The organism is Nocardia sp. 852002-20019_SCH5090214 (genome assembly GCF_001665865.1).
Classification (GTDB): Bacteria; Actinomycetota; Actinomycetes; order Mycobacteriales; family Mycobacteriaceae; genus Nocardia; species Nocardia nova.
The window spans coordinates 1-56,557 of record NZ_LZMK01000321.1; the positions used below are offsets into that span (position 1 = coordinate 1).

Sequence of the window (56,557 nt, forward strand, 5' to 3'; positions counted from 1 at the left end):
TGCGAGCACAAATGTGGGCGAACTCGACGTATCGCGCCGCAGGTCGCTCACCGGCGTTGGACGCGCTCCTCGGGCGGGGGTGGGGCGCGGAAACGGCACGGTCGGCATTACACGCCGCCGCGGTTGGCGGAGTTTCTCGCGGAGCGGATGCTCGCGCATGTGCGACCGGAACGCGAGTTGTCGGTGCTGGACCCCGCCTGCGGCGACGGTGAGTTGCTGTCGGCGGTGGCATATGTTGCGGCACAACGCTTTCCGGATACCTCCTTGCATCTGGTGGGGTACGACCTGAATGCCGCGGCGGTCCGGGAAGCTCAGACTAGGGGGACGTCGTGGAACAGCCGATTCGGGGGCAGGTCCCAGGTCTGGCCGGAGGAGGGCACCGCCGAGTCGTGGGCGGGATCGCGGGTGGCGGACGCGGTCGGCGCATACCTCGGCGCGGCGCCTGGGGTGGATACCGCGCCACCGTCGAATCGGGTCGTCATCGATTGGCGGGTGGGGGATTTCCTCTGCGCGGCAACCGAATTGACCGACTCGCACTTCGACGCCGTGATCACGAACCCGCCGTATGTGCGGACTCAGCAGCTGGGTGGCGCGACCGCGCAGATGCTGAGCAAGCAGTTCGGGCTGTCGGGACGTATCGATTTGACCCATCCGTTCGTCGCGACGATTCCGCGGTTGTTACGACCCGGTGGAGTGCTGGGTCTGCTGTGCGCCAACCGATTCCTCAGCACCAAGGCGGGGGCGAATCTGCGGGCGCTGCTGTATGCGGAACTGACGCCGGTGGAGCTCTACGACCTTGGGGACACTCGGCTGTTCGAGGCGGCGGTCCTGCCCGCGGTGACAATCGCCGTGCGCGGGCACGAGCAGCGGACCTGCAGGTTCGTCACGGCCTACGAGTCCGAGCGGGAGCCGACGGCCGCTGCCGACCTGTTCGACGCTGTGGTCGCTCCGGCCGACTCCGTCGTCGACCACGGCGGTCGCCGCATCGCGGTGGAGACCGGAACGCTGTGGACCGGTGCGCACGGCGAACCGTGCGGATCGGGGAACCCGGGGTGCGGTTCGGCCGGCGGGCCCGCGCGAATCCTCGCCGATGGTGGCGACGCATGGGCCGATGTGGAGTGCGAAGACGAATCACTCACCAGCACTTTCGATCCCACAACTCCGTGGCGCATGTCGCGACCCGATACCGACGCCTGGTTGGGGCGAATCGCCGCCGGCACGTGGCGCACGTTCGGCGAGGTGGCACGAATCAGGGTGGGCATCAAGACGAATGCCGATCGAGTCTTCATCTCGGACCGGTGGGAGGATCGGCCCTGTTGTCCGGAGCCCGAACTGCTCCGGCAGCTGCTGACTCATCACGACCTCGCTCCGTGGCGGATCGCACGCGCCCGCGACACCCGGGTGCTGTACCCCTACGAGACTTCGTGCTCGTGCCGCACACCGGTCGATCTGAGCGAATATCCGGACGCCGCAGCCTATCTCGCTCAGCACAAGGACACCCTGGCCGCTCGGGACTACCTCACCGGCACCGGGCGGGAGTGGTTCGAGATCTGGGTGCCGCAGCGGCCGCATCTGTGGTGCCGTCCGAAGGTGGTGTTCCCGGATATCAGCGTGGCGCCGCGGTTCGCGCTCGATCGCAGCGGTGCGGTGGTGAACGGGGACTGTTACTGGATGTCGCTGGCCGATATCGGCGACGAGCGGATCGCGTATCTGCTGATGGGCGTGGCCAATTCGACGCTCGGGCTGCAATTCTACGATGCCGTGTGCGGAAATCGGCTCTATGCCGGGCGGCGCCGGTGGATCACGCAGTATGTCACCCGGCTTCCGCTCCCCGATCCGAATACCGATGCGGGACAGCGGCTCACCGACCTGGCACGCGAATTGGCCAACGGCGGAGCCGAACCCGATGTCGCGCTGCTCGATCGGCGCGTGGCCGCGGCGTTCGGGCTGGGCGAGACCGGTGTCGGGCCGCCCGGCAGCGTCGCGTCGGAGTCTTCCTGGTAGCCGGCGACAGCCGCACTGTGCATCGCAGGCCCGGCCGTCAGGCGGTGTGGCCGCCGACCATCGGCAGCAACGTCCGCCGGGCGAAGGCGCGGGCGGCCTCCGCGTCCGAGAGCGGAATCAGCCCGTCGGGAGTCAACGCCAGGGACTGCGCCAGCCGGGCCATGATCTCGGCGACGAGGTCGGCATCGAAATCCAGTTCGGCGTTGGCCTTCTGCAAACCGCGCAGCTTGTCGGCCAGGTAGGCGCGGCCGACCGCGAGGATCGGGCCGGCGTCGGTGGTCAAGCGCGGCAGGATCAGCTCGGGTTCGGTGCGCAGCAATCGTTGCAGCAGCTCGTTGTGCGCCAGCGCGGTGATGAAGACGACGAAGATCTCCACCAGCTGATCCTCGTTGTCGGTGATGCTGCCGACCCGCTGTTCGATATCGGCGACGAAGCGCTGCGCCTCGCGCACGCTCACCGCCTCGACGAGATCGTTCTTCGATTCGAAGCGGCGATACAGCGTCGCGGGGCTGATGCCGGCGCGGCGCGCGATCTCGCCCATGCTGGTCCGCTTGATCCCGAAGTCCAGGAAGGCCGACAGGGCACTCTCGAGCAGCTGCTCACCGTCGGAGCGGGGCTTCTCGAGGATGCGGGCCAGGATGGACGGAACAGGGGGCATGGGGTCTCCAGTCGAGTCGGCGAATGACCGCGTCGATGCGGAAGGCTGACGATCATTATCTCATCGCGCCGGCCGCCACCGACGTCCCCGACCGGGCTCACGCCGCCCGCGCTCAGCGCAGATTGAATGCGGCCATTTCCTGCTCGATCGCGTTCGCGGCGAAATCGCTTCCGTTGCAACGTAATTCGTGGACTCGACGCTGTAGCGCCTCGATGCCACCGGGTTGGGCCGCGATATCGGCCACACTGATCCGCCCCTGGGGTCGGTGCATACCGGACTGCTCGTACGACACCGTCTAACCTCCTGCATACCCACGTCGCAGTGCGCCGCCCGGGGCGATGATTCACTGCCGCGGACCGCGAACATGCTGCGACGATGCTACCAAGAGATCAACCTGGACGCTTGACCAGTGTGGCCCGTCTCACAGCTGGGTGCCGGCGTCGCGGTGAGTGCTCATATTGTGCAGATAGACCGCGGCGTTGAGCTTGATGCGATCGCGTTCGGCATCGCCGAGTTCGCGCCGCACCTTGCCCGGTACGCCCGCGACCAGGGAGCCGGGCGGAATCTTCATGCCCTCGGGAATCAGGGCGTTGGCGGCGATGAGGCTGCCCTCGCCGATCACCGCGCCGTTGAGCACGGTCGCGCCCATGCCGACCAGCACGTCGTCGCCGACCGTGCAACCGTGCAGAATCGCGTTGTGGCCCACCGACACTCCGCTGCCTACCTGCAGTTCGAATCCCGGATCGGCGTGCAGTACGCAGCCGTCCTGGATGTTGGTGCCGGCGCCGATGCCGATGTCCTCCAGATCGCCGCGGATCACCGCGCCGTACCAGATGCTGACCTGTTCACCCAGCCGCACCCGGCCGATCACCGTGGCCGTCGGCGCCACCCACGCGGTGTCGTCGATCTGCGGCTCGTGCTCACCCAGCTTGATCATCATGCAGGTCAACATAGCTGGCCCGGAACTGGGCGCGATGTGCGGCCGGTGGCAGCCCGAGCGTGCGATGGAAATGGTGGCGCAGATTCATCGCCGTGCCCAGGCCGGTCTCGGCGGCGATGCGGTCCATCGTGTCGTCGGTGGATTCCAGCAGTAGCCGGGCGCGGTCGATGCGCTGATCGAGCAGCCAGCGCTGCGGGCTGGATCCGGTGCGTTCGCGGAAGCGGCGAGTGAAGGTGCGCCGCGACATCAGCGCCGTGCGGGCCCAGCTGTCCAGATCGATGGGCTGGTCCACATGTGTTCGCGCCCAGACCATCGCGTGTTCGATGGGGTCGTCGTCGGTGGCGTCGGGTATCGCGAGCGGTATGTACTGCGCCTGCGACCCGGCGCGGTAGGGGGCCAGCACCAGCGTGCGCGCGAGTTCGGTCGCGGCGCGGGCGCCGTGATCGGCGCGCACCAGGTGCAGGCAACAGTCCAGTGCCGCAGCCACTCCCGCGGAGGTCACCACATCGCCGAGGTCGGTCCACAGCCGATCCGCGCGCACGGTCACCGCGGGAAACGCGCGGGCCAGAGCCGGGGCCAGACCCCAATGCGTGGTGACTTCGCGCCCGTCCGCCAAGCCGGTGGCGGCGACCACCCAGGAGCCGCGGCACAGTCCGACGATGCGGGCGCCGCGTTCGTGCGCGCGCCACAGGGCCGACGAAATGACCTCGGGCACGGGAAGTTCCGGGTTCCAGCTGGGAATCACCACGGTCTCCGCGCGGTCGATCGCCTCGGGGCCGTGGCGTACGACGAGGTCGAAATCGCCGGGCGTGCCAAGGATTCCGGGAACTTCCGCGCAGGTGAGTACCCGGTAGGGCGCGCTGTCCTGCACGCTGGTGCCGATGCGGCCGAACACCATCCCTGGGACGGACAGGTGAAAAGGGCTGATTCCGTCGAAGGCGACCACCGCGACCACATGCATGGCCCGATCTTATCGAAGCGTGGCCTGCGGGCCACTGTTCGAGCGTGCCGGATCGGGACAAGCTGTTGCTCATGACGAACACGCTCTCCACCACGGTCGAACTCCTGCACATCGGCGGCCCCACCGTCCGGCTGACCTACGGCGGGCTGGTCTGGCTGACCGATCCGACCTTCGACGAACCCGGCGACTACTCCTCCGGCGCGCTCACCCTGCACAAATTGACCGGACCGGCGGTCGCCGCGGATCGCGTGGGCCCGGTGGACGTGGTGCTGCTGTCGCACGATCAGCATCCCGACAACCTCGATCCGGCGGGCCGCGAGGTCATGGCCGGCGTCGAGACGGTGTTGTCCACGCCGGAAGCGGCCGGGCGCCTGGAAGGCGTTCGGGGACTGACGGTGTGGGAGTCGGTGCGCATCGGCGCCGTCACCGTCACCGCGGTACCGGCGCTGCACGGGCCGGAGGGCGCGGAGGCGCTGAGCGGCACGGTCACCGGCTTCGTCCTGCAGGCCGAGGATCTGCCGACGGTCTACATCTCCGGTGACAACGCCTCCGTCGACTACGTCGAGCGCATCGTGGCGAAATTCGGTCGCATCGACGTCGCCCTGCTCAACGTCGGCGCCGCGAACGTGGGCCGGTTCGAGGACAGCGACGTCACGCTCAATGCGCGCACGGCGCTGGCCGCGGCGCAGGTGCTCGGCGAGGCGGTCGTGGTGCCGGTGCACGCCGAGGGCTGGGCGCACTTCACCGAGACACTCGAGCACCTGCGGCGCACCTTCGGCTACGGCGGGCGCGAGAAGCAACTGCGGATCCCGCCGCTGGGCGAGTCGATCACCGTGTGACGCCGATGCCGGGCTGCCGGGCGCGGATCGATTGCCGATTGGTTGCGGTTCTGTGAATCGCCGCGACTTGATCATGGCACCGCGCCCGGATCAGGGCCACGATGGCGGTATGAGAATCGGGGTTCCGCGCGAGATCAAACCGCAGGAGAGCCGGGTCGCCCTCGCCCCGGCCGGCGCCGTCGAACTCACCCGGCACGGTCATCGGGTGCTGATCGAATCCGGCGCCGGACTCGGGTCCGGATTCACCGACGCCGATTACGTGGCCGCCGGCGCGCACATCGCCGCGAGCGCCGACGCGGTGTGGGACGAGGCGGAACTGGTATTGAAGGTGAAAGAGCCGATCGCGCCCGAATATTCGTGCATGCATGCCGGGCAGGTGCTGTTCACCTTCCTGCACCTGGCGGCCTCCCGGGAGTGCACCGACGCCGTGCTGGCCTCCGGCATCACCGCGATCGCCTACGAAACCGTGCGCGGACCCGACGGATCACTGCCACTGCTGACGCCGATGAGCGAGATCGCCGGCAAACTCGCACCCCAGGTCGGCGCATACCACCTGATGGCGCCCGAAGGTGGCGCCGGAGTGTTGCTGGGCGGCGTGCCGGGGGTGCGGCCGGCGGAAGTGGTGGTGATCGGCGGCGGGGTGGCCGGAACGAGTGCGGCGACGGTCGCGGTCGGGATGGGTGCGCGGGTGATCGTGCTCGACACCAATCCGGTGCGATTGCGTGAACTCGACATCCGATTCGCCGGCCGGGTCACTCCTCTCGCCTCGAACGCGGCCGACATCGACCGGGCGGTCGTCGCCGCGGATCTGGTGATCGGTTCGGTGCTGGTGCCGGGAGCGCGAGCGCCGCAACTGGTCCCGGATACCCTGGTGGAGCGGATGCGGCCGGGGACGGTGCTGGTCGATATCGCCATCGATCAGGGCGGTTGTTTCCAGAGCTCCCATCCCACCACGCACGCCGAACCGACCTTCCCCGTGGCGAATTCGCTGTTCTACTGTGTCGCGAATATGCCCGGCGCGGTCCCGCACACCGCCACCGTCGCGTTGACCAACGCCACCCTGCCGTATGTGCGAACCATCGCCGATCTCGGCTGGCGGGCGGCCTGCCGTGCCGACCCGGGCCTCGAGGCCGGGCTCAATGCCGATGCGGGACAGCTGTACTCACCGGAGGTGGCCCGGGCGCACGGCCTGCTCGGGGTCGGTCACGGGGCGGGGTGGCAGGCGTGCCGGTGACGGGCCGCGCCGAGCGAACTCTCACATCGTCCAATCCGGTTCGCCCTCGGGCAGATCGTGCAGCTTCTCCGGATTGCGGACGATCGCGATCGAGGTGATGCGGTCCTGTTCGACGGTGAAGGCCATGATCCCCAGATGGTTGCCGTCGAAGACCATGAGGCCCGGCAGGCCGTTGACCTGAACCATGCGCGCCCACGCCCCGGTTCCGGCGCGGTACCAGCCGAAGTACAGCTTGGCCACCAGTTCGGCGCCCTGCACCGGCTGCCGGATCGCGGGCACCCGGCCGCCACCGTCGGCGGTCAGGGTGACGTTCTCGTCGAGCACGCCGAGCAGGCCGCTCAGATCGCCCGACCGCCAGGCCGCGGAGAAGGCCGAAACCACCTTCTCGTGTTCGTCGCGGGAGGCCGGGAAGCGCGGGGTGCCGTCCTCGACGTGCTTGCGGGCGCGGGAGGCGAGCTGGCGGACGGCGGCGGGGGTGCGGCCCACCACGTCGGCGACCTCGGGACCGGTCATGCCGAAGATGTCCTGCAGCACGAAGGCGGTGCGTTCGGCGGGCGAGAGCGATTCGAGGACCACCAGCAGGGCGGTGGTGACGCGCTCGTCCTGCGAAACGCGGTCGGCCGGGTCGTCCCAGCTGGTGACCTCCGGCTCCGGCAGCCACTCGCCGACGTACTGTTCGCGGCGCGCCCGGGCCGAACCCAGCTGATCCAACGCGAGGCGGCCGGTGACGGTGGTAAGCCAGGCGCGCAGATTGTCGATTCGCTCACCGGGAGAACGGGTTTCGTACCAGCGTTGCAACCGCAACCACGCCTCCTGCACGACGTCGTCGGCATCGCTGAGGCTGCCCAGCGTGCTGTAGGCCACGCGGCGCAGATACTGGCGATGCTCCTCGAACCGGCGTGCCAGTTCGGTCTGATCGATATCGTCGTGTCCGGTCGTCACAGCTGCCATCCTCGTCTCGCCGCGCGCGCCCGCCGCGCGGGTGCCTCCTCATGGTGACGATGCCGCCGGGCCGAGTGTGACATCGGGGTGCCCGAGGGGGCCGATAGTCTCGCCCGGTGCGATATGGAACGGCGCGGGCCGCGGGACTGCTGATCGGATTCGCGGCGGATCGGATTTTCGGTGATCCGCGGCGAGGACATCCGGTGGCGCTGTTCGGGACGGCGGCCGCCGCGGTGGAATCGGCCGGATATCGTGATGCGCGTGCCGCCGGGGTCGTGCACGAGATCGTGTTGGTGGGTGGTGTCGTCGCGCTGAGCGCGGGCGCGGAGATCGCTGCCCGGCCATCGGGAATCACCCGTGGGAGCGGCGTGGTGTCGGCATGGCGGAATCGGCGCGGCGGCGTGGCCGGGGGCAGGCGAGGCGGGTGCGCCGGCGTCCGGACGGCGGTGGTGCAGGGTCGCCCCGGTCGTCACGCGAGGCTCGGCACCATCGTGATCACTGCGGTCGGCACGTGGATCGCGCTCGGCGGCACCACGCTCGCCCGGACCGGGCGCGAGATGGCGGATCGACTGCAGGCGGGGGAGTCGACCGGTGCGCGGGAGGTGCTGCCCTCGCTGTGCGGACGCGATCCCGAAGCGCTCGACGCCGACGGATTGGCCCGTGCCGCAGTCGAATCCATTGCCGAGAACACCTCCGACGCCACCGTCGCGCCGCTGGTGTGGGGTGCGGTCGCGGGAGTGCCGGGGCTGCTCGGCTACCGGGCGATCAACACGCTCGACGCGATGGTCGGCTATCGCAACGAGCGCTACACCAACTTCGGCTGGGCCGCCGCGCGCGTCGACGATCTGGCGAATCTGCTGCCCGCGCGGGTGAGCGGGGTCCTCACCGTGATGCTCGCGCCGCTGGTGGGCGGGCGGCCCGGCGATGCGTGGCGCGCGTGGCGCCGCGACGCCGGGGCGCACCCGAGCCCCAACGCGGGTGTCGCCGAGGCCACGATGGCCGGAGCGCTGGGCGTGGCGCTGGGCGGGCGGACCGAGTATCGCCACGGGACCGAGATGCGTCCGGTGCTGGGCGACGGGCGGACCCCGCGGGTACCCGATCTGCGCCGGGCGGTGCGATTGTCGAACGGAGTGCAGCTGACGGCCGCGGTGGTGGCGGCCGTGACCGCGTACGCGCTCGGGCGCCGATCAGCTCGCGCCGAGTTGCCGGAGTAGAGCGGCGATGTCCAGGTATTGCCGGTCCTCGACCACCTTGAAGTCGGTGTCGAAGACCAGAACCTTGGCGTAGGCGATCTCGAACCGCCGGCCGGTCGCCGGGAGCAATGTCGCACCGGCGACGACGAAGTCGTCCACCGAGGTTGCGCGGCCGACCAATTCGGCGACCGCCGAGTTCGGTGCCGGATGCACCGCGCGAATGTCCTCGGCGTAATCCGGGAAGGCCCTGAACCAGGCGCGGCTCCAGTCCAGGGTCCCCGCGAGATCCAGTCGCAGGCCGGTACCGGTGTCGAATGCGTAATCGGGGGCGCAGGTCGCCGCCCAGGCATCCCACTGCTGCCCGGTCCATGATCGCTGCACGGTGTCGTAGGCCTGCCGGATGGCGTTCATCCCGTTCTCCGCTCGTATCGAGAGATCTAGCTATACCAATCTATAGCCAAATAGGTCGATCGGGCCAGTCGCGAAGTGGGCCGATTCTGCGGGATCCGGTCAGCTGCGGGCGTTGCCGTAGCGGTCGGCCAGGCGGTCCGCGGTGGTGCGTGGTTTCGGCGCGGCCGATGGCTCGTCCGGTGCGGAGGCGGTCTCGGGCTGGGCCTTCGGAGCCGGCTCCGAAGGGGCGGAAGCCGCAGCGGTGCTCGTGCTTTCGGCTGATTCGGCAGCCGGTGATCCGGCGGTGCTCATGGCCGGGACCTGCTCACTCGGGGTGGCTGCCCCCGCAGCGGCACGGTCGCGGCGGCGTTCGCGGATTTCGGCATAGACGAAGTAGCCGAGGCCGAGCGGGGCCATCACACCGAACGCGATCCACTGCAGCCCGTACGAGAGATACGGGCCCGCGTCGAGCTGGGGGAGTGACTCGGGGGTGAAGGCGCCGGGCTGGCCGGCGTCCAATTGCAGATAGCCGCCGTGCTCACCGGTCGCGAAGCCGGTCAGCGGCGTGCCCAGAACCGTGGCGAGCTGAGCGGTGTCGACCGAGTAGACCTGGCGGAGGCCGTCACGGACCATCGGATCCTTGCCGGGGACCGCGCCCTCGGATTTCCGGATCCGTCCCTCGATGTGCTGCTGACCCGACGGCGGCTCCGCGATCACCGGCAGATCCGAACCGTTCACCGCCGCGATCAGGCCGCGATCGACCAGCACGACCCGGCCGTCGTCGAGCCGGAAGGCGGCCAGCACCCCGTAGGCGGGCTGATCGTTGAGCCGCTGCAATCGCTCGACCACCATCGAATTCGGCACGTAACTACCGGTCGCGACCACCCGCCGCCATTCGGTGTCGGCCGGATTCGTCCCGGCCGGTGGCGTGCCCTCGCCCGTGTTCAGCAGGTTCTTCGCCGGGACCGGGTCGGCGTTGACCGAGGCCGCGATCAGGTTGTTGCGGTGAGACGTCGAGGTGTTCTTGCCCAGCTGCCAGGGCGCGAGCACGGTGAAACACAGGTAGGCGAACGCGACCACGACGACCGCCAGGATCGCCCAGCTGGGCCGCAGGAGGAAGGTGAGCCGGCGCAGGATGTTCATTGCCGCGGTCCGGTCGTCGCGGGTTCGCCGAGTTGTTCGCGCACCCAGGCCAGCAGCGCCGGAACGGCCGCCTCGATCTGCTCGCGCACGAGTTCGAAATCGGTGTCGTCGCCGTAGTAGGGGTCGGGGACGTCGTGATCGTCGGCGGCGGGGTCGAAGCTGCGCAGCAGTCGCCGCCGCGCTTCCGGGATCCGCAACCGGGTCAGTTCGCGATCGTGGTTGGAATCCAGGGCGACCAGCAGATCGGCATCGAGATGATCGGGGCCGATCATGGCCGCGACGTGCCCGATCGGATATCCGTGGCGGGTGAGCAGGGCGGTGGTGCGCGGGTCGGCGTCCGAGCCGACGTGCCAGGCGGTGGTGCCGGCGCTGCTCACGCGCACCCGATCGGCCAGTCCGGCGCGTTCCAGATGCGCGGCGAAGATCTTCTCGGCCATCGGCGACCGGCAGATATTGCCGGTGCAGATGAAGGTCACGTGCAGCTCGCCCACGCACCCATTGTGGCCGGTCGGTGCGGGCGGCGGCCACGTAGGGTAGGTGGCTGTGCCCGAGGACACCCCCACGACCGCCGGCACGCGGTCGCACGCAGGCTCGAGCCGCCCGAGCGATACGCGTCCGGGCGGAGCAGCCGAGGCGGATGCGACGCGTGTGGGTTTCGCCGTGGGCGCCGCCGGGGGCATCGGCGGCGTGCGGGCGTCCGGGGGTCCCGAAGTCGGCGGTTCCGGATCGACCGATGCGGAGTCCGGCGGTGCTGGATTCGGGGGTGCTGGGTTCGGTGGTGTGCAGGTCGACCGTTCGGCGTTGCGGCACCACGGGGACCGCGATGTGCTGCCGGGGATGCTCGATTTCGCGGTGAATGTGCGGGACGAGGCGCCACCGGAGTGGTTGCTGCGGCGGCTGGCCGCGCGACTGCCCGCGCTGGGGCGGTACCCGTCCGAGGACGAGGCCGACGCGGTGCGCGCGATCGTGGCGGCACGGCACGGCCGCGCGCCCGAGGAGGTGTTGCTGCTCGCCGGGGCCGCAGAGGGGTTCGCGCTGCTGCCGCGGCTGGCATCGCGGCTGGCGGCCGTCATCCATCCGTCGTTCACCGAACCGGAACTCGCTCTGCGCGAGGCCGATGTTCCGGTCGCCCGGGTGGTGCTGGCACCGCCCTACGAGCTGGCCGGGGCGCGGGTCCCCGAGGAAGCCGATCTGGTGGTCCTCGGCAATCCGACCAATCCGACCTCGGTCCTGCATCCTCGCGCGGTGATCGAATCGCTGCGCCGGCCCGGTCGCCTCGTGGTGGTCGACGAGGCCTTCGCCGATGCGGTGCCCGGTGAGCCGGAAACACTTGCGGGACAGTCCTATCCGGACGTTCTGGTATTGCGCAGCCTGACCAAGACGTGGGCGCTGGCCGGATTGCGGTGCGGATATCTGCTGGGTCCGCCCGAATTACTGACCCGGTTGAACCACGGTCGCCCACATTGGCCGCTCGGCACGTTGCAGCTCGAGGCGATCGCGGCGACCTGCGAAGCACACGCGATCGCCGAGGCCGAGGCGAGCGCGATCCGGATCGTGGCCGAGCGAGAGGCGATGATTCCCCGCCTGCGCGCCCTCGGCATCGACGTGCACGAACCCGCCGCGGGACCGTTCCTGCTGATCCGCGTGCCCGACGGTGAGCTGCTGCGGAAACATCTGGCGGACAGAGATATCGGTGTCCGGCGGGGTGACACCTTCCCGGGGCTCGACGGTGAATTCTTACGCCTGGCGGTCCGCGACAGCGACGCTGTCGATCGTTTGGTCGCCGCGATCGAAGCCGTCGGCCTGTGAGGATTCGCGCTCGGGGGCACGCGGCGCGGTCCGCCCCGGCAGGCGGCGTCGGAGTGGATAATGACCGGAACGGCGAAACGGTGGAGGTGCGGTGGTGACAGCGACGAATTCTGTTGTGACGCTGAAGGACTTGATCCGAGTACTCGACGACGCGTATCCGCCCCGGCTGGCGGAGTCCTGGGATTCGGTGGGGCTGGTGTGCGGTGATCCCGCTGCCTCGGTATCTCGGGTGCTGTTCGCGGTGGACGCCACCGCTGCCGTCGTCGACGAGGCGATCGATTGGGGCGCACAGGCTTTGGTCGTGCACCATCCGCTGCTGCTGCGCGGCGTCGACACCGTGGCCGTGAGTACGCCGAAGGGCGCGCTGCTGCATCGGCTGATCCGCAACGACTGTGCGCTGTTCACCGCGCACACCAATGCCGATTCGGCCGATCCCGGAGTGTCCGATGCCCTCGCCCACATGCTCGGGTTGACGGTGACCGGGCCGGTGGAGCAGAAATCGGCGGCGCCGGTGGACACCTGGGTGGTGTTCATTCCGCGCGACCACACCGATGCGGTGCTGGCGGCGATGTTCGAGGCCGGCGCGGGGGGCGCCGGGTTCTATCGCGAATGCGGCTGGCGGGTACCGGGGACCGGGCAGTTCCGGCCGATGGCGGGGGCGAATCCGGCGATCGGTCAGGTCGGCGACCTGGAGTTCGTCGAGGAGGACCGCGTCGAGGTGGTGGCGCCGCCGTCGGCCCGCCCCGCGGTGCTGGCCGCGCTGCGGGCCGCCCACCCCTACGAGGAACCGGCCTTCGACGTCACCGAACGCGCGGCGCTGCCGTCGGGACGAGGTCTGGGACGCATCGGCACCCTGCCGGAACCGGAAACGTTGCGCGCCTTCACCGCTCGCGTGCGCGCCGCCCTGCCCGGTACCGCCTGGGGTGTGCGGGCCGCCGGTGATCCCGACCGCGAGATTCGCACCGTCGCGGTCTGTGGTGGCGCGGGCGATTCCTTCCTCGGCACGGTCGCGAAGCTCGGCGTCGACGCCTACGTCACCGCCGACCTGCGCCACCACCCCGCCGATGAACATCTGCGCGCGGGCGGTCCCGCACTCGTCGACGTCGCCCATTGGGCCAGCGAATTCCCCTGGTGCGCCCAAGCGGAAGGTATTGTGCGGGAAGCGCTTCCGGGCGTGCAAACCCGGGTCAGTACCCTCCGCACCGACCCGTGGACCCTCGGCGCCGCCGACGACTGACATGAGCGGCGGTCGCACAGGGGCGGTTCGGTGGCGAGCCGGCCGGCTGTGTCAGTTTCGGGCGGCACAGGGACGAGCGGCGCGAGGCCGGCCCGGCCGTTCTCCCGCGACCGTGGACGGGCGCGAATTCACTCCGTCCGGATGTCCGGCTCGTGGTCGACGGGGAAATTGACCGAGTTGGCGATGAAGCAGCGCTTGTGCGCCTCCGTGTGGAGTGCGCGCGCCTGCTCGACCCGAGCGGCATCGGTGATGGTGACGCGGGGGCGCAGGGTGACATGTTCGAAGCGCTGGTCGTTCATCACGCCTTCGGCCTCGTCGAGATAGTCGATCACGACGATTCCGGCCTCGACGCACAGATGCAGGTACCAGAGCATATGGCATTCCGAGAGCGAGGCGACCAGGAGCTGCTCGGGATTCCAGCGCGTCGCGTCGCCCCGTCCGACGACCGGGTCCGCCGAGCCCGGCAGGGGCGGCCGCCCTTCGGCGAGCACCTCGTGATTGCGCGAATACGAGCGGTAGTCGGTGGTGGCTCCGGTCCACACCACATCCACGCGATAGCGATGTTCGGCCATCCGGTCAGAGTGTCACAGTCGGGGCGGCGCCGCACTCGAGTTGTTCGTGTGCCGGCGCCCGGGGCGCAGGGCATCAGGTCTCGACCGCGTATCCGGTGGTCGCGGGCGGGCCGTGCGGGGTTGGGGCGAAACCGGCCGCGGGCAGAGTACGGTTGAGCACCGGCGTCGCGCACCCGCTGCCCGTCGCCCCGCAACCGTCCATAGTGTCGAGGAGTACGTCCCGCGTTGAATGTCGAACCACCGATCCAGGCCAAACTGCTCGACCTCGCGGCCGTCGACGCCGAGTTGACGCGGATCGCGCATCGCCGCAAGGTGCTGCCCGAACAGCAGGAAGTGCAGCGGCTGGAAGCCGAACGCACCGATCGCAAGGATGCGGCGGTCAAGGTCGAGATCCAGCTCGACGATCTCGACCGCGACATTCGCAAACTCGAGGGCGAGATCGACGCCGTGCGCAAACGCGAGGCGCGCGACCGCGGCATGCTCGAGGGTGGCAACGTCGGCGCCAAGCAGCTCTCGGAGTTGCAGCACGAACTGGGCAGCCTGGAACGCCGGCGCGGCGTGCTGGAGGACGAACTGCTCGAGGTGATGGAGCGGCGCGAGGCCGCCGAGGCCGATCACCAGCACGCGGGCGCCAACCTCTCGCGCGCCGAGGAGGATCTGACCCTCGCGCAGAGCCGGCGCGACGACGCGGTCGCCGACCTGGATGTGGCCGCGCAGCGTTGCGACGCCGACCGTGAACAACTGCTCGCCGGATTTCCGGACGAACTGCTCGCGATCTACGACAAGCAGCGCGCCCAGCACGGTGTCGGCGCGGCGCTGTTGCAGGCTCGCCGGTGCGGCGCCTGCCGCATCGAACTCGACCGCGGTGAGATCGCCCGGATCGCCAAGACCGATCCGCAGGTCGTGGTCCGCTGCCCCGAATGCGGTGCGATTCTGGTGCGCACCAAGCAATCCGGATTGTGACGGGCCGGCGATGACGGTACGCAGCGTGATCGTGGAGGCCGACGGCGGTTCGCGAGGCAATCCCGGCCCGGCCGGTTACGGCGCGGTGATCTGGGATTCCGACCACGCCACGATCCTCGCCGAACGTCGCGAATACCTCGGCGTCACCACGAACAACGTCGCCGAATACCGCGGTCTCATCGCGGGCTTGGCGGCCGCGGCGGAACTGGGCGCGCGCACCGTCGAGGTGCGGATGGATTCCAAACTCGTCGTCGAGCAGATGTCGGGACGCTGGAAGGTCAAGCACGCGGCCATGATTCCGCTCGCCGAACGTGCGAGGCAGCTGGTCGCGGGCTTCGATCGGGTGGGCTTCCAATGGATTCCGCGCGAGCAGAATTCGCATGCCGATCGGCTCGCCAACGAGGCCATGGACGATGCGGTGGTGGTCGCGGAGGTGCGCGAAGCCGATACCGAGCGCCCGGTGATCGACAGCGTGGCCGAACCGGAATCGGCTGCGCAGGAATCGGTGTCGGCGCGCGGCGTCGAGGCGGAGCTGCCGGGCTGGATCGACGAAGCGGCCGACGCCCGTGCCGCGCACGAGGATCCGGTCGTGCAGGAGACTGCCTCGGCGACAACCGGTCCGGGCTGGACCGGCGCCCGCGGGCGGCCGACCCGGCTGTTGCTGCTGCGTCATGGCCAGACCGAATTGTCCGTGGAGCGACGGTATTCCGGCCGCGGCAATCCGGACCTCACCGCACTCGGCCGGGAACAGGCCGCCCGCGCCGCGAAATATCTCGCCGCGAAGGGGGATATCGCGGCGGTCGTCACCTCGCCGCTGGGCCGGGCCCGCGAAACCGCGCAGGCCGCGGCCCAGGCCCTCGACGTCCCGGTGCGGGTTCTGGACGCGCTGACCGAAACCGACTTCGGCGAATGGGAAGGCCTCACGTTCACCGAAGCGGCACAACGGGATCCGGAGTTGCATCAGCGCTGGCTCGGTGATCCGTCGCTGCCCGCCCCGGGCGGGGAGAGCTTCGCCCAGGTGCGCGAACGCGTCGAGGCGGCGCGTCGCGATCTGCTCGCGCTGTATCCGGGACAGAACGTCGTCGTGGTCAGCCACGTGACGCCGATCAAGACACTGCTGCAATTGGCCCTGGAAGTCGGCCCGTCGCTGCTGTATCGGCTGCATCTGGATCTGGCGTCGCTGTCGATCGCCGAGTTCTATCCCGACGGCGGATCGTCGGTGCGTCTGGTCAACGACACCTCGTATCTCTGAACGCCGGTCGGCGACGGTCAGGGACGCAGGACCGACACCAAAAATTCGGTCTGGTCGTAGACGGCCTTCTCGAACCAGTCGTCGAAGTAGATGTCGAAGTGCCCGATCGGGTATCGCTTCACGATGCCGTGTTTGGTGCGTTCAGCGGCCTTCAGCGTCGGACCCACCGGCGCGACCGAATCGTTGTCGCACACCGCATACAGCACCGGCACCTTGATGCCCTTGGTGCGCCGCCACGGTGAATCGAACAGCGCCGACATCCCCACGCGGGCAGCGACTTTCGGCTGGTACTGCTCGCTCTCCTCGGCGAGGCGGCCGAAACCCTCGGGCACGTCGGAGGCGCTCATCAACGCCGCCGAACGCTTCCGCCCGGCCAGTCGCACGCCCACCGGCTTGCGGCGGATCGGGCCCACCAGGATGTCGATGAGCGCGAGGGTGCCGGTCTTGGCGAGGCTGATCGGCCCCTTCGCCATCGCCGAGGACCAGCCGCTGGTGAACGGGCACTGTGCCACGACAGCGGCCAGGTAGTCGTCCTCGTGTGCGATGGACAGCACGTGCCCGCCGCCGAAGGAGCTGCCCCACAACGCGATTCGGGTCGCGTCGAAGCCCTTGAGGGTGCGGGCGAAGGCGATCGCGGCGCGCCAGTCGTCGCGCTGGCGGGCGATGTTGATCAGCTGGCGCGGTTCACCACCGCTGGCCCCGAAATGCCGGTAATCGAAGACCAGCACGCCCATTCCGGCCGCGGCGAACCGGCGTGCGTAGCGATCCAGACCCATTTCCCGGTTCGCGCCCAGCCCGTGCCCCATGATGACCAGCGGACGCGGTTTGGGCGGGCCGTCCGGAAGATAGAGCCACGCTGCACACTGTTCGCTTCCCGAACCGAACCCCACCTCGACACGCTCCATGGGCGAATACCGTACTGGGTCGCGCGCCCGGCCGCAGACGTGGATCCCCGCTCAGGGCACGATTACGGGTGGACGGAACGCAAACATTCGCGAGTCAGATCCTTCCGCGCCGGATAGCCGTCGACCGCCATGATCAGGTCCGCTTCCGCCAGCAGAGTGCGCAGGACGTGCACGATTCCGTCCACCCCGCCGAGCGCCAGACCGTAGGCGTAGGGCCGGCCCACTCCGACCGCGGTGGCGCCGAGCGCGAGCGCCTTGACGACGTCTGCGCCGCTGCGGATTCCGGAATCGAACAGCACCGGCAGACCCTCGGCCGCGGCGACGACCTCGGGCAACATGTCGAGCGCGGGCAGTCCGCCATTGGCTTGGCGCCCACCGTGATTCGAGCAGTAGATGCCGTCCACGCCGCCGTCGCGGGCCCGGCGCACATCGTCGGGATGGCAGATTCCCTTGACGATCAAGGGCAGATCCGTGAGGGAGCGCAGCCAGGCCAGATCCTCCCAGCGCAGCGGGTTGCCGAACAGTTGCACCCACCGCAGCACCGCACTCATCGGATCCTCCTCCGGTGAGCGCTGCAGACCGGAGAGGAAGACCGGATCGGTGAAGTAGTTGGCGAGGCAGTGTCCGCGCAGCTGCGGGAAGTTACCGGTGGACAGGTCGCGCGGCCGCCAGCCGGTGATCCAGGTGTCGAGGGTGACGACGATGCCCTTGTACCCGGCCTGCTCCGCGCGGTGCACCAGGCTGGCCGCGAGATCGCGGTCGGTGGGGGTGTAGAGCTGGAAAAAGCCCGGGGTGTCACCGAATTCGGCGGCGGCATTCTCGAGCGGATCGACGGTGAGGGTCGAGGCGACCATCGGCACACCGGTGCGGGCGGCGGCGCGGGCGGTCGCCAGATCGCCGTGGCCGTCCTGGGCGCAGAGGCCGATCACGCCGACAGGGGCCATGAAAAGCGGTGTGGGAAGCGTCATTCCGAACAGATCGACCGACAGGTCGCGCTCCTTCGCGCCGACGAACATGCGGGGGATGAGCCCCCAGCGGTCGAAGGCGGTGACGTTGGCGCGCTGGGTGCGCTCGTCGCCCGCGCCGCCGGCCACATACGACCAGATCGAGGGCGGCATAGCGGCCTGCGCGCGCTGTTCGAGTTCGGCGAACGCGACCGGGTACTCCGGTACGACACCGCGCAGCCCCTGGAAGTAGATCTCGTTCTGGAAGTCGCCGAACCCCATGTGCGCTGCCCTTCTGTGCCGTCGGTTCGCTGTGGGGACGCGTTCCACGGCGAATGCGGCTTCACTGTATGCGTAACCTCCGGTACCGCGCCACGCCGTCCCAGGGCGCGCCGCGCGACCGCCGCGGCCCCGATTCCCGGCCGAGCCCGGATGTCGGTGGCGGCCCGATGTGCGCTCGGCGCCGCTCGCACGGCACAATGGTGCGCGACGAGTCGGTCGGGCGACCGCGTCGACGGGAACGGGCACGGTTGTGCCGCCGCCCGTCGCCGAGGAAAGTCCGGACTCCACAGAGCAGGGCGGTTGTTAACGGCAACCCGGGGTGACCCGCGGGACAGTGCCACAGAAAACAGACCGCCGGCGGTCTCTCCGGAGGTACGCCGGTAAGGGTGAAACGGTGCGGTAAGAGCGCACCAGCGCCCCGGGTGACCGGGGCGGCTCGGTAAACCCCGCCCGGAGCAAGGTCGAAGGCCGCATTCTCGCGAGTGCGGCTGCGCAGGTGCCCGAGGGCTGCTCGCCCGAGCCTGCGGGTTGACTGCTCGAGGTGCCCGGTGACGGTGCACCCAGATGGATGGTCGCCTCCCGGTGCGAACCGGGAACAGGATCCGGCTTACAGACCGACTCGTCCCCTTCGGGGTTCGCGGCATGAGACCCTGGCCGCATGGATGCCACGCCTCGGCAGATCATCGTCACCGGCTACCTGCGGGTGGACCCGGCCGATCGGGACCGTTATCTGGCGACCTGCGTCGAGGTGGTGAGCGCGGCGCGGAAGACTCCCGGATGCCTCGATTTCGCCCTGTCGGCCGACCTGATCGATACCGGCCGCATCAACATTCTGGAACGGTGGAGCGACCGCGCGGCGCTGGATGCTTTCCGCGGTGCGGGCGTGTCCGACCAGCAGGGCGCGATGATCCGGGAAGCCCGGGTCACCGAGTTCACGGTCGGCGACGAAACCTCACTGCGCTGACCGACCGCGCCCGGCTAGCGCGCGCAGCCCTCGCCGTTGTCCGGATGTTCGGTCGGGTTCGGGTACGGCCCGTTGCGCAGGGTTTCGTGCAAGGCGTCCGAGATCGCCGCCAGATTGGCGCCCGCGCGGTGAAAGGCTTGGGCGACAGTGGAATTCGGGTCCTGCAGGCCGGCCAGAACGAGGTGTTCGGTGCCGAGGGCGGTATGGCCCGCCCGGCGCGCGATCGCCGAGGCATCGTCCAGCATTCGTCGCAGGGCGGGGGTGTGCGGTAGCGGTTCCGCGTTCATGCCTCCATGATCGCCCTCGTCGGCAACTTCGGAGCAATATTGGAATGTTCCGTGATCAGCGGGAGGGGCGCCGGATCAGGGGTGCAGCGGTTTCCGCCGCGGGCGCACGATGCGGTGGGTGATCTTCCAGCCGGCGCCGATGCGCTGGATGGTGTCCTCGTAGGTGGCGCTGCCGACCGTACCGTCGGTCATGACGCCGAACCCCTTGGACAGGGCGCGGACGGTGCCGTCGGCGACCTCGTTGATGACGATGTTCGTGACGTGGTGGGCGACGGGGTTGTTGTCGCCCATCGCCAGCGCGGCGTCGCGGCAGGCGGGAATTCCGACCAGGACGCCGCCGCCCATGGCGCTGACGTCGTAGACGACGTCCTCGGCGAACAGGGCGGGCCAGCCGTCGAAATCGCCGTTGTCGGTCAGGTGGCCGTGCAGATTGATCAGATCGGTGATCGCGAAGTGGTCTTCCGCGGACAGCATGTCGGGTCCTCCGGCGGTCCAGGCGAGGGGAGTGGTCAGCGGAAGCCGGTGTCGGCGGCCCAGGGTTCGAGTTCGTCCAGATCGGCGAGGCGCTGGGTCAGGGTGGCGCGGATGCCGGTGAATGCCTCGGGGCCGAGCGGCAGCCGCAAGGGCGGTTCGTCCATGGCGACCGCGCGCAGCACGGCCGCGGCGGCGCGGGCCGGATCGCCGGGCTGGGCGCCGTCCTGGGCCTGGAAGCGCTCGCGTTCCTCGGCGAAGATTGGTGCGTATTCGGGCATCGATTCGGCCCACTGGATGGATCGCCCGGCGAAGTCGGTGCGGAACGGTCCCGGCTCCACGATGGTGACCTTGATGCCGAACGGCGCGACCTCGTACGACAATCCCTCCGAGAGTCCCTCGACCGCGAATTTGCTGAGCGCGTAAGGGGTTCCACCGAGACGGGCGCGCACGCCGCCGACCGAGGACAGCTGCACGATATGCCCGCTGCGCTGGGCCCGCATGAGCGGCAGTACCGCCTTCGTGACCGAGATCAGGCCCCAGACATTGGTTTCCATCAGTGCGCGCAGTTGCTCGTCGTCGCATTCCTCGAGCGCGCCGCGCAGTCCGTAGCCGGCGTTGTTGACCAGAACGTCGATGCGGCCGAACCGAACTCGCGCCTCCTCGACCGCCGCGGTGATCGACGCCGGGTCGGTGACGTCCAGCTGTGCGACGAGCACCCGCTCCGGAGCATGATCTCGAAGTTCGGCAAGGGATTCGGTTTTGCGCGCGGTGGCGACCACGCTGCCGCCGTCGGCCAGCACCGCCTCCGCGATCGCGCGGCCGAAGCCGCTGCTGGTGCCGGTGATGAACCAGACGTGATCGGTGGTCATGGTGGAGGCCTCCTGTGTCGGATCGTCGTCGAAGCCGGGCCTTGCGACCGCATGCGGTGCCCGCGGCGAACCGCCGGCACCGGGTGCGGTCGCGCGGTGATCAGCCGGCGGGGTTGATCACCAGAATCTGGGCCCAGTAGGCCGCCTGCTCCGGACCGACGAGAGGCAGCAGGTAGTCGAAGACGATGGACGACATGCGGTGTGGAACTCCTTGTACTCGAGGAACTATTACTCGACGACTCTCGCCGCGCGGCGCACTCTCGTTACTGCACGGACCCCCGAATCCGTGGGTACGCCGTGGCCTGTCACCATCGGCAACAGTAACAGCGCGCTCGGACAGTCGCAGGCCCAGCGGAAAACGGACTCGACGGGGGGATTCGGCGTACGGTAGCGTGATCTGGACGTAGGTCCGACTCCTCGGAGTGATACCCGTCCGCTCTGAATGATGTGATATTTCTTTCCGGAATGATCCGGTTCGCGGGCTGTCGATGTTCGCACTCGCAACGATCCGTCGACCCCCGTTGCACGCGCCGGAACCGTGTGGCCGCCGTCGTGGTGACCGATCGCGAAATCGCAGGCACCGGAGCTTCGCGCGGTCCGCGCCCGGTCGCCGCCCGGTCCGGCCGGCGGGCGCATTCCCGGCAAATGCGGGCGAATCGGCTGGTCCCGGCGTGTCCCGCGCGACGAACCGCCCCGGAGTGGCCGGAACCGTGACCGACGTCATACAGTGTTGGCCGTTGGAAGTGTCGTTGCCGGGGGTGGCAGCGGCTATGGGTGCTACGAGTGTCGGAAAGCAGGTTCTGTATATATGCGAGTAGTTCGCAAGTTGGCGGCCGGTGCATTGATCGCCGCAGCTGCGTCGGGTGTGGCGGTGTTGGGCGCGGGATCGGCGTCCGCGGTCGCGGTCACTCCGCTGCCGGGTGGCGTCCAGGTGGACCTCAGCCCCGGTGACACCCAGTGGGTCCACCAGACCCATTTCGGCCAGTCGATCGCGGTGCTGCCGCACCCGTCGGCCGCCTCGTTCGGCCAGGCTCTCGATGCCGCGGCGACCCTGTCGTCGCAGTACCCCGACGGCCGCGTCGTCTTCACCGTGTACGGCCCGTTCGATCAGCTGAACGGCACCATGCTGGCGCTCAAGTAAGGTTCAGCGCCCCGCGTGGAACTGCATCCCAGGATCGTCTCGGCACCGGTGGATTTCGGTGTCGTGCGATCCGAATTCGGACTCGCCTCGGAATATCCGTCCGAGGCGGTCTCGGAGGCCCGCGACGCAGCCGATGCGTTCGCGGGCGTCCGGGCCGATCGCACCGACATCCCGTTCGTGACGATCGACCCACCCGGCGCCATGGATCTCGACCAGGCGCTGCATCTCGAACGCACCCCGACCGGATTCCTGCTGCACTACGCCATCGCCGATGTGGGCGCGGTGGTCGCGCCCGACGGGGCGCTCGCGCGGGAATCCCTCGCCCGGGGCCAAAGCTTCTATCTGCCCGACGGCACCGTGCCGCTGCATCCGCCGGTGCTCTCGGAAGGGTCGGCGAGTCTGCTGCCCGGCGCCGTTCGTCCCGCCGCGCTCTGGACCATCGACTGCGACGACAAGGCCGAGCCGCGACGCTTCTCGGTGCGGCGCGCCCTGGTTCGCTCCCGCGCCCGCCTCGACTATCCCGGCGTCCAGGCCGACGCCGACGCCGGCCGCCTGCATCCCTCGATCGCGGCACTGCCGGAATTCGGCCGCCTGCGGATCGAGGCCGGGTTGGCGCGCGGCGCGATCGAACTGCGGCTGCCCGCGCAATCGGTGATTCCCGACGGACGCGACCACGACACCGAACACTGGCAGCTGGCGGTCGAGCCGCGCACCGCCACCGACGACTGGAACGAACAGGTCTCGCTGCTCACCGGCATCTGCGCGGCCCGAATCATGTTGGCCGACACCGATTCCGACGCCCGCATCGGATTGCTGCGCACGATGCCTGCGCCACCGGCCTCGGCGATCGCGTCCATGCGCCGCACCGCCGCCGCGCTCGGGGTGCGCTGGCCGGCGGGTATGCCGGTGGGGCGGATGCTGGCCGGCCTCGATCCCAACACCCCCGCCGCGCTGGTGCTGAACTCGGAGGCGACCAGCCTCCTGCGCGGCGCGTCCTACACCGTGCTCGACGGGCAAGCGCCGGATGTGTTGCAGCACAGCGGGATCGGCGCTGCCTACGCACACGTGACGGCGCCGCTGCGCCGCCTCGCCGACCGCTACGCGACGGAAGTCTGCCTGGCTCGCTGCGCGGGCACCCCGGTGCCGCAGTGGGTTCGCGACGGACTCGGCGCCGCCGCCGACGCGATGCGGCGCAGCGACGCGGTCGGCGGCAAACTCGAACGCGCGTGCATCGACCTCACCGAATCCACCGTGCTCGCATCACGTCTGGGCGACGTGTTCGAGGCGGTGGTCATCCGCGAGGGCAACGGCAACCGATCCGCCGAGATCTTCGTCGCCGATCCGCCGGTACTCGGCAAATGCGCCGGGGCACCGCCCGAAGGCCGGCGGGTGCGAGTGCGCCTGGACATCGCGGACCCAGATAAACGCGTGGTCGGTTTCAGCTTCCCGGCGGACGCGCGCGAGGCGTCCGATCAGGACAGGTAGTCGTAGTTCAGGAATTCGATGAGGGACGGGTACTGGTCGAGGGCGGTGCGCGCGGCTTCGACCTCGGCGGCGCACAGCAACTCGTAGGGCGTCGTATCGTCGCCGCGGCCGCGCACGATTTCGGCGCGGGCGGTGATGGTGGCCAGCGCCTCGATGGCGTCGCGGTGGTCGCCCAGGACGCCCTGCACCTTCTTCGCGCGCCGGGCCAGGTCCTCGGCGGGGCCGTCGAGGATATCGGTGGCGGCTTCGGCGCTGTAGCGTAAACGCTTGGCGGCCTTGCGGATATCGTGCAGCGCTTCGACCCGATCGGTGTCCTCGACGGCTCGTTCCGCGTCGACCCGGTCCTTCAGCCGGCGCAGGTCCGCGCGCACCGCGGCCGTGAACACGCGGTCGGCGTCGCGACGGGCGCGTTTGCGGCGCAGCGGCGGATGGGTGCGCAGGCCGACCACTCGCGCGCGCAGCAGGTCGTAGCGCTCACCGTCGAGTTCCCGCAGCACGGTTCGGTGGGCGTCGGTGTAGGCCGCGCGCTCCGCGCTCACCAGCCGCCGCCCGAGATGCCGCTGCACGTCGGGATATTCGTCCAGCAGCGCGGCGAACCGGTCGGCGCGCACCTCGGCGTCGCGGGCGATGCCGAGCAGCCCCGCCAGCCACCGCAATTCGTCGCGGATGGCATCTATCTCGCCGCGGTGGAACACCTTCCGATACGACCGCAGCACCGACCGCAGCCGGCGGGTGGCGACCCGCATCTGGTGCACCGAATCCGATTCGTCGGCACGGACCTTCGGTTCCGCCGACAGCAGCCGGTCCACGTCCTCACCGAGAGCGGCGACGACGGCGGGACCGGCTGCGCCGCTCATCGCCGATCCCGGAATTCGTCGGTGGCCTCGATCAGATGATGGGTGGTCCCCGGCTCGGCCGCGGCATGCCCGGCATCGGCCACCAGATGCAGCCGCGAACCGGGCCAGGCCCGATGCAGATCCCAGGCGCTGACCGCCGGGCAGACGATATCGTGGCGGCCCTGCACGATCACCGCGGGAATATGCGCGATCCGGTCGATATCGCGCAGCAGCTGGTTCTCTTCCAGGAATCCGCCGTGCACGAAGTAGTGGTTCTCGATGCGGGCGAAGGCCAGGGCGAAGCGGGGTTCGGCGGATTCGGCGACCCGTTCCGGTTGTGGCAGCAGCGAACTCGTCGCGCCTTCCCAGCTGGACCACGCCACGGCGGCGGCGGTCGCGACGTCCTGATCGGGGGAGTGCAGCAGCCGGTGATAGGCCGCCACCAGATCCCCGTCGCGCTCGCCGTCCGGGATCGGCGCCAGGTACTTCTCCCATTCGTCGGGATAGACGAATCCGGCGGCGCCGTTGTAGTACCAGTCGATTTCCTTGCGCCGCAACAGGAAAACGCCCCGCAGCACCATCTCCGTCACGCGCTCGGGGTGGGTCTGGGCGTAGGCCAGCGCCAGCGTCGAACCCCAGGACCCGCCGAAGACCTGCCAGCGCTCGATCCCCAGATGGGTGCGCAGCCGCTCGATATCGGCCACCAGATGCCAGGTGGTGTTGACCTCCAGACTCGCCCCGTCGGCCACATGCGGCGTCGAACGCCCGCACCCGCGCTGGTCGAACAGCACGATCCGGTAGGCGGCGGGATCGAAGAACTGCCGGTGCATCGGATCGGTGCCGCCACCCGGGCCGCCGTGCAGGAACACCACCGGCTTGCCGTCGGGGTTGCCCGACTCCTCCCAGTAGATGTGCTGCCCATCGCCCACGTCGAGCATGCCCTCACGGTAGGGCTCCAGCGGCGGGTAGAGGGTGCGCATCAGAAGGCGATTCCCGAGGCGAGATCGGGCAGTTCCAGCGCCTGCAGCGCCTGCGTGCGAACATCGGAGCAGGTCTTGGTGGTGATCCGGTCCACCACGGCCTTGTCGCCGAGCACCGCCAGGTTGATGCCTCCGTTCTCCGCGGCCCACTGGTGCACCGTGATGTTCAGCGCCACCTTGCCCAGTGTCGGGCCCTGCACCCGCCAGTCCGACAGCTGTGGCGAGATGGCGTCGCACAGCTTCTGTGCGACCGGGTCGGGAACCTGGATGGGACTGGTCTGTCCCGGCTTGGCGGTGACGCCGGCCGAACCGCTGGGCCGCGCGGCCGTCGAGGTCGCCGAAGCGCCGGATTTCTCGGGGCCGGCCGAACCCGTGCTTTCGCCACCACATCCGGCGACCAGCACGACGGCCAGCGCCGCACCGACGGCGAGCGCTCCGCGAGTCATCCAACGGCTCTGCGACATCTGTTCCCTTTGTTCGATTCCGGCGTGCATCCGGAGTTCCTGCTGTGGACCTACGAGTCTGCCACCTCACCGCGAGTGGACGGGTGGCTCAGGCGAAGTTCGCGCGCAGCAGGTCCAGCATCTCGGTGACGAAGGGCGCGAACCGTTCGCCGGGGCGGCCCGGTGCCGTGTCGATGGTCAGCCACGAATGCAGGGTGGTCAGCGGCGCGAGGCGTTCGGCCAGCTCGATCTCGCGGTCGGTGACGGTGGTCAGTTCCCGCCAGGCGTCGAAATACGCCGCGCGCTGCGGATCCCGGAAGGTGCGCACGGACAGGAAGGGATGGGTGATCAGCGCGTCGCCCCAGTCGAACACCGCGGCGGTGGCGCGGAAGACGTGGCCCGGATACAGGTCGTTGTGTTCCACGCTCAGCCGGCCGTACCGCGCGAGTTCGGCAGCGGCCGATTCGATCGCGAACTCCAGTCCCGGGGCGCGGTCGGCGAAGTGGCGGTAGACCTCGATCAGGCGCACCGGCGGCAGGTACGGAGTTCCGGTGTCGCGCAACGATTCCGCGTGCGTGCAGACGGTGTGCTGCAGGCCGGCGTAGGACCGCAGCACCGATTCCCATTCCGGGGGACGCGGCGGCGGCGCGTCCGTACCGTCGAGTGCGAAGTGGCGGTCGAGTGGTCCGGTTCGCATGGTCTCGCCGCCGTCGCCTCCGAGGAACCATCCGTTCTCACGATGCACCGCAAGGGGTTTCGGCACCGATCCCGGAACGAGCCGATCCAAGGCCGCCAGCAGCGGGCCCTCGTGGGCGAACGCGCGCGCACTCGCCTTCGCCCAGACAGCTCCGCCGTTCGTCTCGATGCGGGCGAGCAGCGTCCAGTCCCGCCGCCGCATCTCCTGCGCGCCGGTCACGGTCAGTCCCCGCTGCGCGAGTTCCCGGGTGGCCCAGTCGATCAGTGGTTGCAGTGGTTGATCGGCCACCGATACAGGGGCGTTCATCGGGACAACCTAATCAGCTCGGCCATCGTCGGTGCGGCCGGCCGGAGCCGGTCTCGCACAGGCGATCACAGCGTCAGGTACTCGCCCAGCTCCCACGGGGTGACCTGGGCGCGGTAGGTGGCCCACTCGTGGCGCTTGTTGCGCAGGAAGAAGTCGAACACGTGCTCGCCCAGCGTTTCGGCGACCAGCTCGGACCGCTCCATCGCCCGCAGCGCCTCGTCCAGGGTCGAGGGCAGCTCGCGGAAGCCCATCGCGCGGCGTTCGGCGGTGGTCAGTGACCACACGTCGTCCTCGGCCTCGGGGGGCAGCGTGTACCCCTTCTCGATACCGCGCAGGCCCGCGGCCAGCAGCACCGCGAAGGCCAGATACGGATTGCACGCGGAGTCTGGGCTGCGGATCTCGACTCGCCGCGAGGACTGCTTGTTCGGCGTGTACATCGGAACCCGGACCAGTGCAGAACGATTCGACCGGCCCCAGGAAGCGGCGGTCGGCGCTTCGCCACCGTGGATCAGCCGTTTGTAGGAGTTCACCCACTGGTTGGTGACGGCGCTGATCTCGTTGGCGTGCTCGAGAATGCCCGCGATGAACGCACGCGCGGTCTCGGACAGGTTGTTCGGGTCGTCGGGATCGGCGAAGGCGTTGTGCTCACCCTCGAACAGGCTCATGTGGGTGTGCATGGCCGAACCCGGATGGTCGGAGAAGGGCTTGGGCATGAACGAGGCCCGCACGCCTTCGTCGATGGCCACCTCTTTGATGAGGTAGCGGAAGGTCATCACGTTGTCGGCCATCGACAGCGCGTCGGCGTAGCGCAGGTCGATTTCCTGCTGGCCGGGCGCACCCTCGTGATGGCTGAACTCCACCGAGATGCCCATCGATTCGAGCGCGTCGATGGCGTGGCGGCGGAAGTTCGGCGCCTCGTCGTGGACGGCCTGATCGAAGAAGCCGCCGTTGTCGGCGGGCACCGGACGGCCGTCCTTGAGCGCCGAGCGGATCAGGAAGAACTCGATCTCCGGATGCACATAGCAGCTGAACCCCAGGTCACCGGCCTTGTTCAACTGCCGGCGCAGCACGTGCCGCGGATCGGCCCACGACGGCGAGCCGTCGGGCATCGCGATATCGCAGAACATGCGCGCCGAATGCTGATGGCCCTTGCTGGTGGACCACGGCAGTACCTGGAACGTCGACGGATCGGGCTTGGCGACCATATCGGCCTCCGACACCCGGGCGAAGCCTTCGATCGCCGAGCCGTCGAATCCGATGCCCTCCTCGAAGGCGCCTTCCAGCTCCGCGGGGGCGATCGCCACCGACTTCAGATATCCCAGGACGTCGGTGAACCAGAGTCGCACGAAGCGGATGTCCCGCTCCTCGAGCGTCCGCAGCACGAATTCCTTCTGGCGATCCATACGCGCGAGCGTAGGCACCCGCGGTTAAATCCGTGTTACATCGTGCAACAACCGCCGGTCCGCATGTGTGGCGTCAGCCGCAGGTGAGTCCTTCCGGCGGTGTCTTCAGGTCGATGAGGTAGGCGAAGACGGCGTCGTCCACGCACGGCACGCCCCCGGAGAGGAACGCGGTGTGGCGGGTTCCCTTGTTGGTGATCAGCGCCGCGCCCAGCTGATGGGCCAGATCGACACCGGCCTGATACGGGGTGGCCGGATCCGCGGTCGTGGAGATGACCACGGTCTTGGGCAGGCCCGGTGCGGAAATGTTGTGCGGGGAGCCGCTGTTGGGCACGGGCCAGAACGCGCACATCTCGAGCGGCGCCTGCCCGGTGGCGTGGCCGTCGTCGAGGAACGGGGCAACTTTGCGGTATTCCGCGTCCTGCTTATCGGTGTCGCCGCGGTCCTTGATGGCCGGATCGTCGACGCAGTGGATGGCCAGGAACGCGTCCTGCGAATTGTCGTAGGTGCCGTCCTTGCTGCGGCCGTCGTAGAGATCGGCGAGCTGCAGCAGGATGTCGCCCTTGCCCTTGGCCAGCTGAGCCAGGCCCGCGCTCAGCACATTCCAGCTGTCCTCGGCGTAGAGGGTGTTCTGCACACCGGTGACCGCGTCGCTGTAGGTGAGCCCGCGGCCGTCGCGGGTCTCGGCCGGATGGTTCCAGAGCGGGTTGACCAGATCGTGGAAGCGGGCCACCGTCTGACTCGCGTCCTGGCCCAGCGGGCAGTCCGGTTTGCTCGCGCAGTCGGCGGCGTAGGCGTCGAACGCCTTCTGGAATCCGGCGGCCTGCTGCACCGATTCCTTCTCCGGATCGGCGTCCGGATCGAGGGCGCCGTCGAGCACCATGGCCCGCACCTTGTCCGGGAACTTCTCGGCGTAGGTGTAGCCGAGCCGGGTGCCGTAGGAGTAGCCGACGTAGTTGAGCTTGTCGTCGCCGAGCACTCCCCGGATGATGTCCATGTCCTGCACCACCTCGCGAGTGCCGACGTGGGCGAGGAATTCGTTGCCGGTCTTCTCGGTGCAGTGGGCGGCGAAGTCCTTGTTCTCCTGCTCGGCGGCCGCGATGCCGGCGGGGGTGTAGTCCTTGGGCGGTTCGGCGCGTTGCTGATCCCACTGCTGCCCGGTCAGACATTCGATCAGCGGCGTGGAGGCGCCGACACCGCGCGGATCGAAACCGATGCGGTCGAATCGCTGCGCGAGCGGGGTGTCCTGTCCCTGCGCGGCCATCCACAGTCCGGCCTGGCCGGGCCCGCCCGGGTTGAACAGCAGCGATCCGATGCGCTGCCCGGTCGCCTTGATCCGGGAGACCGCGATCTGCGCGGTCGCGCCCTCGGGCTTGTCGTAATCGATCGGCACCGAGATGTGCGTGCATTCGGTGCCCTGCGGGAATCGGGTCGAGGAATCGCCGAATCCGTCACAGCTGCCCCACGCCGGCACCTGGGTGTAGTACTTCTGCAGCGCGGCCGGACTCGGCGCGGACGGCTGGGCGACGGGGTGATTCTTCGACGTCGACGAGCAGGCGGCGGCCACACACATCAGGGCCACCGCGGCTGCGACGCGACCGGATCGCGACAAGGACATGCGCGCCATCCTTCCATCTCCGCCTGTGATCATTACGGCGTCCGCGGCGGCCTCCGTGGTTGAGCGGGCTGCCTCCGCCGGCCGCGTCGTTCCCGCCGCGTGTGACGAATCCCATCCCGGGCACGCCTTAAACGCGGCACTGTCGCGGTGGCAGACTGGACGGGTCATAGCAACCCGGGGACCCGATCGGGCCTCGAGGACAGACGAAAGGGACGATGATGTCCGCTGCTCAGGATAATCCTGCTTCCGAAACCACCGCCTACGGTGCCGCACCGACAACTTCCCGGCGGAAGACGCGAGTACAGCACCTGCAGCAATGGAAATCCGCGGGCGAGAAGTGGGCGATGCTGACCGCCTACGACTACTCCACCGCGAAGCTGTTCGAAGAGGCCGGCATCCCCGTGCTGCTGGTCGGCGATTCGGCGGCCAACGTGGTCTACGGCTACGACACCACCGTGCCGATCACGATCGAGGAACTGCTGCCGCTGGTACGCGGCGTGGTCCGCGGGGCGCCGCATGCCCTGGTGGTGGCCGATCTGCCGTTCGGCAGCTACGAGGGCTCGCCCGAACAGGCGCTGGCCAGCGCCACCCGCTTCATGAAGGAGGGTGGTGCGCATGCGGTGAAACTCGAAGGCGGAGAACGGGTTTCCGAGCACATCGCCCGGCTCACCGCCTCCGGCATCCCGGTGGTGGCGCATATCGGCTTCACCCCGCAGAGCGTCAACACCCTCGGCGGCTACCGAGTGCAGGGCCGCGGCGACGGGGCCGAACAACTGATCGCCGACGCCATCGCGGTGCAGGAGGCCGGGGCCGTCGCCGTGGTGATGGAGATGGTGCCCGCCGAGCTGGCCGGGCAGGTCACCCACAAGCTGACCATCCCGACCGTCGGCATCGGCGCCGGCAGCGACTGCGACGCCCAGGTGCTGGTCTGGCAGGACATGGCCGGCTACACCAGCGGTAAGACGGCCAAGTTCGTCAAGCGCTTCGGCCGCGTGGGCGACGAATTGCGCAGCGCCGCAGCGGAATACGCACGAGAGGTAGCGCAGGGTACCTATCCTGGACCGGAACACAGCTTCTGAGGAACGGGTCGGCCGCGTGCTGCGCGCGCGGTCGACCCCATTTCGGCGCGGACGCCGATGCCGCGGTAGGGGGCGTTCGATCCGGGTCCGAGCGATGGGCGGCTCGGGGCCGAGCTTGCTGTGGCCTCCGACCCGATACGGCTCGTTCCCGGTAGGCCGGCGGGAGGCGGCGTTCCCGCAGCCCTTCCCGAAACGGAATCGGCTCCGTGACCGACGTCGGCCGAGCACTCCCTCCACCGCCTGCGAGCAGGCAACTTCCGCATGCTCGGCCGTGACGGTAATTTGAGAGAATGGTCCGGCCACCGACTGCACGTCCCGCAGTGCCCGGTGCCGGTCGGCTGGGATTGCTGGAGCCGACGGCAGCCGCGTCGTTACGAGAGCTCGCCTGGGACAATGTCGACAGCGTTGCACTGCTGTGGGCGTTGTCGCGGTCGCCGGATGCCGATCTGGCGCTGCTGACCCTGATCCGCCTGCGCGAGGCGCTCGGGTCCGATTGGGCCGCACTGGATTCCGCGCTGCGCACCGATCTGTCGTTGCGCGGCAGGCTGTTCGCGCTGATCGGCTCGTCGAGCGCGTTCGCCGACCATCTGGTCGCCGATCCGGCGAGCTGGCAGCTGTTGCGGCGGGAACTGCCGAGCACGCGCGAGATTCTCGACGATCTGCTCGACGTGGTCGGCGCCGCGCCCGAGACCGGGCCGAACGCCGCGCCGATGCTCTACCGCGCCACCCACGCCGGACCCGACGCGATCGCGTTGCTGCGCAAGCGATATCGCGATCAACTGATGGTGCTGGCCGCCCACGATCTGGCCGCCACCGTCGAGAACGAACCGGTGCTGCCGTATCAGCAGGTCGGCAACCATCTCACCGACCTCGCCGATGCCGCACTCACCGCCGCGCTCTCGGTGGCGGTGGCGCGGATCTGCCCCGACGACCCGGTTCCGGTCCGGCTGGCGGTGGTCGCGATGGGCAAATGCGGTGCGCGCGAACTCAATTACGTCTCCGATGTCGACGTGGTGTTCGTCGCCGAACCCGCCGACACCACCGCCACCCGGCTGGCCGCGGAGATGATGGGCATCGCCGGCAGCGCGTTCTTCGACGTCGATGCGGCGCTGCGGCCGGAAGGCAAGGCCGGGGCGCTGGTGCGCACGCTGGATTCGCACATCACCTACTACAAGCGCTGGGCGCGCACCTGGGAATTCCAGGCGCTGCTGAAGAACCGCCCGGCCACCGGCGATCTGGAACTCGGCAGGCAGTACAGCGAGGCGCTCATGCCGATGGTGTGGAGCGCCTCGGAACGACCGGATTTCGTCGCCGACGTGCAGGCGATGCGGCGCCGGGTCGAAAGCCTGGTGCCCGAGGACATGCGCGAGCGGGAGCTGAAACTCGGCCACGGCAGCCTGCGCGACGTCGAATTCGCGGTGCAGCTGCTGCAGTTGGTGCACGGTAAGGCCGATGAATCGCTGCACGTGCCGGGCACGGTTGAGGCGCTGACCGCGCTGGCCGCGCGTGGCTATGTGGGCCGCGACGACGCCGCGAACCTCACCGCCTCCTACGAATTCCTGCGCCTGCTCGAGCACCGCCTGCAGTTGCAGCGGCTCAAGCGCACCCACACCTTGCCCGCATCCGACGACGAGGAGGGGATGCGCTGGCTCGCTCGCGCGGCGCATATGCGTCCCGACGGGCGCCAGGACGCGGTCGGGGTGCTGCGCAGCGAGATCAAGCGCAACACCCTGCGGGTGCGCCGGCTGCACGCGAAGCTGTTCTACCGCCCGCTGCTGGAATCGGTGGCCCGCCTCGACGCCGCCGCGTTGCGCCTGAGTCCGCAGGCCGCGGTCCGCCAGCTCGCCGCCCTCGGCTACGCCGCCCCGGAGAACGCCCTCGGCCACCTCAAGGCGCTCACCGGGGAGGTGGGGCGCAAGGGCCGCATCCAGGCGCTGCTGTTGCCGACCCTGCTCGAATGGCTCGGTGACACACCGAATCCCGATGCCGGGTTGCTGGCCTACCGGCGGGTGTCCGAAGGCCTCGACGACCAGATCTGGTTCCTGCGCGAACTCCGCGACGAGGGCGCGATCGCGCAGCGGCTGATGATCGTGCTCGGCTCCTCGGCCTATCTGCCCGATCTGCTGATCAACGCGCCCGAAACCATCCGGATGTTCGCCGACGGACCGGACGGGCCGCTGCTGCTGACCCCGAAGGCCGAGGATGTGCGATCCAGCATCCTGGCCGGGGCCGCCCGCTACGACGATCCCAGACGGGCCGTGGCCACCGCCCGCTCGCTGCGCCGCCACGAGCTGGCCCGCATCGCCTCCGCCGACGTGCTCGGCATGCTGGAGGTGCCGCGGGTGTGCCGGGCGCTGTCATGGGTCTGGGTCGCGGTGCTCGAGGCGTCGCTGCAGGCCGTGATCCGGGCCTGGGAGGCCGAACATCAGGCGCCCGCGCCCGCGGACTTGGCCGTGATCGGCATGGGCCGTCTCGGCGGGATGGAACTGGGCTACGGATCCGACGCCGATGTGCTGTTCGTCTGCGATCCGCGTCCCGGCGCGGACGAGACGGTCGCGGTGAAATGGGCGATCGGCGTCGCCGAACAGGTGCAGCGGCTCCTCGGCGCGCCCAGTACCGATCCGCCGCTGCAGGTCGATGCGGGGCTGCGGCCCGAGGGACGCAACGGCGCGCTGGTCCGCACCCTGGCCGCCTATCGCGCCTACTACCAGCAGTGGGCGCAGCCGTGGGAAGTGCAGGCGCTGCTGCGCGCACATCAGGTCGCCGGCAACGAGGAACTGGGTTTGCGGTTCCTGCATTCCATCGATCCGGTGCGCTATCCCAAGGGCGGGGTCTCCGAGGAGGCCGTGCGCGAGATCCGGCGGATCAAGGCGCGCGTCGACTCCGAACGCCTGCCGCGCGGCGCGAATCCGGCCACCCACACCAAACTCGGCCGCGGTGGTCTCGCCGATATCGAGTGGACCGTGCAACTGCTGCAACTCCAGCACGCGCACGAGGTGCCGGAGCTGCACAACACCTCCACGCTCGAATGCCTCGCGGTGATCGAACAGAACAAACTGCTCGACGCCCTCGATGTGGAGCTGCTGCGCGACGCCTGGCTCACCGCCACCAAGGCCCGCAACGCCCTGGTGCTGGTGCGCGGCAAACCCGCCGACCAGCTGCCCGGGCCCGGGCCGTTGCTCTCGGCCGTGGCGCGGGTCGCGGGCTGGCCGACCGACGACGGCAGCGAATTCCTCGACCACTACATGCGCGTCACGAGGCGGGCGAAGACGGTCGTCGAACGCGTCTTCGGCGGCGGGTGAGCGAGGCCTAGATCCGTCGCGGCGGGGTACGCGATCAGTGACACCGATGCGTGGGCGCGGCGGTTGTCGCGGTCACGTCGGTCACCGGGGGCGGTAGGCGGCGCTTTCGTGGACCGGCGATGAATTCTCGCGATACGGCCGGCTTTGTGGGCCGAAAACGTGTTGCGGGGAACAGACCGGACGCGATATCGGTTGGTACAGAGTGTGCTGTGCCGTCCTGACCGTGCGAGGGGCCCCGCAGAGCCGGAACGAGCGTTCCGCATACTGTATCGGTACGCGACCATTCGGGAGGACCGCCATGGTGAGGATGTTCGTGGACGTGCGCAGCGCCCACCAACTCGACGACACACGCGATGCGCTGCGTGATCGGAGACCGTGATGGCTGAACTCAATTCGGCCGTCACCGGTTACCGCACCTATCGGCACGCCGCCCTGAATCCGACCCGCGCCGTGCGGGTTCCGCTGATCGTGGTGCTGTTGCTGGTCGGTGTGGTGCTGCTGTACGCGGCCGACCGCGCCTCCCGGGAAGGTGTCAATCGCGGCTGGTTCGTGGCGATTTCGCTGTCGGGCCTGTTCGTGGCGCGCGGACTGCATCTGCGGCGGCCGATCACGCTGCCGCACTTCACGGTCGCGGTGATCGTGCTCGGGGTGTCCAATATCGCCTACCGCAGCGACCACGGCACCGTCGGCTTCGTCTGCCTCGCCTCCACGGGCCTGATCCTGATGCTGCCGCAGAGTTCGCGCCCGCAACCGGATCAGCAGCATCGCATCGCCGCACTGGTCGACCGCACCGTCGAGGATCCGCTGGCCCCGTTCGCCCTGCATTCGGCCAAATCCTATTTCTTCAGCGCCGATTCGAACGCCGCGATCGGCTACCGCGCGCGCTTCGGCATCGCGGTCGTCGCGGGCGACCCGGTCGGCAACTGCGCCGAATTCGGCCGGCTCATCGCCGAGTTCTCCGAATTCGCTTCCGCGCGCGGCTGGCGGATCGCGGTGCTGGGCGCCAGCCCCGCGGTCACCGAACTGTGGCGCACCCGCGCGACCGATCATCATGGCCTGCACGCCATTCCGATCGGCCGTGACGTGGTGGTCGAGGTCGACTCGTTCGATATGGTCGGCCGCAAATTCCGCAACCTGCGCCAGGCGGTGAGCCGCACCCGCAACTTCGGCGTCAAGACCGAGGTGATTCCCGAACGCGAACTCGACCGCGAGATGCGCGAGGCGCTGCTGGGCATCGTCGACGAGTGGGGGACCGGCCACCAGACCCGCGGCTTCTCGATGATCCTGGACCATCTGCTCGACGGCCGGAATCCGGGCATGCTCGTGGTGATCGCCCGCGACGGTGAGGGCCGGGTCGCCGGATTCCAGCGCTACGGATCCTCCAATCACGGCAGCGAACTCAGCCTCGATGTGCCGTGGCGGCGCAAGGATGCCCCGAACGGCTTGGACGAGCGGATGATCGTCGACCTCGTCGACTACGGCCGTGACCACGACGTGCACCGCATCTCGCTGGCGTTCGCGGCATTCCCCGAACTGTTCGCCGACAAGGAACGATCGCGCTCCAAGCAGGTCATCTACGTGCTGGCCCGCACGCTGGATCCGCTGATCCGGCTGGAATCGCTGTATCGGTTCCTGCGCAAGTTCAACTCCTTCGGCAATCAGCGCTTCGTCCTCATCCGCTGGCGTGAAATCGTCTTCACCGTGCTCGCGCTGCTGACGCTGGAATTCGTTCCGCACCGCAAACAGGGCTGACCCGCGATCACGCCAGATTGCCCTCGTAGCACAGACCGGTTCCGCGCCAGGTCGGCTGCGGCGCAACGCTTCCGCGATCGAAGCGCCATGCGCTGACGGGTTCGGCGGCCTTCCAGAACAAGCGGCCGTCGTGGCCACGCACCACCTGGTAGACGTCGTCGGCGCCCTCGACCAGTTGATTGCCGACGCAGTAGTCGTTGTACGCGGTGCCGGGCTGGCGCGCGCCCAGACTGAAGTGCGCGGCCGGGTCGCCGGCCGAGCCCGGGTTGGCGACGGTATCGGGCCGGTCCGACGCCGCGCCGGCCGACCACATGGGAGTGCCGCGGCCGTCGGCGCCGCAGGTGTAGCCGCGACCGCCCGCGATGACGGTAGCGCCGGCAGGGTGGGAGGTTCCGGCCCACAGGCAGCCGGTGGCGGGTTGGGCGGCCGATCGCCTGGATTCGGCCTCGGCGGGCGCCGCGGTGAAGCCGAGGCCCGCGGCGGTGAGCGCCGCCAGGGCGGGAAGGGTGAGGGATGCGCGGGGGTGTCGGGGCATGGTCTCGGCCTCTCTGCTCGCCGTTGAGCATCTACTATCTACGTAGGTAAATAGTAGATGAACACATGGTGCGCGCGCCATGTCGTGGTCGTCACCGTGCGGCATCCGTGCCGATATCGAGATATCCGTTGCGCATTCGCGCGGGCGCCCGATTACGATGTGAGCGCTCGGGAGACGGGGGGACCGCTGTGCGGAATCCGGATCGTCGTCGGTCCGGGCGTCGACAGTGGTATTCGGGGAGGACACGAGATGAGATACAACAGGCGGCTGCGGCTGGCCGCGGCGGCCGGGTTGCTGGTGCTCGGCGCGGTATCGGCCGGATGCGGCACCGATGCGAAAACGACTGTGGCGCACGATGTTGCCGCGACCAACGAGAATCCGTGGGCGCTCAGCGGCGCCGCGCCCAATGCCTCCGGCCCGAGCGGTCCGCGACCGGGCGTGCCCGACGCGCCGCTGCACGCCGACAACGGTGACGGCGGCGAGATGGACCGGCTGGCCCTCAACACCTTGTCGGATCTGCAGGACTACTGGGGCGCCGAATACGCCGAGAACTTTCCGGGCACCTTCAAGCCGGTGGGTCACTTCATTTCCTGGGATGCCAACGCGCCCAAGGAACAATCGGTCACCTTCTGCCGCTCCAGCACCTATCACGTGGTGAACGCGGCCTACTGCAAGATCGACAAGACCGTCGGGTGGGATCGCGGCAAACTGCTGCCGCTGATCTCGAACAAGTACGGGAAGATGGCCGTGGTCATGGTGCTCGCGCACGAGTACGGTCACTCGCTACAGGACCAGGCCCGGCTCAACGGATTCTTCACGCCCGGAATCGTGCTCGAACAGCAGGCCGACTGCTTCGCGGGTGTGTTTCTGCGGCATGTGGCCGAGGGCGGTTCGGCGCATTTCACCCTGAACACGACCGACGGGCTCAACGGTGTGCTGGGTGCGACGGTCGCCGTGCGCGACCGCGACCCCGACAACCCGAAGAATGTGCACGGCTCGGCATTCGAGCGCGTGACGGCGGTGCAGATCGGCTGGTCCGACGGCGCGGCCGGGTGTAAGGGCATCACCAAGAAGGAGATTCAGCAGCGCCGCGGCGGCCTGCCGACCACCTTCGAACCCGGCGACGAGGAGAATCAGATGGGTGTCGACGTCGACGGGCTCAATGCCGTCGCCGCCGCGCTCGCCCGGATCTATCCACTGCCGCAGCCGCCGGTGCTCGACTATTCCGGAATCGCCGAGAATTGCCCGAAAGATACTGCGGTGGAGCCGGTTTCGTACTGCCCGGCGAGCAATACCGTGGGCACCGATGTGCCGGAACTGGCCAAGCGTGCCGGTCAGCAACCGGGCGACGGGGACCCGCTGTCCGCGGTGGTCGACGGCAACTACAACGCCTACGTCGTGTTCATCTCCCGCTATGTGCTCGCGGTGGAACGAGATCGGCACCTGTCGCTGCAAGGACCGGAATCCGCCGGGTTGCGCACCGCCTGCCTGTCCGGCGTCGTGACCACCAAACTCAGCGATCCGGCCGGCGATCCCCGGCTCACCGCGGGTGACCTGGACGCCGCGGTGTCGGGTCTGCTGGCCGACGGCCTGGCCGCGAGCGATACCGACGGCAAGGTGGTGCCCAGCGGGTATCAGCGACTCGACGCGTTCCGCGCCGGGGTGCTCGACGGTGAGACGGCCTGCCTGAACAACTACAAGTGACGAGCAGGGGCGACCGGATCGCCGGTCGCCCCTGCCGTGCTGTGTCGTCGGACGGCCCGGACCGCGTGTCCTCGGCGGTCTCGGCCGTGTCCGGTCTCAGACCGCGCTGGTGGGGAGGGTGCGCAGGGAGCTGAGGGTGGTCGCGACCGCGCGGGCGGCCTCGGCGCCCTTGGTGTGGAAGTGCTTGGTGAAGTAGTCCACGTGCTCGCTGTGCTCGTGGAAGTGATGCGGGGTCAGCACCACGGAGAACACCGGGACGTCGGTCTCGAGCTGTACGCGCATGAGCCCGTCGACCACGGCCGAGGCGACGAAATCGTGCCGGTAGATGCCGCCGTCGACGACCAGCGCCGCGGCCACCACCGCCGCGTACCGGCCGGTGCGGGCCAGCCGCTGCGCGTGCAGCGGGATCTCGAACGCGCCGGGCACGTCGAACACCTCGACGGCATCCGCCGAATACCCCAGATCGCCGTACTCGGCCAGGAAACCCGCGTAGGCCTGGGTGACGATGGACTGGTGCCAGTTGGCCCGGATGAAGGCGATGCGTCCCTGGTCGGTATTGCTCATTCTCGGATGTTACTGCGCGCCGGTGTGCTCCTCCAACCAGCGCACCAGGTCGCCGAGTACCTTCTCGCGCTCGGGTTCGTTGAAAACCTCGTGGTAGAGGCCCGGATACCGCAGCACCGTGAGATCGGTCGCGGTGGCGCCGGCCTCGATCCGATCGGCGCCCACCGGGGCCGCCAGGGCATCCTCGCCGCCGTGCAGCACCAGCGTCGGCACCCGCAGCGCGTCCAGATGAGCGAGGACGAATTCGGCGCCACGCAGAATCTCGGTCGCCGTGCGGGCCGGTAGTTTGCCGCGGTAGACCAGCGGATCCTGATCGTAGGCGCGTACCACCTCCGGATCGCGGCTGATCTGCGCCGAATCCAGTTGCAGCACACCCAGATTCGGCGCCCAGCGGCTCAACGCGGGAGCGAGCAGTCGCTGCACGGGGTTGCCGGCCTCGATGACCACCGGCGGCGCCGACACCGCGATGCCCGCGACGTCCAGCGGCGCCCGCGTCGCCAGATACAGCGTGATCAGGCTGCCCATGCTGTGCCCGAGGACGAACCGGGGCAGGCCCGGATGCTTCGCACTCGCGATATCCAGCATGGTGTTCACATTGTCGGCGGCCGCGTCGATCGATTCGATATTCGACTGGCCGCCGCCGGAGCGGCCGTGGCCGATGTGGTCGAAGGCGTAGACCGCGAAACCGCTGTCCGCCAGCCGTTTACCCACATGGTCGTAGCGCCCGGAGTGTTCGGCGACGCCGTGTACCAGCACCACGACCGCGCGCGCCTGTTCGGGCAGCCAGGCCCGCCAGAACACCTGCCCGCCGTGGGCGTCGAATTCGCCGGTATCGCCTGTCGTCATCGCTGCCTCCGTCTGCGCCGTCGCTGCGCCGCCATTGTCGCGCACGGCGGGCCGGAGCGTTGCACATCGGCCCGCCGCGCCGGGATCGATGGTCAGCCCAGGTCGTAGTCGAACCAGATCCGGTGGGTGCCGTCGGCGTCGACCGCCAGACCGCCGGTTCCGGTGATCTCGCTCAGTTCCCCGGTGCCGCTGCTGGGCACGATCGTGAAGAATTCGGCGCTGCGGTCCTCGCCCGCGGTGGTCGCCGAATGGGCGAAGTTGAACGTGCCGGCCAATCCGTTGAGCGAGCCCTCGAACGACTCCATCGCGACATAGGTGCCCCGGCCCGACAGCTGGTCGAACGCGGCGGTGAACAACGTGGCCGAACGTCCGACCGCCTCACCCTCGAAATGCTTTTCCAGCCGGGCGATTCCGACCGGCGTCGCGGTGGGGATATCCGGATCGGGCAGGACGTCCGTGGCGACGAAGGATTTGACGGTGAACGTTGCTGTAGCTCGCACCCGTTGAGGGTAGCGGCGAACACCGACATTCCCGGCATCAGCCGCCGGTGCCGGTGTAGTGCGCGAGGACGCGGCGGTTGAATTCGATCAGCCGCGCGTAATTGGCCCGGGAGAGCCGTTCGTCGGTGCCGTGGATCCGCTCCAGATCCGCCGCGTCGACCAGGATCGGCGCGAAGTTGCACCGGGTGGCGGCCAGCCCGTCGTAGTGGCGGGAATCGGTGGCGCCGGGCACGATGCCGGTGGTCACCACCGCGTCGGGCACCAGGGCGCGGGTGATGTCGGCGATCAGGTCGAAGGCCGGACCGGGGCCGGTGATCCGCGAGGGTTCGGAGGCCGTTCCGATCACCTCGATCGTGACGCGCGGGTCGGCGACCACGCGGCGGCAGTGGTCGAGCACGGCGGACACCGAATCACCGGGCAGGATACGGAAATTCACCAGCGCCTCGGCGCTTTGCGGCAGCACGTTCGCCTTCACCCCGCCGCGGATCACGGTGGGGGCGGTCGTGGTGCGGACCAGCGCCTCGGTCTGCGGCCGCGCCGCCATCATCCGGGTGATCACCGCGCCCGCGACCGGGGCCAGCCGCAGCGCGGAACGCCGCGGCTCGGCCATGGCGGGGCGCATCCGGACCAGCATGTCGGCGATCACCGGCGTCATGCGCAGCGGCATCGGATGGTCCTGGAGGCGCGCGACCGCCCGCGCGATCCGGCCCACGGCGGTTTCGCGGCCGGGCATCGAGGAATGCCCGCCGGTGTCGGTGGTGCGCAATTGCACCGTGGCCCAGCCTTTTTCACCGAGCATGATGGAGGCGACGGGTGCGGCGGCCCCGTCGGCGACACCCTGGGTGATCACTCCGCCTTCGTCGAGCAGCAGATCGGCGCGCACGTCGAGTTCGCGCAGCCGGGCCGCCATCCGGGTGGCGCCGGCGCGGCCGAAGATCTCCTCGTCGTGGCCGAAGGCGAAGTAGATGGTCCGGCGCGGACGGCGGCCCTCGGCCAGCAGCGATTCGGCGGCCTCCAGAATGGCCAGCACCCGGCTCTTGTCGTCGATCGCGCCACGGCCCCAGACGAATTCGTCGTCGATCACACCGGCGAACGGGGGATGGGTCCAGCGGGCCTCGTCGTCGACCGGAACCACATCCTGGTGGGCGAGCAGAACGGCCGCCGTACCGGGTTCGGTGCCGGGCCAGCGATACAAGCGGCTGTGGCCGAACCGCTCCAGTTCGAGATGGGTGTGTACCAGCGGGAATTCGTGTTCGAGAAGGCTTGCGAGCCGGTCGAATTCGACCACGTCGGCATCGGCGTCGTCGCGGGAGACGGTGACGCAGCGCAGGGCGGCCGCGAGCCGCTGGGCGGTCGCGTCGTCGACGGTGGTCGCGGTCGTACCGGTCGCTGTCATCGATCTCCTCGTCGTTGCGGGAAGTCCACGGTCACACCGGAATCGCGCAGCACCTCGGCCGGCAGGCCGGTCACCCAGCGCGCGCGCCATTTGCCGAGCGCTTCACTGGTGCCGCCGGTCAGATCGAAATTCCGGGTGCCGGTGAGCAGCGGCAACTCCACGGTGCCGGAACGCACGCTCACCCGCGCGTTCGCCGGAGTGTGCGACCAGACGGTGTCGACCACATCGGTGATACGCACCCCGATCCGATGCCCGGCCGGCACGGTCCAATCCTGTGCCAGCAGGCGGATGTTCGCGGTGTCGGCGACCTGCGCGATACCCCGAGTGATCACCGTGCCCGCGCCGTCGGGCGCCACATCGTAGAGTTCGGCGGCCACCGTGGCGTCCGGTGGGCCGCTCAACGCCAGTGTGGCCGTGGGGATTCCGGACAGATGCTGGTCGGAGGGCAGCGGCTGCGAGAGCGACCAGTACTCGCGGTCCGGGCCGGGGAGCAGGCCCCGATCGGTGTATTCACCGGGCCGGATCGGCATCGTCACTCGTGCGGAATCGGCGGGCGGCCAGACTTTTTCGCTGCGCCACCGGCCGTCGAAACTGCCGACGGTGACGCGCGGGCCCGGAACCTGAACGTCGCGTTGGGCCACATACTTGTCGAAGAAGGCCAGCGCCTCGCTGTAGAACTGCGGTGTCCCGCATGCCTCGTGGCAGTTCTGGTGTCCCCACTGGCCGAACCAGCCCCGGTCTTCGGGGAGGTCGTGGTTCTTCCAGACGTCGAAGACACGATAGGCGCGGGTGTTGTAATCGAGGAAACCCTGGCTCAAGAACAGCGGAACCTTGCTGCCGCGAACGCGATCGGTGAGGTCACGATCGCGCCAGAACCGGGTACCACCGTCGTGGTCGGTGGTGCCCGCCAGATAGGACTGCGCGCATTCGATCGGTAGCCGCGCGGCGTTGGCCTTGTATTCCGGTGAGTCGGAGGGGTGCGCGGGGGTGGAGGAGATCAGCAGATGTTCGAATCCGGCCATATCGCCGGGGCGAATCCCGTCCTCGGTCACCGGTTTTCCGGAGAACTTCCACGAAATGCCCTGCATGTACAGGTAGCTGTACGGGTCGACGACGGGTTCGAACGACGCCACCGCCGCCAGCCCCTTCGGGTTGGTGGCCAGACCCATGATGCCGGTCCATGCCTCGTAGGAGGTACCGGTCAGGCCGACTCGCCCGGTCGACCACGGTTGTGCCGCAGCCCATTCGACCGCGGTACGTACATCGCTCTGCTCGCCGGGGCCACCGAAGTCGGGGCAGCCACTGGACCCCCCGAAACCTCGCAGATCCACGATCACATAGGTGTAGCCGGCGTCGAGGAACAGTTCCGAATACAGATCGCGCAGCGACGGCCCGCCCTGCGGATGAACTTCTGCTGTGAACGCCAGATGGTTGCGGTAGGGGCTCACCGTCATGACGACCGGGGTGCGCACGTCGTCGGCCATGCCGGCGGGCCGGAGGATGTCCGCGTGCAACCGCACACCGTCGGAGGTGGTCAGGAATTCCTGGCGCCACTGATACGCCGGGGCCGGTGCGGCGGTCGCGGTGACCGGCGCCGCCGCCGCGATCAGGAGGACCAGCCCGCACAGTACGCGCGTGAGCACGCGCCGGGCGCGTGGCGATGAATTCTCGAGCACCATAGGACTATCGAGTCTGCACCGCCGCCCGTCCAGCCCTCAGAACCGGGGTCGGGAAACCGGCCGGTCACCCGGCGCCTCGACTACATCGGGCGCAGATCGAGAACCTTGCGCAGCCGGGCGCGGTCGCGTTCGAGTTTGCGCGCCTCGTAGGCGATGGGGAAGTAGCGGATCCGTTCCGGCAGCAGTGGCACGAGCCGCGCCAGCAGCCAGCCCAGGATGCGCAGGTTGCGCTCGTCCTGCGCGGTCCAGGTCAGTCCGAGTTTGCGGCGCGCCGGTTCGGGTGTGGTGCCGACCGTGCAGAAGTACTGCATGCGGCCCAGCGGTGCGGCGGCCAGCTTCCACAGCGGCACCAGCGGTGTGGGCAGCGACTTCGGCGGTGCCACGTGGCGGATCGTCTTCAGATAGTCGCGCGCGGTGTCGGTGGCGACCAGATGGTTCTCGACGGTGTCGGCGAAGAAGACCTCGAATTCGGCGTAGGTCGGCGGAATCTCCTTGGGCGCCACCGAGAACATGCGCAGCAGCTGCAGCACCTCCTGGTAGTACTGCTCCTTCTCCGCGTAGGTGAGCGGCGTGCGGCTGAAATATTTCGAGCCCTCGTTGAAGGCGTAGGTGCCGGTGTGCAGCACCCAGGCCCACGGACCGGAGGCGAGTGCGGAGTGGCGTTTGCCCTGCGCGTCGACGGTGTTGAGGGAGGCGTGCATACGTCGCAGGCGGTCGGCCTCGGCGACGGCCTCGTCACCGCCGTAGGTCCAGGTCATCACCGCCGCGAGACTGCGCATCGCGCGGCCCATCGGGTCGGTGCGAAAGGTCGAGTGCTCGTCGACGACCGCGGAGATCGTCGGTTCCATGGTCTGCAGCAGGAATGCCGATCCGGCGGTGAGGGAGAAGGTGATCAGTCCTACCTCGTCCCACATGCGGGTTCCGGGCTCGATCGGCGTGCGGGGGCCGAGTTCGTGTTCGGTGCGCTCGGCGCGGGCGACGGAGGCGGTCATCCGTGATCTCCTTTGACCACTAGACATGATGAGAAGATTACATGCGAATCATCTCACCCTCTTTCGATCTTGGCAACCGCGCGCTCACCGACGACGCGCCGCACGGCTCAAAAGTGAACACAACCTGAAATCTCGGTGAACTGATGGAAGAATGGGATCCTCGCCACATCGAAAGTTCAGGGAGGAGGGATCCAGCCATGATCCACACCCACGCCCACCCCTCGTTACTGGGGACCTTGCGCACCTACGCCCGCCGCGCGCTGGCCCGCCATACCCTGACCGCCGAGGAACGCCGCAATCTCGCTGCCACCCAAGCTCATCCGGCCGTCTACAGCGCATCCCTGGGCAGCCACCCGCATCTGTAGCGAGTCCCGGAACGCACCGAAGCCCCAGCCGGATTCGGCTGGGGCTTCGTGAATTCGGTTGTGCCGTGACGACTTACACGTCGTAGTACAGCTCGAACTCGTAGGGGTGCGGACGCAGGTTCACCGGCGCGATCTCGTTGTCACGCTTGAGCTGGATCCAGGTCTCGATGAGGTCGTCGGTGAAGACGTTGCCCTCGGTGAGGTACTCGTGGTCCTGCTCGAGGCGGTCGATGACCGAGGCCAGCGAGGTGGGGGCCTGCGGGATGTTCTTGGCCTCCTCCGGCGGGAGCTCGTAGAGGTCCTTGTCGACCGGGGCCTGCGGCTCGATCTTCTTCTTGATCCCGTCCAGGCCGGCCATCAGCATGGCGGCGAAGGCCAGGTACGGGTTACCCGAGGAGTCGGGCGCGCGGAACTCGATGCGCTTGGCCTTCGGGTTGTTGCCGGTGACCGGGATGCGGACCGCGGCGGACCGGTTGCGCTGCGAGTACACCAGGTTGATCGGGGCCTCGTAGCCCGGCACCAGACGGTGGTAGGAGTTCACCGTCGGGTTGGTGAACGCCAGCAGCGACGGCGCGTGGTGCAGGATGCCGCCGATGTAGTGGCGGGCCAGGTCGGACAGGCCACCGTAGCCGGCCTCGTCGTGGAACAGCGGCTTGCCGTCCTTCCACAGCGACTGGTGCACGTGCATGCCCGAGCCGTTGTCACCGAACAGCGGCTTCGGCATGAAGGTGACCGACTTGCCTTCCTGCCACGCGGTGTTCTTCACGATGTACTTGAACAGCTGCAGGTCGTCCGCGGCCGACAGCAGGGTGTCGAAGCGGTAGTTGATCTCGGCCTGACCGGCGGTGCCGACCTCGTGGTGGCCGCGCTCGAGCTCGAAGCCCGCGTTCTGCAGGTTGGTCGAGATCGTGTCGCGCAGGTCGACGTAGTGGTCGTACGGGGCGACGGGGAAGTAGCCACCCTTGTTGCGGACCTTGTAGCCCAGGTTGCGGCTGCCGTCCGGGTTGAACTCCTCGCCGGTGTTCCACGAGCCGGAGACGGACTCGATCTCGTAGAACGCGCCGTTCATGCCGGAGTCGTAGCGGACGCCGTCGAAGATGTAGAACTCGGCCTCGGGGCCGAAGAACGCGGTGTCGGCGATACCGGTCGAACGCAGGTACTCCTCCGCCTTGCGCGCGATGTTGCGCGGGTCGCGGGAGTAGGCCTCACGGGTGAACGGGTCGTGCACGAAGAAGTTCATGTTCAGCGTCTTCGCGGCACGGAACGGGTCGATCCGGGCGGTGGAGAAGTCGGGCAGCAGCAGCATGTCCGACTCGTCGATCGACTGGAAACCGCGCACGGAGGAGCCGTCGAACGCCAGGCCCTCTTCGGCCAGGTCGGTGGTGAACGACTTCGCCGGGATGGAGAAGTGCTGCTGAACGCCAGGAAGGTCCGAGAAGCGTACGTCGACGTACTCGACGTCCTCCTCCTTGATGTACTTGATGACCTCGTCGGCCGTGCTGAACGCCACTTAGTACTCCTTACGGATCGGTTCCCAGCCTGTGCCGATTGCTGGGTTTCAGCGCTGAACGGTATGGATGCGGTGTTTCCCCGCAATCAAGGCTGTGTTTCGCCAGTGTTACACGTGCTGCTGGACGGGTCGGCGGCATCCCCGGGCAACGCCGCGCGGTGGGTCGCTCACGATGCGGTGCCGGACCAGCACCGTTATCCTGCCACCACGGCATCCGGCGCTCGATTCGAGGACCGCGCATCGTCGCCGATCGGTGCGCGCGACCGCGAGAGTTTCCCGGCCGCAACCGCTTTGGGAAATCGCCCCAGCGGGATGCCGTGCTGCCGTCGCCGCGGGCGGCCGGACGGGGTGACGCGGACCCGCCGGCGGGTAACCGGCGGCCGACGGCCGGTGTTACGTGGCTGCCGGGTGCGGGCCCGGGTGTGACGTAATCCTCACCGTCACCACGCCTAAGCTGGGAGCATGGCGCGAATTACCGGTTCCTGGCTGTCCGGCCCGAATGCGGCCCACCCCGGCGAGCCGCAGCCCGACGACTACCCCGGCAAGCTGCTCGGCCTGCCGCAGGAGGGTGTGGGGTCGCTGGCGCCCATGTCGCGCCGCATCGCCGCGCTGTTCGTCGACTACTTCATCGCCATGGGGATCGCCGCGCTGATCGTGCGCGGCGCCGGATCGCTCAACACCGTCACCTACCTGATCTGGTTCGTGATCGGCGTGGTGACGGTCATGCTGTTCGGGTTCACGCCGGGGCAGTACTTCCTGGGAATGCGCACGGTCCGGATCGATGCGTCGGCGCCGGTCGGATTCGTGCGGTCGGTGGCGCGTCAGGTACTGCTGACCTTCGTGGTGCCCGCGTTGTTCACCGACGGGGATCGCCGCGGTATGCACGACCGGGCGACCGGGACGGCACTGATCCGCGCTCGGTAACAATCGTTCGCCGCCCGGCAGGAGGGGCTGTCGGCGCGCGACGACGGTGAGTGGTTACGTGGCCGTCGGCCGGCCCGCGCCGAGTCGCACACCGTCGAGCAACAGGTCGAGGAGACGGTCGATCTGCTCGCGGTCGATACCGGCCAGTGTCGCGCCCGCCATCGCCGCCGTGATGTCCTCGGGCCGGACGTCGTCGCGCAGCGTGCCGGCCGAGATTCCCGCATCGAGGACGGAACGAATTGCCGCACTGAGTCTTTCGCGGGTCTGCGCCGAGGTCACCGCCCCGGAGGCGATGACCTCGCGCAGCGCCTCGGCCATCCCGCGTTTGGTGGCCACGAAGTCGGCGTAGCGGCCGAGCCAGATGCGCAGTGCGTCCTCCGGGCTGTGGTCGGCGAGCAGGTGCGCCGCCTGATCGCACAGCTGTTCCAGTTCGCTGCGGTACACGGCCTCGATGAGCGCCTCCCGCGACGGGAAGTGCCGATACAGCGTGCCGATGCCCACTCCGGCGGATTTGGCGATCGCATCCAGGCTGACCGTGCCTTCTTCGCCCGTGAACGCGGTGAGAGCGGCATCGAGGAGCAGTTGGCGGTTGCGCTGGGCATCGCGGCGTCCACGCGGCTGTCTGGACAAAGTGGAGGGTCCTCCGTTTCTGTACTACTCTGGTCTTAAGCGGAGGATCCTCCGTTTGATGCCAGGATAACAAGGGAGACCCGAATGACGGTCATGACGCAACCGCGTGACGGCGAACTGGCGGGACGTGCGGTCGGCCGGATCGGCTACGGAGCGATGCAGCTGGAGTCCGGCGCGGACGGGGTAGCGGTTGTGCGGCGAGCGGTGGAACTCGGCGTGAGCCACATCGACACGGCCGGTTTCTACGGCAACGGCTCGGTGAACGCGCTGCTCAGGGAAGCTCTGCATCCGTATCCGGACGATCTGCTGCTGGTCGACAAGGTCGGCGCCGTGCATACGGGCGATGGTCTCGTGCCGGCGCAGAAGCCCGAGCAGCTACGGGCCGCGGTCGAAGCGGATCTGCGGGCGCTGGGCGCCGAGCAGTTGGCGGTGGTGAACCTGCGCCGGGTCGACGGTCCGCCCGGAATCGTGGCGACCGGTGATCAGATCGTGGATCTCGACGACCAGCTGGCCGAGCTGATCTCGTTGCGGGACGAGGGCAAGATCGGGGCGATCGGACTGAGCAGTGTCACCGTCGAACAACTCGGGCGCGCCGCTCCCGCCGGGATCGCGTGCGTGCAGAATCTGTACAACCTGCTGGAACGCGACGAGGAACCGCTGCTCGCCGAATGTTCTTCGCGGGGAATCGCTTTCGTGCCCTACTTTCCGCTCGGCTCGGGATTTCCGGATCGGCCCAAGGTGGCCGGCGACGACGTGGTGCGCGATATCGCCGGCCGCCTCGGGGTGACGCCGAGCCAGGTGGGGCTGGCGTGGTTGCTGGCCCGCGATCCGCACATCCTGCTGATTCCGGGGACTCGCAGCATCGGCCATCTCGAACAGAATGTGGCGGCGCGAGATGTCCGGCTGGATGCCGGGATGCTCGCCGCGCTCGAAGAACGAGCCTGAGGGCGGGCGGCTCAGAACATCATCTGCACCGTCTTCTCCTCGGTATAGGCCTCGATGCCGGCGGGGCCGAGTTCGCGGCCGATGCCGCTGCCGGCCCGCCCACCCCACGGCGTGGTCATGTCGGGGATGCCGAAGGCGTTGATCCACACATTGCCGACGCGCAGATCACGCGCGGTGGTCTGCGCGGTGTGCAGGTCCTCGGTGTAGATGATCGCGTTGAGCCCGAAGTGGGTATCGTTGGCCAGCGCCGGCACATCGGCGGTGTCGGAGAAGGGAATGATCGTGGCCACCGGGCCGAAGATCTCCTCGCGCGCGATGCGCTGGTCGTGGCGGCCGAGAAAGACGGTCGGCTCGACGAAATAGCCGGGCCGCTCGGCGAGTGAACCGCCGGTCACCAGTTCCGCGCCCTCGGCGACGCCCAGTCCGAGATAGCCGCCGATGCGCTCGTGCTGCTGCCGGTTCACCACCGGTCCCATGGAGACCTCGGCGTCGAACGGGTCGCCCAGGGTGAGCGATTCGGCGTGTTCGGCCAGCCGCCGCGTGACCTCGTCGACCAGGCTGTCGTGGACGTAGATGCGGGTGCCGGCCGCGCACACCTGGCCTTGGTGCAGGAAATTGCCGACCGCGACAAACGGCAGTGCGCGGTCGAGGTCGGCATCGGGAAAGACGATCTGCGGATTCTTCCCGCCCAGTTCGAGGGTGACCTTGCGGAACTGGCCGCCGGCGTGGTTGTTCATGAGGGCGCCCACCTCGGGGCTGCCGGTGAAGGTCAGCTTGGCCAGGCCGGGGTGGCGGGCGAGGGCGGCGCCGGCGGTCTCGCCGCGGCCGGGCACGACGTTGAACACCCCGTCCGGCACCCCGGCCTCGGCGAGGATTTCGGCCAGCCGCAGGATCGACAGCGCCGCATCCTCCGGCGGCTTGATCACCACGGTGTTGCCCGCCGCCAGTGCCGGGGCGATCTTCCATCCGGCGACCACGATGGGGTTGTTCCACGGTGTGATCGCGCCGACGACACCCAGGGGCTCGCGCAGGGTGTAGTTGAGCCGGTGCCGGCCGGCGTAATCGGGCAGCTGCACGGTCGAGCCGTGCAGTTTGTCGGCGTATCCCGCGTAGTAGCGGAACGTCGCCAGGGTGGCCGGAATGTCGCCGAAAACGCCGTCCTTGTACAGCTTTCCGACCTCGAGGGTCTCGAGCGCGGACAGGTACTGCGTGTCGGCCTCGATGAGATCCGCTGCGCGGAACAGGATTCGCCCGCGTTCGGCGCCGCCCATCTGCCTCCAGCCGCTGCTGTCGAAGGCCGACTGCGCCGCGCGGACCGCGTCGTCGACGTCCTCGGCCGACGCGTCGGCGATATCGCAGATGTGCTCGAGGGTGGTCGGATTCTCGGAGCGGTAGGTCGCGCCGCCGCTCGCGTCGCGCCAGCCGCCGCCGATCCAGAGGCGGCGGGGCGGGAACGTGGTCGGAGCCTGAGCGCCGTCGGCGCGGGCGGTGGAGGTGTAGTCGGACACGGCTGCTCCTGACGACTGATCGAAGTGTGAGCAGGCTAGCGCGGCGATCGTATGTTGCGAAGCAGTTTCCGATTATCGGACAAGCGTAGCCAAGTTGCGGGGACGCAAGGCGCTGGATGTCCGCTGCGACGTGCCGGGCGGAGCGGCTACCCCAGCGCCGAATGCAATCGCTGGGCGGCTCGGCGTACGGCATCGGCCATCGCCGGGGTTTCCTGCCCGACCAGGGTGACCACGCCGACCGCGGCCGGAGGACCGGGTAGTCCGGGCAGCGAGGCGACGACGCCGTGCGCGCCGGGCACCAGCTTGCCCTCGCTCTCGAAGATGCCGCTCTCACCGCGCCGCGACGCCTCGATCGCCTCACCGAGGGCGCCCTGTCCGCGCCCGGTGCGCGCGCCGACCCGATAGGCGACGTGGAAGGTGGTGAACGGTGGTTCGACGACCGCGACCGCGAGGACGTCGTCGCCGTCGGCGACGCAGAAATGCGCCGTCGCCTCCACCTCGCGGGCCAGATCCTCGAGGATCTCGCGGGTGGCCTCGCGCACCGAGCCGAGGACGTGCTGGGTCAGCACGAGCGCGCCCGCGGAGACGCTGACCGTGCCGTCCTCGGCGCGGCGCACCAGTCCATGTTCGACCAGCGTGCCGACCAGGCGGTAGATGATCGTGCGGGAAAGGCCCAGCTCCTGCGCCAGTTGTGCGGGGGTGCGGGCATGGGGGCTGCTGGCGAGCAACTTCAGCACATCGAGTCCGCGGCTCAGAGTCTGCGAGGTGTCGGGCGCCGGCATGGCAGAAATCCTACGTGGGCGGTCCCTCGATCAGCTCACGCTCGGCGGCCCACTGCTCGACGTATTCGAGACAGGCGCGCAGATGGTCCGGTTGGCCGACGTAATAGTGTGTGGCGCCGGGGATTACGCGATAGGTGCGGTCCGGGGTGGCGAGCGCGTCGCGCACGATCGGGTTGTGGGTGGCCGGCACCGCGTCGTCGGCGGAATTCTCGATCTGCAGCACCGGGCCCTTCGTGATCCGCGCGGCATTGCGCGCCCCGCCCGCCACCGAATGGTCCAGACTCCACTGGCTCAGCCACGACCGCAGGGTCGTATAGCGGGCGAGGCCGACCGGTCCGACGTTCGCGGTGCGCGGATCGCCGAGATAACACCAGTTCGGGCGGCGGTCGTTGGGGTCGACGGCAGGATCGAGCCAGCGCACATCGCACATCGTGCGGTGGACCAGGAAAGGCTGTTCCTGTTCGGGCCCGCCGGCGGCGCGCAGGTCGGCCAGGCGCGCGAGCGCCCATTCCGAGATACGGCGGTTGCGGGCGCGCTGTGCCTCGCGGAATCCGGCGACGTATTCGGGGCTGTAGGGCGGCCGCTGGGGGGCGTCGTCGGCATAGATGTCCCAGGTGGCGTCGCGGCGGTGCGGAGCGGTTTCGTCGATCACCGACGGATCGAGCCATTCGGTGAGCGTCTCGGCCCGCGACAGATGAGCCGCGATGAACACCACCCCGTCGGCCGGTGAAAGTCCCGCTCCCACAACATCTACCGGATCTCCGGCGGGCGTGTGCGTAATGCTCGGATCCAATGCCTCGGCCTGATAGAGCAGCGACAGCGATCCGCCGCCGGACCAGCCGACCAGGATCACGCGGTCGTAGCCGGCGACCTCCCGCGCCCAGCGCACCCACGCGCCGAGGTCGAGGACCACCTTCTCCATCACCAGCGCGGAATCGTTCTTCGGGTAGCGGCTCGCCCCGCACAGCACGTGATGTCCGCGGGCGGCGAGCGCGGTCGGCATCGGCAGCAGATTCAGCGTCGAGGTCGGATGTTGGAACAGGAAAACCGTTCCGCCCGATCGTCGTTCGCCGGGCGGTCGCAGCAGCTGCCCCTCCAGTACGATCCCGTGACCGCCGGTGAATCCATAGGTCTCGCGGACCGTGGGCTGCTCCTCGCTGTGCAGGATCACCGGGATCCGCTCGAACGGCTCACTCACGATGGCCTCTCTTCTGTTGTGGCCGACCGGCATACGGTTTGTCCGACCAGCTCCACGGATAGCCGGGCACATCGCTCGCGGTGCCGCCTTCGGCGACCTCCAGCGGGCGGAAGGTATCGACCATGAACGCCATCTCGTTCGGTTCGGTGAAACCGGGGGAGTCGAGATAGGCCTGGCGCCGGGGGCCGTGGGTGTACGCGGCGGGATGCAGGCTCACCGAACCGGTCCGGATGCCGGACCCCTTGCGCGCGGCGGTCTCTCCGGCGAAGTAGAACATCACCTCATCGGAGTCGACGTTCGAGTGGTAGTAGGGCACCTTGATCGCCCCGGGCGCGAATTCCAGTGGGCGCGGGACGAAATTGCACACCACGAAGCCCGGGCCCTGCAGCACCTGGTAGGTCGGCGGGGGTTGCAGCACCGCGCCGACGACGGGGGAGAAGTCGCGATAGTTCAGCGCGTACGGATACAGGTGCCCGTCCCAGCCGACCACGTCGAACGGGTGATGGTCGTAGACGACCACCGTGCCGTGCAGGCCCGAGGCGGTGCGATGTTTGACGTAGACCTCGGTGTCGGCGTCGACCAGTTCGCCGGGCGCCGGCAACGGTCCGGCCGGTCCGCGCAGGTCGCGCTCGGTGATCGGGGAGCCCTCGAGGAATTGGCCGTAGCGCGTGCGGTGCTTGTCCGGCGGTTGCACGTGCCCGGACGCCTCGACGCACAGCAGCCGTAACGGGCCCGCGTCGGTGTGCGGCAGCCAGCGATGGATGGTGACCCGCGGTATGACGACATTGTCGCCCTGTCGCACGTCGACCCGGCCGAACACGCTCTCGAGGGTGGCCGCGCCCGCCTCGACGAAGATCACCTCGTCGCCGATGCCGTTGCTGTAGAGCGGAGAGGGCTCGTCGGCCACGACGTAGGAGATGCGGACATCGGCATTGGCGAGAACCGGGCGGCGGTGCCGGACCGCGTCGCGGCCGGTGACGTCGTGAAAAAGGTCGGGCAGATGAAAATGCCGGGGCAGCAGCGGGATGTTCGCGGTGAGGGACTGATCGCCGAGATCCCACTCGCGCGCGTCGACCAGCGCCGACGGCACGCGGCGGTGATAGAGCAGCGAACCGGTCCCCGAGAACCCTTCCTCCCCGATGAACTCCTCGAACGTCGGCGTGCCGTCGTCGAGGGTGAAGGCGGTATGACGCTGCCGCGGGAATTCGCCGACGGCCCGGTAGTACGGCATCGCACCTCCTGATCGCCTGTCCGACTTTCGTGGCCGGATGTCCTATATACGAACCTATGGGAGGCGGTGTGGTCCTGTCCCGGGTTTGACGGAGATGCGGCGGGAGTCGGCCTACACGGCGATCGCCGCCACCCCGGACATCCGGGATGGCGGCGATCAGGGTCTTCAGCTGTGCGACAGAACCCGGCGTGCGTGATTCAGCGGCGGCGGATGGTGCGCTGCACTCCGCGCATCTTCGCGCCGGCCGGCAGCGGGCCCTTCGGCAGCGCCGGTCCGCCGCGGGTGGCCAGTGCGGTGAGGCGGCCCTCGATGAGGTCCATCCGCTTGGCGTCGATATTGCGGGGGAGTTTGGTGAGGTGGCGCTGCAGGTTCTTCAGCGGAACCTGGCCCTCCTCGTTGCCGATCACGATGTCGTAGATCGGGGTGTCGCCGACCAGGCGAGCGGTCTTCTTCTTCTCCTGCGCCAGCAGCGATTTCACCCGCTGCGGCGACCCCTCGGCCACCAGGACCACACCGGGCAGGCCGATCACGCGGTGGACGGCGTCGAGCTGGGTGGTGGCGGCGACGGCCTGGGTAGCGCGCCACTTACCCTGCAGGTTGTCCAGCACCCACCAGGCCGCACCCGCCTGACCCTCGGCCTTGGCGTAGACGTTCTTCTGCACCCGGCGTCCGAAGATGATGAAGGCGACCAGCGCGCCCAGCAGAATGCCGACCGGCAGCAGGAACCACTGCATGTTGAACAGGAAGCCGACGAGGAACAGCACCACGGTGATGCCGACCAGTGCGCCGATCATCAGCGGCAGCAGCAGTTTGTCCTCTTTGCGCACCATCTGGAACGTCTGCCAGAGCTGCTGACGCCGCTCCTTCGACGCCTGCTTGCGCGCCGCCTTCGCCGCGGCCTTCGCTTCCTTCGACGGTGTGCCGCCCTTACCTGCTGCCATACCTCTCAGGATAGTGGTCGAGCGGGACATACCCCGCACGGGCCGCAGAACAGCGCGACGCTCGCCTCAGACGGTGGCTTCGCTGCGACTGCGCAGGTCCGCGGCGATCTGGCTCGGCATCGGTTCGTGCCGCACATAGCTGCGGTCGAACTGGGCCGCGCCGCGCGAGAGTGAGCGCAGGTCGATGGCGTAGCGGCTCAATTCCAGTTCGGGGACCTCGGCGCGGATGACGGTGCGCCCGGCGGCGGCCGGTTCGGTGCCCAGTACGCGGCCGCGGCGGCCGGCCAGATCTCCGAGGATGGTGCCGACGAAATCGTCGGCGACGGTCACCCGCACCTCGGCGATCGGTTCGAGCAGGTCGATCCGGGCGGCGGCGGCCGCCTCCCGCAGGGCCAGCGCTCCCGCGGTCTGGAAGGCGGCATCGGAGGAGTCGACCGAATGCGCCTTGCCGTCGAGCAAGGTCACCCGCACATCGACGAGCGGATATCCGGCGGCGACGCCGCGCTCGGCCTGCGCGCGCACGCCCTTCTCCACCGAGCCGATGAACTGGCGTGGTACCGCGCCGCCGACCACCTTGTCGACGAATTCGATCCCGGAACCCTCCGGCAGCGGTTCCACCTCGATATCGCAGATCGCGTACTGGCCGTGGCCGCCGGACTGCTTCACATGCCGCCCGTGCCCGGAGGCCTTGCCCGCGAACGTTTCTCGCAACGCCACCCGATACTCGTCGACATCGACCTGCACGCCGAACCGGGACCGCAGCCGTTCGAGCGCGACATCGCGATGCGCCTCGCCCAGGCACCACAGCACCAGCTGATGAGTGCGCGGATTCTGCTCCAGGCGCACCGTCGGATCCTCGGCGACCAGGCGGGCCAGGCCCTGCGACAGCTTGTCCTCGTCGGCCTTGCCGTGGGCGCGCACCGCCACCGGCAGCAGCGGTTCGGGCAGCGGCCACGGCTCGATCAGCAGCGGAGAATCCTTGGCCGACACCGTATCTCCGGTCTCGGCGTGCCCCAGTTTGGTGACGTAGGCGATATCGCCGGCGATGGCCTGGCCGATCGGGAACTGTTGTTTACCGAACGGCGCCGTCACCGCGCCGACTCGTTCGTCGACATCGTGCCCGTTGCCGTCGTTGTGCCCGCAGATGTGCACGGTGTCGTCGGCGTGCAGGGTGCCGGCGAAGACGCGCACCAGCGACACTCGGCCCACATACGGGTCGGAGGCGGTGCGGATCACCTCGGCGGCCAGCGGCGCGCCCGGATCACAGGACAGTGGCTGCGGCGCGGCACCGTTGCTCGGGCAGCGCGCCGCGACCGCGTGTTCGGCGGGGGTGGGGAAGCCGCGGGTGATCAGCTCGAGAATCTCGACCATGCCCAGGCCCTCGCGGGTGCCCTCGGGCGGGGGCGCCGCGATCAGGATGGGATGGAAGCGGTCGCGCGCCACCGCGCGTTCCAGATCCGCGATCAAGGTGGTGAGGTCGATCCGTTCGCCCTCGAGATAGCGGTCCATCAGGGTTTCGTCTTCGCTCTCGGCGATGATGCCCTCGATGAGCCGGTTGCGCGCGGTCTCGATCTGCGCGGTCTGTTCGGCGGTGGCGTCGGTGCGGGTGTGGGCGCCGCCGGAACAGTCGAAGATCTGCTCGGTCAGCAGGTCGACGACTCCCGTGACCGGGCGGTGCCCGTCGGCGCCCTTCGGGCCGTACACCGGCAGCTGCAGCGGCAGGATGGCGTCGGTATCGCCGTCGCCGAGCAGATCCGCGCAGGTCTGGGCCATCAGGTCGAAATCGGCGCGGGCCGCGTCCAGATGGGTGATCACCAGGGCCCGCGGCATCCCGACCCGCGCGCATTCCTCCCACAGCGCCAGCGTCTGCCCGTCGACACCGTCGGCGCCCGCGGCGGCCGAGACCACGAAAAGGGCCGCATCCGCAGCTCGCAGACCGGCCCGTAGTTCGCCGACGAAATCGGCATATCCTGGCGTATCGATCAGATTGACCTTGATGCCGTTCCAGGCGACCGGCACCACCGACAACTGCACCGAACGGTGTTGGCGCTGCTCGATATCGTCGTAGTCCGAGACACAGGTGCCGTCCTCCACGCGGCCGGCTCGGGTGAGCGCCCCGGCCTCCATGGCCAGTGCCTCCACCACGGTGGTCTTGCCGGAGCCGGTGTGCCCGACCAGGACCACATTGCGGATACCGTCGGGCTGCGATGCCTCGATCACTCTGCCGGCGGAACTGTTACGGGCGGCGGTGCTCGCTTTCTCGGCCATGTCTCTTCACTTCCCGGAGTCGACACGTGCGGTTGCTTCGAGCTTCCCACCGGCGCGCGGCTGTGTCACCCGTTCCGGGGATCCGCACCCCATCCGTGGTGAATCCGCACCCCGTATGCAACGAACGACCGGCCGAAC

Annotated in this window: 53 protein-coding genes and 1 other RNA gene; 19 read left to right on the forward strand and 35 right to left on the reverse strand. The window is 68.9% G+C overall.

What is annotated here, in order from left to right; all coding sequences use genetic code 11:
* The first annotated feature begins 30 nt into the window (after positions 1–30).
* A complete protein-coding gene (locus A5780_RS39410) occupies positions 31–2,004 on the forward strand; it encodes an N-6 DNA methylase (protein ID WP_255407294.1) in 1,974 nt (657 codons plus the stop codon).
* A gap of 37 nt (positions 2,005–2,041) precedes the next feature.
* On the opposite strand, the gene A5780_RS25570 is transcribed toward A5780_RS39410, so the two are convergent.
* The 4 genes from A5780_RS25570 to A5780_RS25585 all read right to left on the reverse strand — a co-directional run bounded on the left by A5780_RS25570 (position 2,042) and on the right by A5780_RS25585 (position 4,563).
* Entirely contained in the window at positions 2,042–2,662 is a 621-nt protein-coding gene (locus A5780_RS25570) for a TetR/AcrR family transcriptional regulator (protein WP_063011157.1), read from the reverse strand.
* A 112-nt stretch (positions 2,663–2,774) separates the two neighbouring features.
* Positions 2,775–2,933, reverse strand: a complete 159-nt coding sequence (locus tag A5780_RS25575; protein WP_231983087.1) for a hypothetical protein — start codon at positions 2,931–2,933, stop codon at positions 2,775–2,777.
* A gap of 150 nt (positions 2,934–3,083) precedes the next feature.
* Entirely contained in the window at positions 3,084–3,602 is a 519-nt protein-coding gene (locus A5780_RS25580; protein WP_063011153.1) for a gamma carbonic anhydrase family protein, read from the reverse strand.
* Positions 3,583–4,563, reverse strand: a complete 981-nt coding sequence (locus tag A5780_RS25585) for a GlxA family transcriptional regulator (protein ID WP_064909849.1) — start codon at positions 4,561–4,563, stop codon at positions 3,583–3,585. The genes A5780_RS25580 and A5780_RS25585 overlap by 20 nt, the downstream gene beginning before the upstream one ends.
* A gap of 71 nt (positions 4,564–4,634) precedes the next feature.
* Between A5780_RS25585 and A5780_RS25590 the strand changes: the two genes are divergently transcribed.
* A complete protein-coding gene (locus A5780_RS25590; RefSeq protein ID WP_064909880.1) occupies positions 4,635–5,402 on the forward strand; it encodes an MBL fold metallo-hydrolase in 768 nt (255 codons plus the stop codon).
* 109 nt (positions 5,403–5,511) lie between these two features.
* Positions 5,512–6,636: an alanine dehydrogenase gene (ald, locus tag A5780_RS25595; protein ID WP_051756001.1), complete on the forward strand. Its 1,125-nt coding sequence runs from the start codon at positions 5,512–5,514 to the stop codon at positions 6,634–6,636.
* A gap of 21 nt (positions 6,637–6,657) precedes the next feature.
* On the opposite strand, the gene sigJ is transcribed toward ald, so the two are convergent.
* On the reverse strand, positions 6,658–7,578 hold the full coding sequence (sigJ, locus tag A5780_RS25600) for an RNA polymerase sigma factor SigJ (RefSeq protein ID WP_369817518.1): 921 nt from the start codon (positions 7,576–7,578) through the stop codon (positions 6,658–6,660).
* Between the two features lie 116 nt (positions 7,579–7,694).
* Between sigJ and A5780_RS25605 the strand changes: the two genes are divergently transcribed.
* On the forward strand, positions 7,695–8,792 hold the full coding sequence (locus tag A5780_RS25605) for a cobalamin biosynthesis protein (RefSeq protein ID WP_082976719.1): 1,098 nt from the start codon (positions 7,695–7,697) through the stop codon (positions 8,790–8,792).
* On the opposite strand, the gene A5780_RS25610 is transcribed toward A5780_RS25605, so the two are convergent.
* The 3 genes from A5780_RS25610 to A5780_RS42180 all read right to left on the reverse strand — a co-directional run bounded on the left by A5780_RS25610 (position 8,766) and on the right by A5780_RS42180 (position 10,795).
* Positions 8,766–9,182, reverse strand: a complete 417-nt coding sequence (locus tag A5780_RS25610; protein ID WP_064909851.1) for an ester cyclase — start codon at positions 9,180–9,182, stop codon at positions 8,766–8,768. The genes A5780_RS25605 and A5780_RS25610 overlap by 27 nt on opposite strands.
* 99 nt (positions 9,183–9,281) lie before the next feature.
* Positions 9,282–10,295, reverse strand: coding sequence for an SURF1 family protein (locus A5780_RS25615; RefSeq protein ID WP_064909882.1), 1,014 nt, complete (start codon positions 10,293–10,295; stop codon positions 9,282–9,284).
* Positions 10,296–10,300: 5 nt separating this feature from the next.
* Complete coding sequence (locus A5780_RS42180) at positions 10,301–10,795, reverse strand: low molecular weight protein-tyrosine-phosphatase (RefSeq protein ID WP_255407291.1); 495 nt, start codon at positions 10,793–10,795, stop codon at positions 10,301–10,303.
* A gap of 289 nt (positions 10,796–11,084) precedes the next feature.
* Between A5780_RS42180 and cobC the strand changes: the two genes are divergently transcribed.
* The gene (gene cobC, locus A5780_RS25625) at positions 11,085–12,113 is read left to right on the forward strand and encodes an Rv2231c family pyridoxal phosphate-dependent protein CobC (RefSeq protein ID WP_064909884.1); all 1,029 of its coding nucleotides are present in this window, start codon (positions 11,085–11,087) and stop codon (positions 12,111–12,113) included.
* Between the two features lie 94 nt (positions 12,114–12,207).
* Positions 12,208–13,350 (forward strand): Nif3-like dinuclear metal center hexameric protein, encoded by a 1,143-nt coding sequence (locus A5780_RS25630; RefSeq protein WP_064909886.1) that lies wholly within the window; start codon positions 12,208–12,210, stop codon positions 13,348–13,350.
* Positions 13,351–13,478: 128 nt separating this feature from the next.
* Here the strand turns inward: A5780_RS25630 and A5780_RS25635 are convergent, their stop codons facing one another.
* Positions 13,479–13,922 (reverse strand): OsmC family protein, encoded by a 444-nt coding sequence (locus A5780_RS25635; RefSeq protein ID WP_063011141.1) that lies wholly within the window; start codon positions 13,920–13,922, stop codon positions 13,479–13,481.
* 225 nt (positions 13,923–14,147) lie between these two features.
* On the opposite strand from A5780_RS25635, the gene A5780_RS25640 reads away from it, so the two are divergent.
* Positions 14,148–14,885, forward strand: coding sequence for a zinc ribbon domain-containing protein (locus A5780_RS25640; protein WP_030515366.1), 738 nt, complete (start codon positions 14,148–14,150; stop codon positions 14,883–14,885).
* A 10-nt stretch (positions 14,886–14,895) separates the two neighbouring features.
* Entirely contained in the window at positions 14,896–16,137 is a 1,242-nt protein-coding gene (locus tag A5780_RS25645) for a bifunctional RNase H/acid phosphatase (protein WP_064909853.1), read from the forward strand.
* A 17-nt stretch (positions 16,138–16,154) separates the two neighbouring features.
* On the opposite strand, the gene A5780_RS25650 is transcribed toward A5780_RS25645, so the two are convergent.
* Both A5780_RS25650 and A5780_RS25655 read right to left on the reverse strand, forming a co-directional pair.
* A complete protein-coding gene (locus tag A5780_RS25650) occupies positions 16,155–17,042 on the reverse strand; it encodes an alpha/beta hydrolase (RefSeq protein WP_064909855.1) in 888 nt (295 codons plus the stop codon).
* Positions 17,043–17,104: 62 nt separating this feature from the next.
* Positions 17,105–18,268 carry an alpha-hydroxy-acid oxidizing protein gene (locus A5780_RS25655; RefSeq protein ID WP_064909857.1) on the reverse strand — a complete coding sequence of 388 codons (1,164 nt, stop codon included), beginning with the start codon at positions 18,266–18,268 and terminating at the stop codon, positions 17,105–17,107.
* A 208-nt stretch (positions 18,269–18,476) separates the two neighbouring features.
* Here A5780_RS25655 and rnpB point away from each other — a divergent pair.
* Positions 18,477–18,894, forward strand: an RNA gene (gene rnpB / locus A5780_RS25660) — RNase P RNA component class A.
* Positions 18,895–18,926: 32 nt separating this feature from the next.
* Entirely contained in the window at positions 18,927–19,232 is a 306-nt protein-coding gene (locus A5780_RS25665; protein ID WP_063011131.1) for a putative quinol monooxygenase, read from the forward strand.
* Positions 19,233–19,246: 14 nt separating this feature from the next.
* On the opposite strand, the gene A5780_RS25670 is transcribed toward A5780_RS25665, so the two are convergent.
* From A5780_RS25670 to A5780_RS25680, 3 genes are all read right to left on the reverse strand, one after another.
* Positions 19,247–19,519, reverse strand: a complete 273-nt coding sequence (locus tag A5780_RS25670; RefSeq protein WP_063022757.1) for a Clp protease N-terminal domain-containing protein — start codon at positions 19,517–19,519, stop codon at positions 19,247–19,249.
* Between the two features lie 75 nt (positions 19,520–19,594).
* On the reverse strand, positions 19,595–19,993 hold the full coding sequence (locus tag A5780_RS25675; RefSeq protein ID WP_030515360.1) for a nuclear transport factor 2 family protein: 399 nt from the start codon (positions 19,991–19,993) through the stop codon (positions 19,595–19,597).
* A gap of 35 nt (positions 19,994–20,028) precedes the next feature.
* Positions 20,029–20,862: an oxidoreductase gene (locus A5780_RS25680; protein ID WP_064909858.1), complete on the reverse strand. Its 834-nt coding sequence runs from the start codon at positions 20,860–20,862 to the stop codon at positions 20,029–20,031.
* Positions 20,863–21,670: 808 nt separating this feature from the next.
* Here A5780_RS25680 and A5780_RS25685 point away from each other — a divergent pair.
* On the forward strand, positions 21,671–22,003 hold the full coding sequence (locus tag A5780_RS25685) for a hypothetical protein (RefSeq protein WP_030515358.1): 333 nt from the start codon (positions 21,671–21,673) through the stop codon (positions 22,001–22,003).
* Positions 22,004–22,018: 15 nt separating this feature from the next.
* Positions 22,019–23,488, forward strand: a complete 1,470-nt coding sequence (locus A5780_RS25690) for an RNB domain-containing ribonuclease (protein ID WP_082976721.1) — start codon at positions 22,019–22,021, stop codon at positions 23,486–23,488.
* On the opposite strand, the gene A5780_RS25695 is transcribed toward A5780_RS25690, so the two are convergent.
* The 6 genes from A5780_RS25695 to A5780_RS25720 form a co-directional block, all read right to left on the reverse strand.
* Positions 23,476–24,345, reverse strand: a complete 870-nt coding sequence (locus A5780_RS25695; RefSeq protein ID WP_063011121.1) for a CHAD domain-containing protein — start codon at positions 24,343–24,345, stop codon at positions 23,476–23,478. The genes A5780_RS25690 and A5780_RS25695 overlap by 13 nt on opposite strands.
* A complete protein-coding gene (pip, locus tag A5780_RS25700) occupies positions 24,342–25,304 on the reverse strand; it encodes a prolyl aminopeptidase (protein ID WP_064909860.1) in 963 nt (320 codons plus the stop codon). The genes A5780_RS25695 and pip overlap by 4 nt, the downstream gene beginning before the upstream one ends.
* A complete protein-coding gene (locus A5780_RS42185) occupies positions 25,304–25,798 on the reverse strand; it encodes a hypothetical protein (RefSeq protein WP_231983088.1) in 495 nt (164 codons plus the stop codon). The genes pip and A5780_RS42185 overlap by 1 nt, the downstream gene beginning before the upstream one ends.
* Positions 25,799–25,856: 58 nt before the next feature.
* Positions 25,857–26,750 (reverse strand): phosphotransferase, encoded by an 894-nt coding sequence (locus A5780_RS25710; RefSeq protein ID WP_064903174.1) that lies wholly within the window; start codon positions 26,748–26,750, stop codon positions 25,857–25,859.
* Between the two features lie 65 nt (positions 26,751–26,815).
* The gene (gene glnA / locus A5780_RS25715; RefSeq protein WP_030515350.1) at positions 26,816–28,153 is read right to left on the reverse strand and encodes a type I glutamate--ammonia ligase; all 1,338 of its coding nucleotides are present in this window, start codon (positions 28,151–28,153) and stop codon (positions 26,816–26,818) included.
* A 73-nt stretch (positions 28,154–28,226) separates the two neighbouring features.
* Positions 28,227–29,777, reverse strand: a complete 1,551-nt coding sequence (locus A5780_RS25720) for an alpha/beta hydrolase (protein WP_104367062.1) — start codon at positions 29,775–29,777, stop codon at positions 28,227–28,229.
* Positions 29,778–29,983: 206 nt separating this feature from the next.
* On the opposite strand from A5780_RS25720, the gene panB reads away from it, so the two are divergent.
* The 3 genes from panB (at position 29,984) to A5780_RS25735 (ending at position 35,901) form a co-directional block, all read left to right on the forward strand.
* On the forward strand, positions 29,984–30,847 hold the full coding sequence (panB, locus tag A5780_RS25725; RefSeq protein ID WP_104362915.1) for a 3-methyl-2-oxobutanoate hydroxymethyltransferase: 864 nt from the start codon (positions 29,984–29,986) through the stop codon (positions 30,845–30,847).
* A 290-nt stretch (positions 30,848–31,137) separates the two neighbouring features.
* A complete protein-coding gene (locus tag A5780_RS25730) occupies positions 31,138–34,149 on the forward strand; it encodes a bifunctional [glutamine synthetase] adenylyltransferase/[glutamine synthetase]-adenylyl-L-tyrosine phosphorylase (RefSeq protein ID WP_064909864.1) in 3,012 nt (1,003 codons plus the stop codon).
* A 378-nt stretch (positions 34,150–34,527) separates the two neighbouring features.
* On the forward strand, positions 34,528–35,901 hold the full coding sequence (locus tag A5780_RS25735; RefSeq protein WP_082976722.1) for a bifunctional lysylphosphatidylglycerol flippase/synthetase MprF: 1,374 nt from the start codon (positions 34,528–34,530) through the stop codon (positions 35,899–35,901).
* Between the two features lie 7 nt (positions 35,902–35,908).
* Here A5780_RS25735 and A5780_RS25740 read toward each other — a convergent pair whose 3' ends face one another.
* Positions 35,909–36,436, reverse strand: coding sequence for a hypothetical protein (locus A5780_RS25740; protein ID WP_064909866.1), 528 nt, complete (start codon positions 36,434–36,436; stop codon positions 35,909–35,911).
* 249 nt (positions 36,437–36,685) lie between these two features.
* Between A5780_RS25740 and A5780_RS25745 the strand changes: the two genes are divergently transcribed.
* Complete coding sequence (locus A5780_RS25745; RefSeq protein ID WP_063011108.1) at positions 36,686–38,140, forward strand: hypothetical protein; 1,455 nt, start codon at positions 36,686–36,688, stop codon at positions 38,138–38,140.
* 96 nt (positions 38,141–38,236) lie between these two features.
* On the opposite strand, the gene A5780_RS25750 is transcribed toward A5780_RS25745, so the two are convergent.
* From A5780_RS25750 to A5780_RS25775, 6 genes are all read right to left on the reverse strand, one after another.
* On the reverse strand, positions 38,237–38,704 hold the full coding sequence (locus A5780_RS25750; RefSeq protein ID WP_063011105.1) for a 6,7-dimethyl-8-ribityllumazine synthase: 468 nt from the start codon (positions 38,702–38,704) through the stop codon (positions 38,237–38,239).
* A 9-nt stretch (positions 38,705–38,713) separates the two neighbouring features.
* Complete coding sequence (locus A5780_RS25755) at positions 38,714–39,550, reverse strand: alpha/beta hydrolase (RefSeq protein ID WP_064903211.1); 837 nt, start codon at positions 39,548–39,550, stop codon at positions 38,714–38,716.
* Between the two features lie 92 nt (positions 39,551–39,642).
* Positions 39,643–40,050 carry a DUF3224 domain-containing protein gene (locus tag A5780_RS25760; protein ID WP_030515341.1) on the reverse strand — a complete coding sequence of 136 codons (408 nt, stop codon included), beginning with the start codon at positions 40,048–40,050 and terminating at the stop codon, positions 39,643–39,645.
* 37 nt (positions 40,051–40,087) lie between these two features.
* Positions 40,088–41,446 (reverse strand): M20/M25/M40 family metallo-hydrolase, encoded by a 1,359-nt coding sequence (locus tag A5780_RS25765; protein WP_064909868.1) that lies wholly within the window; start codon positions 41,444–41,446, stop codon positions 40,088–40,090.
* Positions 41,443–43,089, reverse strand: a complete 1,647-nt coding sequence (locus A5780_RS25770; RefSeq protein WP_231983089.1) for a CocE/NonD family hydrolase — start codon at positions 43,087–43,089, stop codon at positions 41,443–41,445. The genes A5780_RS25765 and A5780_RS25770 overlap by 4 nt, the downstream gene beginning before the upstream one ends.
* Before the next feature lie 116 nt (positions 43,090–43,205).
* Positions 43,206–44,117: an oxygenase MpaB family protein gene (locus tag A5780_RS25775; RefSeq protein ID WP_030515338.1), complete on the reverse strand. Its 912-nt coding sequence runs from the start codon at positions 44,115–44,117 to the stop codon at positions 43,206–43,208.
* Positions 44,118–44,314: 197 nt separating this feature from the next.
* Between A5780_RS25775 and A5780_RS40270 the strand changes: the two genes are divergently transcribed.
* A complete protein-coding gene (locus A5780_RS40270; protein WP_156055587.1) occupies positions 44,315–44,482 on the forward strand; it encodes a hypothetical protein in 168 nt (55 codons plus the stop codon).
* A 73-nt stretch (positions 44,483–44,555) separates the two neighbouring features.
* On the opposite strand, the gene glnA (A5780_RS25780) is transcribed toward A5780_RS40270, so the two are convergent.
* Positions 44,556–45,992, reverse strand: coding sequence for a type I glutamate--ammonia ligase (gene glnA, locus A5780_RS25780; protein ID WP_063011100.1), 1,437 nt, complete (start codon positions 45,990–45,992; stop codon positions 44,556–44,558).
* 462 nt (positions 45,993–46,454) lie between these two features.
* Between glnA (A5780_RS25780) and A5780_RS25785 the strand changes: the two genes are divergently transcribed.
* Entirely contained in the window at positions 46,455–46,916 is a 462-nt protein-coding gene (locus tag A5780_RS25785) for an RDD family protein (protein ID WP_063011098.1), read from the forward strand.
* 54 nt (positions 46,917–46,970) lie between these two features.
* Here the strand turns inward: A5780_RS25785 and A5780_RS25790 are convergent, their stop codons facing one another.
* Entirely contained in the window at positions 46,971–47,546 is a 576-nt protein-coding gene (locus tag A5780_RS25790) for a TetR/AcrR family transcriptional regulator (protein ID WP_064909870.1), read from the reverse strand.
* 84 nt (positions 47,547–47,630) lie between these two features.
* Between A5780_RS25790 and A5780_RS25795 the strand changes: the two genes are divergently transcribed.
* Entirely contained in the window at positions 47,631–48,491 is an 861-nt protein-coding gene (locus A5780_RS25795) for an aldo/keto reductase (RefSeq protein WP_064903144.1), read from the forward strand.
* Positions 48,492–48,502: 11 nt separating this feature from the next.
* Here the strand turns inward: A5780_RS25795 and A5780_RS25800 are convergent, their stop codons facing one another.
* From A5780_RS25800 to A5780_RS25825, 6 genes are all read right to left on the reverse strand, one after another.
* Positions 48,503–49,999: an aldehyde dehydrogenase family protein gene (locus A5780_RS25800; protein ID WP_082976723.1), complete on the reverse strand. Its 1,497-nt coding sequence runs from the start codon at positions 49,997–49,999 to the stop codon at positions 48,503–48,505.
* Between the two features lie 146 nt (positions 50,000–50,145).
* A complete protein-coding gene (locus A5780_RS25805) occupies positions 50,146–50,781 on the reverse strand; it encodes an IclR family transcriptional regulator (RefSeq protein ID WP_063910689.1) in 636 nt (211 codons plus the stop codon).
* A 10-nt stretch (positions 50,782–50,791) separates the two neighbouring features.
* Positions 50,792–51,979: a S9 family peptidase gene (locus A5780_RS25810; protein ID WP_227462968.1), complete on the reverse strand. Its 1,188-nt coding sequence runs from the start codon at positions 51,977–51,979 to the stop codon at positions 50,792–50,794.
* A complete protein-coding gene (locus tag A5780_RS25815; RefSeq protein WP_063011090.1) occupies positions 51,972–53,210 on the reverse strand; it encodes a homogentisate 1,2-dioxygenase in 1,239 nt (412 codons plus the stop codon). The genes A5780_RS25810 and A5780_RS25815 overlap by 8 nt, the downstream gene beginning before the upstream one ends.
* 197 nt (positions 53,211–53,407) lie before the next feature.
* Positions 53,408–54,151: a DUF4191 domain-containing protein gene (locus A5780_RS25820; RefSeq protein WP_063011088.1), complete on the reverse strand. Its 744-nt coding sequence runs from the start codon at positions 54,149–54,151 to the stop codon at positions 53,408–53,410.
* Positions 54,152–54,217: 66 nt separating this feature from the next.
* The gene (locus A5780_RS25825; RefSeq protein WP_064909872.1) at positions 54,218–56,419 is read right to left on the reverse strand and encodes an elongation factor G-like protein EF-G2; all 2,202 of its coding nucleotides are present in this window, start codon (positions 56,417–56,419) and stop codon (positions 54,218–54,220) included.
* Between the last annotated feature and the right edge of the window lie 138 nt (positions 56,420–56,557).

What these genes read in the sequence shown, in the direction of transcription:
- A5780_RS25635 (WP_063011141.1), bottom strand. Translation starts at nt 13,922, where the DNA reads ATGGCCGAACATCGCTATCGCGTGGATGTGGTGTGGACCGGAGCCACC.
- A5780_RS25785 (WP_063011098.1), top strand. Translation starts at nt 46,455, where the DNA reads ATGGCGCGAATTACCGGTTCCTGGCTGTCCGGCCCGAATGCGGCCCAC.
- A5780_RS25685 (WP_030515358.1), top strand. Translation starts at nt 21,671, where the DNA reads ATGCGAGTAGTTCGCAAGTTGGCGGCCGGTGCATTGATCGCCGCAGCT.
- glnA (WP_030515350.1), bottom strand. Translation starts at nt 28,153, where the DNA reads ATGGATCGCCAGAAGGAATTCGTGCTGCGGACGCTCGAGGAGCGGGAC.
- A5780_RS25795 (WP_064903144.1), top strand. Translation starts at nt 47,631, where the DNA reads ATGACGGTCATGACGCAACCGCGTGACGGCGAACTGGCGGGACGTGCG.
- pip (WP_064909860.1), bottom strand. Translation starts at nt 25,304, where the DNA reads ATGCGCACCCTCTACCCGCCGCTGGAGCCCTACCGTGAGGGCATGCTC.
- A5780_RS25575 (WP_231983087.1), bottom strand. Translation starts at nt 2,933, where the DNA reads ATGCACCGACCCCAGGGGCGGATCAGTGTGGCCGATATCGCGGCCCAA.
- A5780_RS25675 (WP_030515360.1), bottom strand. Translation starts at nt 19,993, where the DNA reads ATGCTGTCCGCGGAAGACCACTTCGCGATCACCGATCTGATCAATCTG.
- A5780_RS25655 (WP_064909857.1), bottom strand. Translation starts at nt 18,268, where the DNA reads ATGGGGTTCGGCGACTTCCAGAACGAGATCTACTTCCAGGGGCTGCGC.
- A5780_RS25580 (WP_063011153.1), bottom strand. Translation starts at nt 3,602, where the DNA reads ATGATGATCAAGCTGGGTGAGCACGAGCCGCAGATCGACGACACCGCG.
- A5780_RS25720 (WP_104367062.1), bottom strand. Translation starts at nt 29,777, where the DNA reads ATGGCGCGCATGTCCTTGTCGCGATCCGGTCGCGTCGCAGCCGCGGTG.
- A5780_RS25710 (WP_064903174.1), bottom strand. Translation starts at nt 26,750, where the DNA reads ATGAACGCCCCTGTATCGGTGGCCGATCAACCACTGCAACCACTGATC.
- A5780_RS42185 (WP_231983088.1), bottom strand. Translation starts at nt 25,798, where the DNA reads ATGCACGCCGGAATCGAACAAAGGGAACAGATGTCGCAGAGCCGTTGG.
- A5780_RS25730 (WP_064909864.1), top strand. Translation starts at nt 31,138, where the DNA reads ATGGTCCGGCCACCGACTGCACGTCCCGCAGTGCCCGGTGCCGGTCGG.
- A5780_RS25765 (WP_064909868.1), bottom strand. Translation starts at nt 41,446, where the DNA reads ATGACAGCGACCGGTACGACCGCGACCACCGTCGACGACGCGACCGCC.
- A5780_RS25650 (WP_064909855.1), bottom strand. Translation starts at nt 17,042, where the DNA reads ATGGAGCGTGTCGAGGTGGGGTTCGGTTCGGGAAGCGAACAGTGTGCA.
- A5780_RS25665 (WP_063011131.1), top strand. Translation starts at nt 18,927, where the DNA reads ATGGATGCCACGCCTCGGCAGATCATCGTCACCGGCTACCTGCGGGTG.
- A5780_RS25825 (WP_064909872.1), bottom strand. Translation starts at nt 56,419, where the DNA reads ATGGCCGAGAAAGCGAGCACCGCCGCCCGTAACAGTTCCGCCGGCAGA.
- A5780_RS25610 (WP_064909851.1), bottom strand. Translation starts at nt 9,182, where the DNA reads ATGAACGCCATCCGGCAGGCCTACGACACCGTGCAGCGATCATGGACC.
- A5780_RS40270 (WP_156055587.1), top strand. Translation starts at nt 44,315, where the DNA reads ATGATCCACACCCACGCCCACCCCTCGTTACTGGGGACCTTGCGCACC.
- A5780_RS25590 (WP_064909880.1), top strand. Translation starts at nt 4,635, where the DNA reads ATGACGAACACGCTCTCCACCACGGTCGAACTCCTGCACATCGGCGGC.
- A5780_RS25695 (WP_063011121.1), bottom strand. Translation starts at nt 24,345, where the DNA reads ATGAGCGGCGCAGCCGGTCCCGCCGTCGTCGCCGCTCTCGGTGAGGAC.
- A5780_RS25740 (WP_064909866.1), bottom strand. Translation starts at nt 36,436, where the DNA reads ATGCCCCGACACCCCCGCGCATCCCTCACCCTTCCCGCCCTGGCGGCG.
- A5780_RS25585 (WP_064909849.1), bottom strand. Translation starts at nt 4,563, where the DNA reads ATGCATGTGGTCGCGGTGGTCGCCTTCGACGGAATCAGCCCTTTTCAC.
- panB (WP_104362915.1), top strand. Translation starts at nt 29,984, where the DNA reads ATGATGTCCGCTGCTCAGGATAATCCTGCTTCCGAAACCACCGCCTAC.
- A5780_RS25820 (WP_063011088.1), bottom strand. Translation starts at nt 54,151, where the DNA reads ATGGCAGCAGGTAAGGGCGGCACACCGTCGAAGGAAGCGAAGGCCGCG.
- A5780_RS25735 (WP_082976722.1), top strand. Translation starts at nt 34,528, where the DNA reads ATGGCTGAACTCAATTCGGCCGTCACCGGTTACCGCACCTATCGGCAC.
- A5780_RS25680 (WP_064909858.1), bottom strand. Translation starts at nt 20,862, where the DNA reads ATGACCACCGATCACGTCTGGTTCATCACCGGCACCAGCAGCGGCTTC.
- A5780_RS25805 (WP_063910689.1), bottom strand. Translation starts at nt 50,781, where the DNA reads ATGCCGGCGCCCGACACCTCGCAGACTCTGAGCCGCGGACTCGATGTG.
- A5780_RS25645 (WP_064909853.1), top strand. Translation starts at nt 14,896, where the DNA reads ATGACGGTACGCAGCGTGATCGTGGAGGCCGACGGCGGTTCGCGAGGC.
- A5780_RS25570 (WP_063011157.1), bottom strand. Translation starts at nt 2,662, where the DNA reads ATGCCCCCTGTTCCGTCCATCCTGGCCCGCATCCTCGAGAAGCCCCGC.
- A5780_RS25670 (WP_063022757.1), bottom strand. Translation starts at nt 19,519, where the DNA reads ATGAACGCGGAACCGCTACCGCACACCCCCGCCCTGCGACGAATGCTG.
- A5780_RS25745 (WP_063011108.1), top strand. Translation starts at nt 36,686, where the DNA reads ATGAGATACAACAGGCGGCTGCGGCTGGCCGCGGCGGCCGGGTTGCTG.
- ald (WP_051756001.1), top strand. Translation starts at nt 5,512, where the DNA reads ATGAGAATCGGGGTTCCGCGCGAGATCAAACCGCAGGAGAGCCGGGTC.
- A5780_RS25750 (WP_063011105.1), bottom strand. Translation starts at nt 38,704, where the DNA reads ATGAGCAATACCGACCAGGGACGCATCGCCTTCATCCGGGCCAACTGG.
- A5780_RS25815 (WP_063011090.1), bottom strand. Translation starts at nt 53,210, where the DNA reads ATGCCGTACTACCGGGCCGTCGGCGAATTCCCGCGGCAGCGTCATACC.
- A5780_RS25755 (WP_064903211.1), bottom strand. Translation starts at nt 39,550, where the DNA reads ATGACGACAGGCGATACCGGCGAATTCGACGCCCACGGCGGGCAGGTG.
- A5780_RS25775 (WP_030515338.1), bottom strand. Translation starts at nt 44,117, where the DNA reads ATGACCGCCTCCGTCGCCCGCGCCGAGCGCACCGAACACGAACTCGGC.